At 62.4% G+C, this 53,838-nt stretch carries 60 protein-coding genes and 1 riboswitch (1 of these 61 only partly in view); of the genes, 23 read left to right on the forward strand and 37 right to left on the reverse strand.

Annotated features, from left to right (window positions below):
* Nucleotides 1-347: 347 nt before the first annotated feature.
* Both L6D75_RS12220 and L6D75_RS12225 read right to left on the reverse strand, forming a co-directional pair.
* Nucleotides 348-749, reverse strand: coding sequence for a hypothetical protein (locus L6D75_RS12220; protein ID WP_176514492.1), 402 nt, complete (start codon nt 747-749; stop codon nt 348-350).
* A 72-nt stretch (nt 750-821) separates the two neighbouring features.
* On the reverse strand, nt 822-1,115 hold the full coding sequence (locus L6D75_RS12225; RefSeq protein ID WP_176514490.1) for a DUF1330 domain-containing protein: 294 nt from the start codon (nt 1,113-1,115) through the stop codon (nt 822-824).
* A gap of 79 nt (nt 1,116-1,194) precedes the next feature.
* Between L6D75_RS12225 and ribBA the strand changes: the two genes are divergently transcribed.
* The 10 genes from ribBA to L6D75_RS12275 all read left to right on the forward strand — a co-directional run bounded on the left by ribBA (nt 1,195) and on the right by L6D75_RS12275 (nt 13,622).
* The gene (ribBA, locus tag L6D75_RS12230; RefSeq protein ID WP_176514488.1) at nt 1,195-2,316 is read left to right on the forward strand and encodes a bifunctional 3,4-dihydroxy-2-butanone-4-phosphate synthase/GTP cyclohydrolase II; all 1,122 of its coding nucleotides are present in this window, start codon (nt 1,195-1,197) and stop codon (nt 2,314-2,316) included.
* Nucleotides 2,317-2,665: 349 nt separating this feature from the next.
* Complete coding sequence (locus L6D75_RS12235) at nt 2,666-3,691, forward strand: polyamine ABC transporter substrate-binding protein (protein ID WP_176514486.1); 1,026 nt, start codon at nt 2,666-2,668, stop codon at nt 3,689-3,691.
* Entirely contained in the window at nt 3,688-4,605 is a 918-nt protein-coding gene (locus tag L6D75_RS12240; protein WP_176514484.1) for an ABC transporter permease, read from the forward strand. The genes L6D75_RS12235 and L6D75_RS12240 overlap by 4 nt, the downstream gene beginning before the upstream one ends.
* A 6-nt stretch (nt 4,606-4,611) precedes the next feature.
* Entirely contained in the window at nt 4,612-5,421 is an 810-nt protein-coding gene (locus L6D75_RS12245) for an ABC transporter permease (RefSeq protein ID WP_176514482.1), read from the forward strand.
* A 19-nt stretch (nt 5,422-5,440) separates the two neighbouring features.
* Entirely contained in the window at nt 5,441-6,589 is a 1,149-nt protein-coding gene (locus L6D75_RS12250; RefSeq protein WP_176514480.1) for an ABC transporter ATP-binding protein, read from the forward strand.
* A gap of 46 nt (nt 6,590-6,635) precedes the next feature.
* Nucleotides 6,636-6,841, forward strand: a riboswitch (cobalamin riboswitch).
* A gap of 110 nt (nt 6,842-6,951) precedes the next feature.
* On the forward strand, nt 6,952-9,078 hold the full coding sequence (locus L6D75_RS12255; protein ID WP_176514478.1) for a TonB-dependent receptor: 2,127 nt from the start codon (nt 6,952-6,954) through the stop codon (nt 9,076-9,078).
* Nucleotides 9,079-9,273: 195 nt separating this feature from the next.
* On the forward strand, nt 9,274-10,437 hold the full coding sequence (locus tag L6D75_RS12260; protein WP_176514476.1) for an acetyltransferase domain-containing protein: 1,164 nt from the start codon (nt 9,274-9,276) through the stop codon (nt 10,435-10,437).
* A 17-nt stretch (nt 10,438-10,454) separates the two neighbouring features.
* Nucleotides 10,455-11,477, forward strand: coding sequence for a FecCD family ABC transporter permease (locus L6D75_RS12265; protein WP_176514474.1), 1,023 nt, complete (start codon nt 10,455-10,457; stop codon nt 11,475-11,477).
* Nucleotides 11,474-12,262 carry an ABC transporter ATP-binding protein gene (locus tag L6D75_RS12270; RefSeq protein WP_176514471.1) on the forward strand — a complete coding sequence of 263 codons (789 nt, stop codon included), beginning with the start codon at nt 11,474-11,476 and terminating at the stop codon, nt 12,260-12,262. Before L6D75_RS12265 ends, L6D75_RS12270 begins: the two co-directional genes overlap by 4 nt.
* Before the next feature lie 16 nt (nt 12,263-12,278).
* Nucleotides 12,279-13,622, forward strand: coding sequence for an OprD family porin (locus tag L6D75_RS12275; protein WP_176514469.1), 1,344 nt, complete (start codon nt 12,279-12,281; stop codon nt 13,620-13,622).
* Nucleotides 13,623-13,757: 135 nt separating this feature from the next.
* Here L6D75_RS12275 and adhP read toward each other — a convergent pair whose 3' ends face one another.
* Both adhP and L6D75_RS12285 read right to left on the reverse strand, forming a co-directional pair.
* On the reverse strand, nt 13,758-14,768 hold the full coding sequence (gene adhP / locus L6D75_RS12280) for an alcohol dehydrogenase AdhP (protein ID WP_176514467.1): 1,011 nt from the start codon (nt 14,766-14,768) through the stop codon (nt 13,758-13,760).
* 96 nt (nt 14,769-14,864) lie between these two features.
* Nucleotides 14,865-15,743 (reverse strand): WYL domain-containing protein, encoded by an 879-nt coding sequence (locus L6D75_RS12285; protein WP_176514465.1) that lies wholly within the window; start codon nt 15,741-15,743, stop codon nt 14,865-14,867.
* A gap of 340 nt (nt 15,744-16,083) precedes the next feature.
* On the opposite strand from L6D75_RS12285, the gene L6D75_RS12290 reads away from it, so the two are divergent.
* The 4 genes from L6D75_RS12290 to L6D75_RS12305 all read left to right on the forward strand — a co-directional run bounded on the left by L6D75_RS12290 (nt 16,084) and on the right by L6D75_RS12305 (nt 19,420).
* A complete protein-coding gene (locus L6D75_RS12290) occupies nt 16,084-16,329 on the forward strand; it encodes a hypothetical protein (RefSeq protein ID WP_176514463.1) in 246 nt (81 codons plus the stop codon).
* Nucleotides 16,330-16,409: 80 nt separating this feature from the next.
* Entirely contained in the window at nt 16,410-17,399 is a 990-nt protein-coding gene (locus tag L6D75_RS12295; protein WP_176514461.1) for a 5'-nucleotidase, read from the forward strand.
* A 198-nt stretch (nt 17,400-17,597) separates the two neighbouring features.
* Nucleotides 17,598-18,065, forward strand: coding sequence for a hypothetical protein (locus tag L6D75_RS12300; protein ID WP_176514459.1), 468 nt, complete (start codon nt 17,598-17,600; stop codon nt 18,063-18,065).
* Complete coding sequence (locus L6D75_RS12305; RefSeq protein ID WP_176514458.1) at nt 18,062-19,420, forward strand: hypothetical protein; 1,359 nt, start codon at nt 18,062-18,064, stop codon at nt 19,418-19,420. Before L6D75_RS12300 ends, L6D75_RS12305 begins: the two co-directional genes overlap by 4 nt.
* Nucleotides 19,421-19,484: 64 nt before the next feature.
* On the opposite strand, the gene L6D75_RS12310 is transcribed toward L6D75_RS12305, so the two are convergent.
* Entirely contained in the window at nt 19,485-20,240 is a 756-nt protein-coding gene (locus L6D75_RS12310; protein WP_176514456.1) for a YaaW family protein, read from the reverse strand.
* 115 nt (nt 20,241-20,355) lie between these two features.
* A complete protein-coding gene (locus L6D75_RS12315; protein ID WP_176514454.1) occupies nt 20,356-21,072 on the reverse strand; it encodes a hypothetical protein in 717 nt (238 codons plus the stop codon).
* Between the two features lie 84 nt (nt 21,073-21,156).
* Between L6D75_RS12315 and L6D75_RS12320 the strand changes: the two genes are divergently transcribed.
* A complete protein-coding gene (locus tag L6D75_RS12320; RefSeq protein WP_176514451.1) occupies nt 21,157-21,687 on the forward strand; it encodes a P-loop NTPase family protein in 531 nt (176 codons plus the stop codon).
* 58 nt (nt 21,688-21,745) lie between these two features.
* Complete coding sequence (locus L6D75_RS12325; protein ID WP_176514449.1) at nt 21,746-22,516, forward strand: SDR family NAD(P)-dependent oxidoreductase; 771 nt, start codon at nt 21,746-21,748, stop codon at nt 22,514-22,516.
* Nucleotides 22,517-22,570: 54 nt separating this feature from the next.
* On the opposite strand, the gene L6D75_RS12330 is transcribed toward L6D75_RS12325, so the two are convergent.
* On the reverse strand, nt 22,571-23,260 hold the full coding sequence (locus L6D75_RS12330) for a hypothetical protein (protein ID WP_176514446.1): 690 nt from the start codon (nt 23,258-23,260) through the stop codon (nt 22,571-22,573).
* A gap of 284 nt (nt 23,261-23,544) precedes the next feature.
* Here L6D75_RS12330 and sorA point away from each other — a divergent pair, with 284 nt between their 5' ends.
* From sorA to L6D75_RS12355, 5 genes are all read left to right on the forward strand, one after another.
* Nucleotides 23,545-24,786, forward strand: a complete 1,242-nt coding sequence (gene sorA / locus L6D75_RS12335) for a SorA family sulfite dehydrogenase catalytic subunit (RefSeq protein WP_176514501.1) — start codon at nt 23,545-23,547, stop codon at nt 24,784-24,786.
* Nucleotides 24,787-24,796: 10 nt separating this feature from the next.
* The gene (sorB, locus tag L6D75_RS12340; protein WP_176514444.1) at nt 24,797-25,426 is read left to right on the forward strand and encodes a SorB family sulfite dehydrogenase c-type cytochrome subunit; all 630 of its coding nucleotides are present in this window, start codon (nt 24,797-24,799) and stop codon (nt 25,424-25,426) included.
* Nucleotides 25,427-25,497: 71 nt separating this feature from the next.
* Nucleotides 25,498-25,707 (forward strand): DUF6434 domain-containing protein, encoded by a 210-nt coding sequence (locus L6D75_RS12345; protein ID WP_176514442.1) that lies wholly within the window; start codon nt 25,498-25,500, stop codon nt 25,705-25,707.
* Nucleotides 25,708-26,032: 325 nt separating this feature from the next.
* On the forward strand, nt 26,033-26,278 hold the full coding sequence (locus L6D75_RS12350; RefSeq protein ID WP_176514440.1) for a hypothetical protein: 246 nt from the start codon (nt 26,033-26,035) through the stop codon (nt 26,276-26,278).
* A 101-nt stretch (nt 26,279-26,379) separates the two neighbouring features.
* Nucleotides 26,380-26,649 carry a DUF3077 domain-containing protein gene (locus L6D75_RS12355; RefSeq protein WP_176514438.1) on the forward strand — a complete coding sequence of 90 codons (270 nt, stop codon included), beginning with the start codon at nt 26,380-26,382 and terminating at the stop codon, nt 26,647-26,649.
* A gap of 57 nt (nt 26,650-26,706) precedes the next feature.
* Here L6D75_RS12355 and L6D75_RS12360 read toward each other — a convergent pair whose 3' ends face one another.
* Nucleotides 26,707-27,906: an MFS transporter gene (locus L6D75_RS12360; RefSeq protein WP_176514436.1), complete on the reverse strand. Its 1,200-nt coding sequence runs from the start codon at nt 27,904-27,906 to the stop codon at nt 26,707-26,709.
* 165 nt (nt 27,907-28,071) lie between these two features.
* Between L6D75_RS12360 and L6D75_RS12365 the strand changes: the two genes are divergently transcribed.
* Together L6D75_RS12365 and L6D75_RS12370 are read left to right on the forward strand one after the other, a co-directional pair.
* Nucleotides 28,072-28,956 (forward strand): LysR family transcriptional regulator, encoded by an 885-nt coding sequence (locus L6D75_RS12365; RefSeq protein WP_176514434.1) that lies wholly within the window; start codon nt 28,072-28,074, stop codon nt 28,954-28,956.
* A gap of 83 nt (nt 28,957-29,039) precedes the next feature.
* A complete protein-coding gene (locus tag L6D75_RS12370) occupies nt 29,040-30,203 on the forward strand; it encodes an AAA family ATPase (RefSeq protein ID WP_176514432.1) in 1,164 nt (387 codons plus the stop codon).
* Between the two features lie 414 nt (nt 30,204-30,617).
* Here the strand turns inward: L6D75_RS12370 and L6D75_RS12375 are convergent, their stop codons facing one another.
* The 29 genes from L6D75_RS12375 to L6D75_RS12515 form a co-directional block, all read right to left on the reverse strand.
* Nucleotides 30,618-30,902 carry a hypothetical protein gene (locus tag L6D75_RS12375; protein ID WP_236193551.1) on the reverse strand — a complete coding sequence of 95 codons (285 nt, stop codon included), beginning with the start codon at nt 30,900-30,902 and terminating at the stop codon, nt 30,618-30,620.
* Complete coding sequence (locus tag L6D75_RS12380; protein ID WP_176514428.1) at nt 30,899-31,192, reverse strand: hypothetical protein; 294 nt, start codon at nt 31,190-31,192, stop codon at nt 30,899-30,901. Before L6D75_RS12380 ends, L6D75_RS12375 begins: the two co-directional genes overlap by 4 nt.
* A 74-nt stretch (nt 31,193-31,266) precedes the next feature.
* Nucleotides 31,267-31,491 (reverse strand): hypothetical protein, encoded by a 225-nt coding sequence (locus tag L6D75_RS12385; protein ID WP_176514499.1) that lies wholly within the window; start codon nt 31,489-31,491, stop codon nt 31,267-31,269.
* Between the two features lie 34 nt (nt 31,492-31,525).
* Nucleotides 31,526-31,786 carry a hypothetical protein gene (locus L6D75_RS12390; protein ID WP_176514427.1) on the reverse strand — a complete coding sequence of 87 codons (261 nt, stop codon included), beginning with the start codon at nt 31,784-31,786 and terminating at the stop codon, nt 31,526-31,528.
* The gene (locus tag L6D75_RS12395) at nt 31,783-32,145 is read right to left on the reverse strand and encodes a hypothetical protein (protein ID WP_176514425.1); all 363 of its coding nucleotides are present in this window, start codon (nt 32,143-32,145) and stop codon (nt 31,783-31,785) included. The genes L6D75_RS12390 and L6D75_RS12395 overlap by 4 nt, the downstream gene beginning before the upstream one ends.
* A complete protein-coding gene (locus L6D75_RS12400) occupies nt 32,142-32,768 on the reverse strand; it encodes a glycoside hydrolase family 19 protein (protein WP_176514423.1) in 627 nt (208 codons plus the stop codon). Before L6D75_RS12400 ends, L6D75_RS12395 begins: the two co-directional genes overlap by 4 nt.
* A complete protein-coding gene (locus L6D75_RS12405; protein WP_176514421.1) occupies nt 32,768-32,995 on the reverse strand; it encodes a hypothetical protein in 228 nt (75 codons plus the stop codon). The genes L6D75_RS12400 and L6D75_RS12405 overlap by 1 nt, the downstream gene beginning before the upstream one ends.
* A gap of 59 nt (nt 32,996-33,054) precedes the next feature.
* The gene (locus L6D75_RS12410) at nt 33,055-33,510 is read right to left on the reverse strand and encodes a hypothetical protein (protein ID WP_176514419.1); all 456 of its coding nucleotides are present in this window, start codon (nt 33,508-33,510) and stop codon (nt 33,055-33,057) included.
* 9 nt (nt 33,511-33,519) lie between these two features.
* Nucleotides 33,520-34,575 (reverse strand): hypothetical protein, encoded by a 1,056-nt coding sequence (locus L6D75_RS12415; protein WP_176514417.1) that lies wholly within the window; start codon nt 34,573-34,575, stop codon nt 33,520-33,522.
* On the reverse strand, nt 34,575-39,149 hold the full coding sequence (locus L6D75_RS12420) for a phage tail tip fiber protein (RefSeq protein ID WP_236193553.1): 4,575 nt from the start codon (nt 39,147-39,149) through the stop codon (nt 34,575-34,577). Before L6D75_RS12420 ends, L6D75_RS12415 begins: the two co-directional genes overlap by 1 nt.
* Nucleotides 39,149-39,547 (reverse strand): DUF6950 family protein, encoded by a 399-nt coding sequence (locus L6D75_RS12425; RefSeq protein WP_176514416.1) that lies wholly within the window; start codon nt 39,545-39,547, stop codon nt 39,149-39,151. Before L6D75_RS12425 ends, L6D75_RS12420 begins: the two co-directional genes overlap by 1 nt.
* Before the next feature lie 2 nt (nt 39,548-39,549).
* Nucleotides 39,550-40,152: a hypothetical protein gene (locus L6D75_RS12430; RefSeq protein WP_176514414.1), complete on the reverse strand. Its 603-nt coding sequence runs from the start codon at nt 40,150-40,152 to the stop codon at nt 39,550-39,552.
* A complete protein-coding gene (locus L6D75_RS12435; RefSeq protein WP_176514412.1) occupies nt 40,152-40,736 on the reverse strand; it encodes a hypothetical protein in 585 nt (194 codons plus the stop codon). Before L6D75_RS12435 ends, L6D75_RS12430 begins: the two co-directional genes overlap by 1 nt.
* 16 nt (nt 40,737-40,752) lie before the next feature.
* Nucleotides 40,753-43,536: a phage tail tape measure protein gene (locus L6D75_RS12440; RefSeq protein ID WP_176514410.1), complete on the reverse strand. Its 2,784-nt coding sequence runs from the start codon at nt 43,534-43,536 to the stop codon at nt 40,753-40,755.
* 42 nt (nt 43,537-43,578) lie between these two features.
* The gene (locus tag L6D75_RS12445) at nt 43,579-43,890 is read right to left on the reverse strand and encodes a hypothetical protein (protein WP_176514408.1); all 312 of its coding nucleotides are present in this window, start codon (nt 43,888-43,890) and stop codon (nt 43,579-43,581) included.
* Between the two features lie 52 nt (nt 43,891-43,942).
* Nucleotides 43,943-44,137, reverse strand: a complete 195-nt coding sequence (locus tag L6D75_RS12450; RefSeq protein ID WP_176514406.1) for a hypothetical protein — start codon at nt 44,135-44,137, stop codon at nt 43,943-43,945.
* A 167-nt stretch (nt 44,138-44,304) separates the two neighbouring features.
* Nucleotides 44,305-44,748: a hypothetical protein gene (locus L6D75_RS12455; protein WP_176514404.1), complete on the reverse strand. Its 444-nt coding sequence runs from the start codon at nt 44,746-44,748 to the stop codon at nt 44,305-44,307.
* Nucleotides 44,749-44,805: 57 nt separating this feature from the next.
* Nucleotides 44,806-45,975, reverse strand: a complete 1,170-nt coding sequence (locus L6D75_RS12460) for a phage tail tube protein (RefSeq protein WP_176514403.1) — start codon at nt 45,973-45,975, stop codon at nt 44,806-44,808.
* 58 nt (nt 45,976-46,033) lie between these two features.
* On the reverse strand, nt 46,034-46,441 hold the full coding sequence (locus L6D75_RS12465; RefSeq protein ID WP_176514400.1) for a phage tail terminator-like protein: 408 nt from the start codon (nt 46,439-46,441) through the stop codon (nt 46,034-46,036).
* On the reverse strand, nt 46,438-46,836 hold the full coding sequence (locus tag L6D75_RS12470) for an HK97 gp10 family phage protein (RefSeq protein WP_176514398.1): 399 nt from the start codon (nt 46,834-46,836) through the stop codon (nt 46,438-46,440). The genes L6D75_RS12465 and L6D75_RS12470 overlap by 4 nt, the downstream gene beginning before the upstream one ends.
* Nucleotides 46,836-47,222, reverse strand: coding sequence for a hypothetical protein (locus L6D75_RS12475; RefSeq protein WP_176514396.1), 387 nt, complete (start codon nt 47,220-47,222; stop codon nt 46,836-46,838). The genes L6D75_RS12470 and L6D75_RS12475 overlap by 1 nt, the downstream gene beginning before the upstream one ends.
* Nucleotides 47,179-48,162 carry a phage minor head protein gene (locus tag L6D75_RS12480; protein WP_176514394.1) on the reverse strand — a complete coding sequence of 328 codons (984 nt, stop codon included), beginning with the start codon at nt 48,160-48,162 and terminating at the stop codon, nt 47,179-47,181. Before L6D75_RS12480 ends, L6D75_RS12475 begins: the two co-directional genes overlap by 44 nt.
* A 44-nt stretch (nt 48,163-48,206) precedes the next feature.
* A complete protein-coding gene (locus tag L6D75_RS12485; protein ID WP_176514392.1) occupies nt 48,207-48,725 on the reverse strand; it encodes a DnaT-like ssDNA-binding protein in 519 nt (172 codons plus the stop codon).
* A 41-nt stretch (nt 48,726-48,766) separates the two neighbouring features.
* Nucleotides 48,767-49,153: a hypothetical protein gene (locus tag L6D75_RS12490; RefSeq protein ID WP_176514390.1), complete on the reverse strand. Its 387-nt coding sequence runs from the start codon at nt 49,151-49,153 to the stop codon at nt 48,767-48,769.
* 9 nt (nt 49,154-49,162) lie between these two features.
* A complete protein-coding gene (locus tag L6D75_RS12495; RefSeq protein ID WP_176514388.1) occupies nt 49,163-50,092 on the reverse strand; it encodes a DUF2184 domain-containing protein in 930 nt (309 codons plus the stop codon).
* A gap of 9 nt (nt 50,093-50,101) precedes the next feature.
* On the reverse strand, nt 50,102-50,554 hold the full coding sequence (locus L6D75_RS12500) for a structural cement protein Gp24 (protein WP_096010349.1): 453 nt from the start codon (nt 50,552-50,554) through the stop codon (nt 50,102-50,104).
* Nucleotides 50,554-51,651 carry a DUF2213 domain-containing protein gene (locus L6D75_RS12505; protein WP_176514385.1) on the reverse strand — a complete coding sequence of 366 codons (1,098 nt, stop codon included), beginning with the start codon at nt 51,649-51,651 and terminating at the stop codon, nt 50,554-50,556. The genes L6D75_RS12500 and L6D75_RS12505 overlap by 1 nt, the downstream gene beginning before the upstream one ends.
* An 8-nt stretch (nt 51,652-51,659) precedes the next feature.
* Entirely contained in the window at nt 51,660-52,979 is a 1,320-nt protein-coding gene (locus L6D75_RS12510; RefSeq protein ID WP_176514383.1) for a DUF1073 domain-containing protein, read from the reverse strand.
* Nucleotides 52,979-53,838, reverse strand: partial view of a terminase large subunit domain-containing protein gene (locus tag L6D75_RS12515; RefSeq protein ID WP_176514381.1) — the 3' portion only. It continues 427 nt past the right edge of the window; the window shows 860 of its 1,287 coding nt (coding positions 428-1,287); its start codon lies beyond the right edge, outside the window; its stop codon occupies nt 52,979-52,981. Before L6D75_RS12515 ends, L6D75_RS12510 begins: the two co-directional genes overlap by 1 nt.

Consider the following 53,838-nt stretch of genomic DNA (forward strand, 5'->3'; position numbering starts at 1 on the left):
GTTGCGCGATGCGTGAGGGAACGTGGGGGCTCGGCTTGGTTTTTGTGGTGGGGCAGAAATCGAGCGCCGCCCGCGCGGCGCATCGCGGATAAATCCGCTCCCACATTTGTTGCAACGTGCCATGGTCTGTGAGGCCATGGTTGTCCGCCTTTGGCGCCCGCCGAGAAATCAAGGTGAGCCTCGCGCCCACAAAAAAATCGCGTCGTGCCACCAAGGCTGGCAACCATGGCCTACCAGACAGAGGTACGTTGCAACAAATGTGGGAGCGGATTTATCCGCGATGCGCCGCGCGGGCGGCGCTCGATTTCTGCCCCACCACAAAAACCAAGCCGAGCCCCCACGTTCCCTCACGCATCGCGCAACAGATCATGCGCATCCAACAACCGGAACGCCACCTGCGGATTACGCTCCAACCCCCGCCGAATCGCCGCCGGAATCGCCTGGCGCGTCTTGCGACATAGCCCAGGCTGGGCATCGAGCTCGATGACGATCCCGCGCATGGTCCGCACCTCGTTGAACCCCGGTGCAATGCGCACGCGAATGCCCAGGTTGTCGAACATCCGCACCTGCAGGCGCTGCAGGTCTTCAAGGTCCTTCACATGCTCCAGCCGTTCGATCAGGCGCTTTTCTTCCTGCCGGGTGAGCAGCAGGATGCGCTGGGCCGCTGGCGGCTGCTCGGCCAGCTTTTCGCGGCCGCAGTCGCAGGCGCCAGGGGGGCAAGGTTGGCGGAAATTGGGCGGTGTGCTCATGGGGCAAGCATAGCCGCAACCACAGGTCTGTGGGAGCGGGCTTGCCCCGCGAAGAGGCCGGCATTGCTCAGCTCAAGGCTCGAACCCTTCCACGATGATCACCTGCGCCTTGGCCACGCCCTGCCGATGGCCACAAGCCTCCTGATACAACGCAGACCGATAGCACGCCACCGCCTGCTCATACGAATCAAATTCGATCACCACGCTACGCTGCGGCGTCGGCCGCCCTTCCATCGCCTCGCTGCGCCCGCCCCTGGCCAGAAAGCGCCCGCCAAACGCTGCGAACGCCGCCGGCGCGCGCTGGGTGTACTGCTGGTACTGCTCAGGGTCGGTCACATCCACATGGGCGATCCAATAGGCTTTCATCCGCTGCTCTCCTGTTGCAAAACTATTTGTGTATGATGGTATACCATAAAAACCACCCCATCACCGTGAGCGTGCAGCAATGGCATTCAACCGCATCGAAGAACTCCTCGAGGACTACCGGCAAGGCAAGATGGTGCTGCTGGTGGACGACGAAGACCGCGAAAACGAAGGCGACCTGCTGATCGCCGCCGAGCGCTGTGACGCCCAGGCCATCAACTTCATGGCCCGCGAAGCGCGCGGCCTGATCTGCCTGACGCTGACCGACGAGCACTGCCAGCGCCTGGGCCTGGAGCAGATGGTGCCGGCCAACGGCAGCGTGTTCAGCACCGCGTTCACGGTATCCATCGAGGCCGCCACGGGCGTGACCACCGGCATTTCCGCCGCCGACCGGGCGCGCACCGTGGCCGCGGCGATGGCCGCCGATGCCCGCCCCGAAGACCTGGTGCAGCCGGGCCACATCTTCCCCCTGCGCGCCCGTGAAGGCGGCGTGCTGACCCGCGCCGGGCACACCGAGGCCGGTTGCGACCTGGCCCGGCTGGCCGGCTTCAGCCCAGCGTCGGTGATCGTCGAGGTGCTCAACGACGACGGCACCATGGCCCGCCGCCCGGACCTCGAAGTGTTCGCCGCCCGGCATGGCATCAAGATCGGCACCATCGCCGACCTCATCCACTACCGCCTGAGCACCGAGCAGACCATCAAGCGCATCGGCGAGCGCGAGCTGCCGACGGTGCATGGCACCTTCCGCCTGGTCACCTACGAGGACCGCATCGAAGGCGGTGTGCACATGGCCATGGTGATGGGCGATATCCGCCGCGAGCAGCCGACGCTGGTGCGGGTGCACGTGATCGACCCACTGCGCGATCTGGTCGGGGCCGAGTACGCGGGGCCGGCCAACTGGACGCTGTGGGCGGCGCTGCAGAAGGTGGCCGAGGAAGGTGCCGGGGTGGTGGTGATCCTGGCCAACCACGAGTCTTCCCAGGCGTTGCTGGAGCGCGTGCCGCAGCTGACCCAGCCGCTGCGGCCTTATCAGCGCGGGCAGTCGAAGGTGTATTCGGAGGTCGGCACCGGGGCGCAGATTCTGCAGGATCTGGGCGTGGGCAAGCTGCGCCACCTGGGGCCGCCGCTCAAGTATGCGGGGCTGGCGGGGTATGAGCTGGAAGTGGTGCAGAGCATTCCGTTCGAGCCGGGGATGGTTGGCTGAGGCACAGAAGGCTGTGCTGTTCCTACCCTGTGGGAGCCGGCTTGCCGGCGATAGGGCCCGAGCAAGCAATGCACATTTGCCTGCCCTGGCCTCATCGCCGGCAAGCCGGCTCCCACAGGAATTGCGCAATGTGAGGCAGCAAAACCACGGAGTGATGGCCGGTAGCCTCCCCCTCTTGCCAAAAGTTTGGAATACCATAATATGATATCCCGTAGACCTTGAATTAACAGGCCGCCGCCTAAACTGAAAAAACGGCCACCCCACACATTGTCGAAGCTGCTCCCCGAATACTGTTGGCGGGCGCACCACCAGCCCCGCCTCGAATAACAAAAGCAACGAGGGCGTAACCATGCTGTTGAGCAAACGTGTAACCGCAGTGCTGTCTGCCAGCCTGTTGACCCTGGCCTGCCAGGCCGTGCAGGCCGCTGACAGCCTCAACTTCGTCAGCTGGGGCGGGACCACCCAGGACGCCCAGAAAGAAGCCTGGGCCGTGCCCTTCAGCAAGGCCACCGACATCAAGGTGGTGCAGGACGGCCCGACCGACTACGGCAAGCTCAAGGCCATGGTCGAAAGCGGCAACGTGCAGTGGGACGTGGTGGACGTGGAGGCCGACTTTGCCCTGCGCGCCGCCAGCGAAGGCCTGCTCGAACCCCTCGACTTCAACACCATCCAGCGCGACAAGATCGACCCCCGCTTCGTCTCCGACCATGGCGTCGGTTCGTTCTTCTTCTCCTTCGTGCTCGGCTACAACGAAGGCAAGCTCGGCGCCAACAAGCCGGTGGACTGGACGGCGCTGTTCGACACCAAGACCTACCCCGGCAAGCGCGCGCTGTACAAGTGGCCAAGCCCCGGCGTGCTCGAACTGGCCCTGCTGGCCGACGGCGTAGCCCCCGACAAGCTCTACCCGCTGGACCTGGACCGCGCCTTCAAGAAGCTCGACACCATCAAGAAAGACATCGTCTGGTGGGGCGGTGGCGCCCAGTCCCAGCAACTGCTGGCCTCCGGTGAAGCCTCGCTCGGCCAGTTCTGGAACGGCCGCGTCTACGCCCTGCAGCAAGACGGCGCGCCGGTGGGCGTGAGCTGGAAGCAGAACCTGGTCATGGCCGACTTCCTGGTCATCCCCAAAGGCGCCAAGAACAAGGACGCGGCCATGAAGTTTCTGGCCAACGCCAGCAGCGCCGATGGCCAGGCCGCGTTCGCCAACAAGACCGCCTACGCCCCGGTAAACGTCGACAGCGTGGCCAAGCTGGACAAGGACCTGGCCCCCAACCTGCCGACCGCCTATGCCCAGGACCAGGTGACCCTGGACTTCGCCTACTGGGCGAAGAACGGCCAGGCCATCGCCGCACGCTGGAATGAGTGGCTGGTGAAATGAAAGTCGCCATCAACGCCCTGCACAACGCCCAAGGTGCCCCCACGGGCGCCGGCGCACCGGGCGCGGCCAGCCGCCGCGAACCCATGAGCCGGCGCTGGAAAGGCAGCCGCAACCTACTGCCGGCCTTGCTGTTCCTGGGCCTGTTCTTCTTCGCGCCATTGATCGGCCTGCTGCTGCGCGGCGTGCTGGAGCCAGTGCCGGGGCTGGGCAACTACGAGCAGCTGTTCGCCAACTCGGCCTATGCGCGAGTGCTGTTCAACACCTTCTCGGTGGCCGGCGTGGTCACCGTGATCAGCGTGCTGCTGGGCTTTCCGCTGGCCTGGGCGATCACCCTGGTGCCCAACGGCTGGGGCCGCTGGCTGCTGAACATCGTGCTGCTGTCGATGTGGACCAGCCTGCTGGCGCGCACCTACTCCTGGCTCGTGCTGCTGCAAAGCTCGGGGGTGATCAACAAGGTGCTGATGGCCCTGGGCATCATCGATGCGCCGCTGGAGATGGTGCACAACCTCACGGGCGTGGTGATCGGCATGAGCTACATCATGATCCCGTTCATCGTGCTACCGCTGCAGGCGACCATGCATGCCATCGACCCAATGGTGCTGCAGGCAGGCTCGATCTGCGGTGCCAGCCCCTGGACCAACTTCTGGAAGGTGTTCCTGCCGCTGTGCCGCTCGGGGCTGTTCTCCGGGGCGCTGATGGTGTTCGTGATGTCGCTCGGTTACTACGTGACCCCGGCGCTGCTGGGCGGCGCGCAGAACATGATGCTGCCCGAATTCATCATCCAGCAGGTGCAGTCGTTCCTCAACTGGGGCCTGGCCAGCGCCGCCGCCGCACTGCTGGTACTCATCACCCTGGTGCTCTTCTACCTGTACCTGAAGCTGCAGCCGGAATCCCCGGTCGGCAACGCGAGGTAAACCGCCATGCTGCTTTCACCCAATGCCATGGGCCGCCCGCTGCGCACCGGCCTGTACCTGACCACCGGGGTCATCGCCGCCCTCCTGCTGCTGCCGGTGGTGTTCATCGTGCTGCTGTCGTTCGGCTCGTCGCAATGGCTGGTGTTCCCGCCGCCTGGCTGGACCTTCAAATGGTACGCCCAGTTCTTCGCCAACCCTGAGTGGATGGACGCTGCCCTGGCCAGCCTGAAGGTGGCCGTGCTGACCACCGTGTGCGCCGTGCTGCTGGGCCTGCCCACCGCGTTCGCCCTGGTGCGTGGCCGCTTCCCCGGCCGCGAGATGCTCTACGGGCTGTTCACCATGCCGATGATCGTGCCGCTGGTGATCATCGCGGTGGCGGTGTACGCGCTGTTTCTCAAGCTCGGCTACACCGGCACGCTGTTCGCCTTCGTGGTCAGCCACGTGATCGTCGCCCTGCCCTTCACCATCATTTCGATCATCAACTCGCTGAAGCTGTTCGACCAGTCGATCGAGGACGCCGCGGTGATCTGCGGCGCCTCGCGCCTGCAGGCGATCTTCAAGGTGACCTTCCCGGCGATTCGCCCAGGGATGATCGCCGGCGGCCTGTTCGCCTTCCTGGTCTCCTGGGACGAGGTGGTGCTCAGCGTGATGATGGCCAGCCCCGACCTGCAGACCCTGCCGGTCAAGATGTGGACCACCCTGCGCCAGGACCTGAGCCCGGTGATCGCCGTCGCCTCGACGCTGCTGATCGGCCTGTCCTTGCTGGTGATGGTCATTGCCGCCGCCTTGCGCCGGCGTAGCGAAGTCAACGCCTGAGTGCCCGGAGACAACAACAATGAGTGCAGTGATCAAAGACAACGCGCACACCCAGACCCTGGTCAGCCTGCGCGGCCTGAACAAGCACTACGGCGACTTCACCGCCGTGGACAACCTGGACCTGGAAATCCAGGACGGCGAATTCCTCACCTTCCTCGGCTCCAGCGGCTCGGGCAAATCCACCACCCTGTCGATGCTGGCCGGCTTCGAAACCCCCAGCAGCGGCGAGATCCTGGTCGAGGGCCAGTCGCTGGTGAACGTGCCGCCGCACAAGCGTGACATCGGCATGGTGTTCCAGCGCTACTCGCTGTTCCCGCACCTGAACGTGCGCGACAACATCGCCTTCCCGCTGGCCATCCGCAAGCTCGGCGCCGCCGAGATCAACAAGCGTGTCGACGCCATGCTCAAGCTGGTGCAGCTGGAGAAGTTCGCCCACCGCAAGCCCTCGCAGATGTCCGGCGGCCAGCAGCAGCGCGTGGCGATCGCCCGCGCCCTGGTGTACGAGCCGCGCATCCTGCTGATGGACGAGCCGCTCGGCGCGCTGGACAAGAAGCTGCGCGAAGACCTGCAGGATGAACTGCGCCAGCTGCACCGGCGCCTAGGCATCACCATCGTCTACGTCACCCACGACCAGGAAGAAGCCATGCGCCTGTCCCAGCGCATCGCCATCTTCAGCCACGGCAAGATCGTTGGCCTGGGCAGCGGCTACGACCTCTACCAGAACCCGCCCAATGCCTTCGTCGCCTCGTTCCTGGGCAACTCCAACTTCCTGCGGGTCAAGGCCAGCGGCCATGGCGCCGGCAGCTTCGAAGGCCAGCCGCTGGCACTGCGCCTGACCCCGGGCCTGGCGGTCGGCCAGGAGGCGTTGGTCATGGTGCGCCCGGAAAAGGCCCTGGCCCTGACCGCCGAGCAGGCCGCGCGCGAACCGCTGCCGGCGGGCTGGAACGAAGTCATCGCCAAGGTCGGCGAGGTGTTGTTCCTGGGCGAAAGCCAGACCTGCCACGTGATGACCCCGGGCGGCACCGAGCTGACCGTGAAAGCGCTGTCTGCCGCCGGCATGCCGATGCAGCCGGGAGACACGGTGAAGGTGCGCTGGGCGGTGGCCGATGCCTGCATCTACACCGAGTGGGCGGAAAGTGACTTGAGCAAGGCGGCGGGGGCGCATTGAGCACTGGCAACCGGTAAATGATTGACGCGCGCGCCGACCAATGGTCAGATGCGCGCCAGTTTCAGGTGTCCTGCGCCGCCGTGCGCAGGGTGAAACGGGAAGCCGGTGAGTCGTGGTCCACGACGAGTCCGGCGCTGCCCCCGCAACGGTAAGCGAGCGATGCCTTCGACACACCACTGTGCACCTGCATGGGAAGGTGAAGGCCTCATGACCCTCGCAAGCCCGGAGACCGGCCTGAAGCGTTCACTTGGCAACCCGCGGTGGGCGGGCGCAGGCCGGTATCCGCGTGCGCGCCTGCGTATTCGGTGCACCGTTGCGTGTTTTCCACCGGGATCCATTCATTCCTGCAGCAGTGGAAAGACATGTCCCGTTCGTTCAAGCTTCACCCTCTGGCGGCCTGCCTGGCCGTGAGTTTCCCCGCCTTGGCCGACCAGCCGCAGCGCCCGGTGCTGGCACTGCCGTCCACCGCCATCACCGATACCCGCGATGACTCGCACATCGACCTGGCCACGCCGACCCCGGCAGGTTCGCGGCTGAACCTCAGCGCCCTGGAAACCCCGGCCAGCACCAGCAGCATCAGCGCCGCAGAGATCGACCAGCGCAACAACCTCACCGTGCAGGACGCCGTGACCCGCTCGCCCGGCATCACCTTCGTCGGCAGCCCGGGCGATGGCGGCACCGGCCTGTCGGCGCGCGGTTTCAGCGGGCATGGCTCGGTGATGACCCTGTTCGACGGCGCGCGCCTGTACACCGGTGCCGGCACCCAGACCTTCCCGGTCGACCCGTGGATGGTCGAGCGCATCGATGTGATCCGCGGCCCGGCCTCGGTGCTGTATGGCGAGGGCGCTACCGGTGCGGTGATCAACGTCATCCCGAAAAAGCCCTTCGCCGGCGAGATCCACAACCACCTGCGCCTGGGCTACGGCTCGTGGGACCGCCAGCAGCTGGGCCTGGACAGCGGCGGCAGCCTGAGCGAGCGCCTGAGCTACCGCCTGACCCTCAACCAGCAGGCCGGCAACGGCTGGGTCGACCGCACCGACTCGCGCAGCCTTGCACTGAGCGCGGCGCTGCGCTTCGACGCCAGCGACGACCTGAGCTTCACCCTCGCCCACGAGCGCGGCGATGCCCAGCCTGCCAACTACTACGGCACCCCGCTGATCGACGGCCACTACCGCAGCAGCCTGCGCAAGAAGAACTACAACATCCACAACGATGTGCAGCGCTACCACGACGAATGGACCCGCTTCACCACCGACTGGGCGCTGAGCGACCAGGTCAGCGCCAGCAACCAGCTCTACTACATCAAGAGCCGCCGCCACTGGCGCAACGCCGAGGACTATAGCTGGGACAGCGACCGCGAGCAGCTGCTGCGCCAGAGCTACCTGGAAATCAAGCACAACCAGGAGCAGATCGGCGATCGCCAGACCTTCACCTTCGACCACTCGCTGTTCGGCCTCGCCAGCAAGACGATGGTGGGCGCCGAGTACAACAAGGTACGCTTCAACGTCGACAGCAACGCGCCGTACAACGACGTCGGCGGCGACTACATCGACCCCTGGCAGCCGACCCCGGGCTGGTTCCACAGCGACTCGCCCACGCGCCCGCAAACCCTGTCCACCACCCACACCTTCGCCCTGTTCGCCGAAAACCGCCTGCAGCTGACCGAGCGCCTGTCGCTGGTGACCGGCGTGCGCCGCGACCAGAACCACATCGACCGCGACAACCTCACCAACGACACCCGCAGCGACCGCAGCCTGGATGGCGGCAACTGGCGGGCGGGATTGGTGTATGCGCTCAGTGACGACCTGTCGCTGTACGGCCAGTACTCCACCAGCGAGGATGGGGTGAACAACCTGATCAGCCTCAGCCCCACGCAGATGCACTACGACCTGACCGAGTCGAAGCAGACCGAGCTGGGCCTCAAGCAGCGCTTCTGGCAAGGGCGCGGCGAGTTGACCCTGGCCGCCTTCCACATCGTCAAGAAGAAGCTGCTGGTGGACGACCCGATCACCCACGAGAAACAGCAGGCCGGGCAGCAGACTTCCGATGGCCTGGAGGCGACCCTGGAGCTGGCCCTGCCGCAGCAGTGGCAGGTTTCGGCCAACGCTTCGGTTGTGCGCGCCAAGTATGACGATTTCGACGAGATGGTCGGCGGCGTGCCCCAGGAGCGCGCCGGCAATCGCCCGGCCAACGTGCCACGGCGCACGGCCAACCTGTGGCTGAGCAAGGGGTTTGGGCAGCAGGTGGAGGCTGGCATCGGGGCACGCTATGTGGATGAGCGCTATGCCAACACTGCCAATACCCAGAGCGCGCCGGGGTACACCGTGGTCGATGCCAACATTGGCTGGCAGGTGCTGCCGGATGTGCGCTTGGGGTTGCAGGTGAACAACCTGTTCGACCGCGAGTATGTGGCTTCGGCGTTCAGTGGCACGCAATGGATCATGGGGGTGCCGCGGTCGTATTTCGCCACGGTGGACTACAGCTTCTGATTTGAGTTGATTGCACTGGCCCCATCGCCGGCAAGCCGGCTCCCACAGGTCGCGTGCCCGACGCGGTCGGCGTGGGAGCCGGCTTGCCGGCGATAGGCCCAGTACTGCCAACACAAAAACAATTTTCACCTGTAAATCAAAAAGCTATAAGATAACGTTTCATTTGACATTCATTCCTGCCTGCGACCCTCTTCCATGACCAGCGCCGCCACCCCCACCCAGCTCACCCAGCGCCTGCAGAGCATCGACGCCCTGCGCGGCCTGGTGATCCTGTTCATGCTGCTCGACCACGTGCGCGAAACCTTCTTCCTGCACCGCCAGGTCAGCGACCCGATGGCCATCGACGCCACCGACCCCTCGCTGTTCGCCAGCCGCACCCTCGCTCACCTCTGCGCCCCAGTGTTCGTCCTGCTCACCGGCCTGTCGGCCTGGCTGTACGGCGAGAAGTACCCGGGCCGCAGCGCTGTCTCGGCGTTCCTGTTCAAGCGCGGCCTGTTCCTGGTGGTGCTGGAGTTCACCCTGGTGAACTTCGCCTGGACCTTCCAGCTGCCGCCCAGCGTCATCTACCTGCAAGTGATCTGGGCCATCGGCGTCAGCATGATCGCCCTGTCGCTGCTGGTGTGGCTGCCGCGCCCCGCCCTGCTCGCACTCGGCGCCCTGATCGTCGCCGGCCACAACCTGCTCGACGGCCTGCATTTCGGCGTGGAATCGGCGATGCATGTGCCGTGGGCGATCCTGCATGACCGCGGCTGGCTGGAAGCCTCGGAAAACCTGCGCCTGCGCACCTCCTACCCGGTGCTGCCGTGGATCGGCGTGATCGCCCTGGGCTATGGCCTCGGCCCCTGGTTCGCCCGTGGCAGCGATGCACAACAGCGCCAGCACCAGTTGCTGCTGGTCGGCATCATCGCCCTGCTCGGCTTCATGGTGCTGCGCATGCAGAACGGCTACGGCGAATCGCCGTGGAGCGGCTACCCGACTTTGACGCAAACCCTGATGAGCTTTTTCAACATCACCAAGTACCCGCCTTCGTTGCTGTTCCTGGCCCTGACCCTGGGCTGCGGCCTGCTGTTGCTGCGCGCCTTCGAACGCGCAGGCCAGGCGCGCTGGATCAGCGCCCTGGCAGTGTTTGGCGCGGCGCCGATGTTCTTCTACCTGCTGCACCTGTACGTGCTGAAGCTGCTGTACCTGGCCAGCGTGGCCCTGTTCGGTCGCAACCATGGCGACTACTTCGGTTTCGACGGCATCGGCGCAGTGTGGCTGACCACCGTGCTGCTGGCCGTGGCGCTGTACCTGCCGGTGCGCGGCTTCGCCCGGCTCAAGGCGCGCCGGCGTGACATCGCCTGGCTCAAGTACCTGTGAAGCGCAGTTCACCCGGCATGCAGCCCCGTGTTGCCCTGCTGCTCAGCGCCCTGGCGCTGCTGACCCTGCTGGCGGCCGTGCTGGCCGGCACCGCCATTGGCGAAACCGCGCTGTCGCCGCAGCGGGTCTGCCAGGTGCTGGCCAACCACCTGTGGCAGGCCGGCTACCCGCTCGACCCCATCGACGCCGGCATCGTCTGGAACTACCGCCTGCCGCGCACCCTGGTCGCCGCCGCCTGCGGCGCCGGGCTGGCGACCTGCGGGGTGATTCTGCAGGCGCTGCTGCGCAACCCGCTGGCCGAGCCCTACCTGCTCGGTTTGTCGGCAGGTGCCTCGACCGGTGCGGTGCTGGTGGGCCTGGTGGGGTTGGGAGGCGCGGCCCTGAGCCTGTCCGCCGGTGCCTTCATCGGCGCGCTGGCGGCCTTCGCCTTGGTGCTGTTGCTGGCCCGTGCGGCCGGCGCGGATAGCCACAATGCCCAGGTGATCCTCGCGGGCATCGCCGGCTCGCAACTGTTCAACGCCATTACCGCCCTGCTGATCACCCAATCGGCCACCGCCGAGCAGGCGCGCGGCATCCTGTTCTGGCTGCTGGGCAACCTCAGCGGCGTGCGCTGGCCGTCGGTGTGGCTGGCGCTGCCGGTGGCGCTGTGCGGTTTGCTGGTGTGCCTGTGGCAGCGCCGGGCCCTAGATGCTTTCACCTTTGGGGCAGACTCGGCCGCCTCGCTGGGCGTTGCCGTGCGCCCCACGCAGTTGCTGCTGGTGAGCTGCGCGGCACTGGTGACCGCGGTGATGGTGTCGATCGTCGGCGCCATCGGTTTCGTCGGGCTGGTGATTCCGCATGCCTTGCGCCTGCTGCTCGGCCCCGGCCACAGCCGCCTGTTGCCGGCCAGTGCACTGGGGGGCGCGTTGTTCCTGATTGCCGCCGACGTGCTTTCACGCACATTGATCGCCGGCCAGGTGATCCCGGTGGGCGTGGTCACGGCACTGATCGGTGCCCCGGTGTTCGCGCTGATCCTGGTCAGCCGCCGAGGGCGCCCATGACCGCTATGAACCTGCCGCACCTGGCCCCCCTCGCCTGCCAGGGCCTGAACTTTCAGCTGGCGGGCCAGCCGGTGCTGCGCGATATCGACCTCAGCCTGATAGCGGGCGAAACCCTCGGTATCGTCGGCCCCAATGGCTCGGGCAAGTCGTCGTTGCTCAAGCTGCTGGCCGGGCTGCGCACGCCGCACAGCGGCAGCGTGCAGTTGCTCGGCGAGCCCATCGCGCGCCTGCCCCGGCGGCGGATTGCCCAGGCCCTGGCGCTGGTCGAGCAGCAGGCCGACACCCTCGATGCCATCCGCGTGTTCGATGCCGTGGCCTTGGGGCGCACGCCGTGGCTGTCGGCGCTGGCGCCGTTTTCCAGCGACGATCACGCCATCGTCGAACAGGCCCTGGCCGACGTCGATGCCAGCCACTTGCGCACGCGCCTGTGGGGCGCGTTGTCCGGCGGCGAGCGCCAGCGCGTGCACATCGCCCGGGCCTTGGCCCAGCGCCCGCAAGTGCTGCTGCTGGACGAGCCGACCAATCACCTGGATATCCAGCATCAGCTGAGCCTGCTGCAGCAGGTGCAGGCCTTGCCGGTAACCAGCCTGGTGGCCCTGCACGACCTGAACCAGGCACTGACCTGCGACCGGGTGGCGGTGCTCGACCAAGGCCGCCTGGTGGCCCTGGGCAAACCGCTGGAGGTGCTCACGCCCGAGCGCCTGCTGAGCACCTTCGGCGTGCACGCCCACTACCTCACCGACCCCTTCGACGGCGCCCGCATCCTGCGTTTTCGTGCCCCCTGACCCTGGAATTACCGCCATGCCCCTGCGCCCCTGCGCCCTGCTGTTCGCCAGCGCCGTGTTGCCTGCTGCCGCGCTGGCCGACTCTGCGCAGTCGCAAAGCCGCGGGTTGCTCGAAGACAGTAGCTGGAGCCTGCTCAACCGCAGCGTGTACGACCAGCGTGACTACAAGCACGGTGCGCGCAACGGTGCCGCACGCAACGCCTACAAGCCGCGCAGCGAGCGCAACGGCCTGGCTGGAGAATGGGCCTACGGCTTGATGGGCACGTTCCAGTCCGGCTTTACCCAGGGCCTGATCGGGGTTGGCGTCGATGCCCACGCCTACCTGGGCGTGCAGCTCGACAGCGGCGGCGGCCGGGCCGGCAAGGCGCGCCTGCTAGGCCTGGACAATGACGGCCACCCAAAGCATGAATACAGCCGCGGGGGTGCGGCGGTGAAGTTACGTACGTCCAATACCGTACTGTCCTACGGCGAGCAGCGGGTGAAGACGCCGGTGTTCAGCTCTTCCGACAGCCGCCTGCTGCCCGAAACGGCGACCGGGTTGTTTCTCGCCAGCAACGAAATCGACACGCTGAAGCTGGTCGCGGGCCACTTCAACGAAAGCACCGACCGCAACGCCTCGAGCCACGACCAAGGCTTCGTGGTGAACTACTCCAACGGCCGCCAGGGCACTGCCTTCGACCTTGCCGGCCTGGTGTGGAACCCAGGCGCCGCATTCAGCGCCAGCCTGTATACCTCCCGCTATGAAGACACCTGGAACCAGCACTACCTCGGCAGCACCCTGGCCCACGCCCTGGGCGCGCACCGCAGCCTGAGCCTTGACCTCAACCTGTACCGCACCACCGACACCGGCAAGGCCCTGTCCGGGCGCATCGACAACACCACCTGGAGCCTGGTCTCGCGCTACAACCAGGGGCCGCACGGCTTCAGCCTGGGCTGGCAGCAGGTCGACGGCAACACACCGTTCGACTATGTGACCCGCGGGGCGATCTACCTGACCAACGCGGTGCAGATGTCCGACTTCAACGCACCCAACGAGAAGTCCTGGCAGGCGCGCTATGACCTGAACATGGGCGCCTACGGCGTGCCCGGCCTGAACCTGTCGGCGCTGTATGTGCGGGGTTTCGATATCGATGGCAGCCATGTCGACGCCAACGGCGGCTACGCCTACCTGGGCTATGGCCAGGGCGGCAAGCATTGGGAGCGGGACCTGGAAGCGCGCTATGTGGTGCAGAGCGGCAAGGCCAAGGGCACGACCTTTTCGCTGCGGCATAACGTGCATCGCGGCAATACGGCGCAGGCGGAGCTCGATGGCAACCAGCTCCGCCTGGCGGTGGAGTGGCCGTTGAGCGACGGGTTCTGAGAGCCCTGTGGGAGCCGGCTTGCCGGCGATGAGGCCGGGCCAGACAACGCCATTTTGATGCGGCTGTTCGGGCCCTATCGCCGGCAAGCCGGCTCCCACAGAGACAGCATTGCAACACACTCGTGTGTGGGTGGCTCAACCCTCGAAGTTGATCACCATGCGGCCCTTGATCTTGCCTTCGAGCATCTCGTCGAAAATGGCGTTGATGTCTTCGATCGGGCGCAGTGTCACCTTCGGCACTACCTTGCCTTGCGCAGCGAATTCGAAGGCTTCGACCAGGTCCTGACGGGTGCCGACCAGCGATCCCACCACTTCGATGCCATCGAGCACCAGGCGCGGGATGTCCAGGCTCATGGCCTCGGACGGCAGCCCCACGGCCACCAGCCGGCCACCGGCACGCAGCGCATCAACCGCCGAGTTGAAGGCGCTTTTCGACACCGCCGTGACCACGGCCGCATGCGCACCGCCGGTCTTTTCCTGAACGATCTTGGCCACATCCTCGCTGCGCGGGTTGAGCACCAGGTCAGCGCCCATCTCGCGGGCGAACTGCAGCTGCTCGTCATTCACATCGATGGCGATGACCCGGGCATTGAAGACGTTTTTCGCGTACTGCAGGGCCAGGTTGCCCAGGCCACCCAGGCCATAGATGGCAATCCACTGCCCCGGGCGGATATTCGAAGATTTAACCGCCTTGTAAGTGGTCACCCCGGCGCAGGTGATGCTGCTGGCTGCGGCAGAGTCGAGGCCGTCTGGCACTTTCACCGCGTAGTCGGCCACCACGATGCACGACTCAGCCATGCCGCCGTCTACGGTGTAGCCGGAGTTCTTCACTTCGCGGCACAGCGTCTCGTTACCGCTGTTGCAGTACTCGCAATGCCCGCAACCCTGGTAGAACCACGCCACGCTGGCCCGGTCGCCCGGCTTGAGCGACGTCACCCCCGGCCCGACCTCGACCACCACGCCAATCCCTTCATGGCCTAGCACCACGCCGGTCTTGTCGCCGAAATCACCATTTTTCACGTGCAGGTCGGTGTGGCAGACACCGCAGCACTGCATCTTCAGCAACGCTTCACCGTGCGCCAGCGGCCTCAGTGACTTTTCCACCACCTCGACGCGGCGCCCTTTGGCAACAACTGCAGCTTTCATGAATGCCTCCTTGTCTACCTGAGTGAGCTTGACTTGAAGGGTTCAGCATAGAGCCGATTTGCGCGAAGGGATTGCTTCAGGTCAAAAAGCGGCCGCTCAGTCAAGGCTCAGCCAGGGTTTGAGCGCTGGCCGGTTGGCCAGCACCAGCTGCTGCGCCTCGGGCCTGGCGTCGTGCATGCTCGGGTTCACGTGGAAGCGCCGCACCACATACTTGGCCAACGCCTGAGAGCTAGGCACCACCAGGTGGCCATCGAGCATGCCGAAGTCCACTTCGATGATCGCCTGCTGCGCATCCGTCAGCCGCTCGTCCGGCTTGAAGATCACATCGATCGGCGTGTTCCATTCCACATCGAGGTCCATGCCGTTTTCGGTCACTTCATCGCGTAACTCCGGCACACCACGGAAACGGCTGAGCACGAAGTCGCGGTACTTGCCGTTCTTCTCGCAGTACGCCCGCACATGCCAGCGCATGCCGGTGTAGACCAGCGTATGCGGCGCGATGGTGCGCCCTTCCAGCGCCGGGCTGTTGAAGGACACATAGTCGATGTCCAGGCGCCGCTTCTCGCGGCAGGCCTTGAGCAACGGGCGCAGCACCTCGGGCTTGACCGAGCGGTCCGGCACCTTGAGCACTTCGGTATGCCCGTAGGCCAGGGCCAGGCCTTCGATATGCGGCGCACGCTCGTTGTTCTGGTTGAGCAGGTCGAGGTAGGCGCTGGCGCTGTCATCGATGAACAGCGGCTTGAACTGCCGGGTGGGCACGTAGCCTTTGATCTGTTTGTCGTAGACCAGGTTCTTCGAGGCGTAGTCGCTGATGTAGGTGTTGATGTCCTTGGACGCCTGCTGGCGGCTGATGCCAAAGCTCTGCATCAGGTGGTTGGTGGTCAGCCGCCCTTCCCACCACACCACCGTTTCGATCAGGCGGTAGCGCAGGGCCAGGTCCCAGCGGGTCTGTTCCATTCGTTGCGTGCGTTTCATCCAGGAGCCTGCGTTGTCTGATAAGTGCCATGACGTGTCGTCAAATCCTACGTGTCAGGTATGACGCGAAGCAAGTGATAACGCATGTGTAAAGTAAACGGACACATCCACTGCAACCCCAGCATCGCGCGATATCAGCGCCTTGAGCATCCCTAGGCCACGGCACTCGGCGGTTGTACCCCATACCGCGATATCAAAATGCCTTCTCCCTTTGATCACGACGCGCCATCGGACCTGTACCATTCCTTTACCTGTACAAGTCACCATTATCGACATGTAATCTTAATGGACATATCTTCCTGCTTACCGGCACTAAGCCACTATTCAAGGAAGCCAAACCATGGAAGCGCTCGAAATCATTCTGCTGGGCGTCACCGGCACCACACTGCTGGTGCAGGGCCTGCAGCACGCTCGCCTGGGCGATATCTGGACCCTGCTAAAAAGCGATCGCGACCTGGAACGCAGCGCGCGCATCCATGAACAGGAGAACACCGAGCTGCGCAGCGCCCTGCGCGCCGAACGCGAGCATGTAAGCCAGCTGCAGCGCCAGGTCCACCTGCTGATGGGGCTTATCCCCGAAGCCTGAAGATGAGGGCGAGCCCGCCCTCATCGCTTTTGCCATGGCACTGTGTTTACCTATCCACCCCTTCACCCAGGGAAGCCCCCATGCCCTACCCCATCGAACAGAAACTCGTCGTCGGCGTCGCCTCCAGCGCCCTGTTCGACCTGACCGACTCCGACGCCATCTACCAATCCGAGGGCGTCGACGCCTACCGCCAGCACCACGAAGCGCACCTGGACGTACCCTTCCCCAAAGGCGTGGCCTTCCCCTTCATCCGCCGCTTCCTCAGCATCAACAAGGCCTTCCCCGAGCAGTTGCCGGTGGAAGTGGTGCTGCTCTCGCGCAACTCCCCGGAAACCGGCCTGCGCGTGTTCCGCTCGATCGACCATTACGGCCTGGACATCACCCGCGCCGCCTTCATGTCGGGCCGCTCGCCCTACGAATACATTCCCGCCTTCAACGCCTCGCTGTTCCTCAGCGCCCATGAAGGCGACGTGCAGCGCGCGATCGACGCCAACTACCCCGCCGGGCTGGTGCTGCCGACGCGCATCTACGATGACGAGATCGACACCGAGCTGCGCGTGGCCTTCGACTTCGATGGGGTGATTGCCGATGACGAGGCGGAGAGCGTGTACAAGCAGCGCCTGGACCTGACCGAATTCCAGGCCCACGAGCAGGCGCACAAGGCCGTTCCGCACCAGCCGGGGCCGTTGGCAGATCTGTATCGCAAGCTCTCGCTGATTCGCCAGCTCGAGGATCGCAAGCTGGCAGAGGATGCGCACTACAAGCGCATTCTGCGTATCGCCATCGTCACGGCGCGCAATGCACCATCGCATGAGCGGGTGGTGACGACGTTGAAGAACTGGGGGGTTTCGCCGGATGAGTCGTTCTTTCTGGGAGGGATGGAGAAAGAGCGGGTGTTGCGGATTCTCAAGCCGCATATGTTCTTTGATGACCAGCGCAGTCACTTGACCTCGGCGGCGGGGGATTTGCCGATGGTGCATGTGCCGTTTGGGGTGGCCAATAGAGTGTTGAGCGGACAAATAGACGAGAAGCCGGGAGCGCTTCAAGCACTCAATCGCTCCCCGGATTGATTCGACGAAGCCTGCCCACCCTTTAAGACAGCGCTTCCCTTCCACACATCGAAGACTCACAGTTCACGCACCCTAAGATGGCTATGTGCCATAATTCTGAGTCACCTAGGCCTGTTCGGGCTAAGTACCGAATGTGTCTTCACCAGAAGCAAGTACAACAAAGTCACGCCGCTCATTTCACCCAAGGGAAAAGAAGTAATGGATAACGTTGAAATCAATCGCATCAGGAACGAAGCGACTAAGCAGGTGCGAGCAATCCTCGATCAACTTGAGAACGACTACCCAGGCGTAACCGAAGGGCTAGCGGCTGCGTTGGGTTCGACTGCCGGCGCTGCGGGTTCGTTTGGGGCGTTGTACATGCTGGGCGTGACAGGGCTTTCAGCACCCGGCATCACCTCTGGTTTGGCTACAGCAGGCGCACTGGTAGGCGGTGGCATGGTTGCAGGCATTGGTGTATTGGCTGCGCCTATCGCACTTCTCGGCGTAGGCGGCTATGCATTGATGAAAAGCCGTAAGAATGCGAAGTTGGCCGCTGCCCTGGGCGAGGCGATCAGCAAGCTTTACAACATTCAAGAACGACTGATGAAAAATGCCGAGACGTTCAAAGCTGAAATTGCGGCCATCAAACAGACCATCGACATGCTCACGAGGAAGAAGCCATCGTGAGCCACGGGCCCTACAAGGATGAAGTCAGCGCACTGGCCCTGCTGAATGATCGCTCACAAGCTATTAGTGCTGCGCATGACCAAATTGCCTCGGATATTCACCATATCCGTGAGCAGTTGCTAGCGCTTGCGCAAGGGGTGGGCAAACCTGCAGAAGAAGTGCTCGTAGGCGTCGCGCGTGAAGTCGTCGAACCGCTGAGCATCGATGTTCCTCTCGCCGATATTTATGCTCAAGCGCGTGCGAAACATCCTGATGCCTGCCTTAGTCATGTGCTCAATAACGATGATTACAGCGCGATCGATCAGCGACTGAATGCTCGGTTGCAGGCATTCAATGCTCGCTACACGCTGGACGGATGGGACTATGCGATCGCTGGCTGCAGCGGATTGTTTTCCGGTGTGCTCGATCTTCTGTTCGTTCGCGGGCCCGCCAAACCAGGAACGAAATGGGACACGCCCGTAGAGGGAACTTTCAACGGCTGGGTCCAGCAATTACTGAATAAATGGCTACCTCCAGAGTTATCCAAAAAATTGGGGGATGCCTGCAAGATCGGTGCACCGGACAGTTCGGTATGGACTGACCTGATCGGGGCCCCCGACAAGGTCTTGAACCCGATCAATCATCGCCTTCGTTCCTTGGCGCATGACCCGATTCTGGGCTTTTTCTACGGCGTCTATGACATGATCCACGGCACATGCACGGTGGTGGTCAATGGGCAAGTCATGCAGATACCCAGCAAGAAAGGCCCAACGCAGGGCAATCTCTTCCAATTGCTCGGCAAGATGTTCGGCCACTTGTTGTCTGACCTGAATGCTCCGTCAGCAAAAGGAAACAGAGGCATGGGGCTCCCGGCACCCTTCATGGGTCTGCTGCGCATGTTTGAAAATTTGGAAGTCGGTGGGGTTTCATTCGGTAAGCAAATCGAATGGATGTACACCCAGGGCTATGACTTCAGACAGTTTCTGGTGACGAGCGTGCCAGCGGTCATCATGGAAGTCATCATGCGGGTGTTCTATGTGGTGAAGCAGGTCGCGATTAATGGAGCGACATTCTCCCAAGCCTTCATGGAAACACTGCCGGGTCGGATGAGTCCTCGCTTCAGGATCATGCTCGCCATCGCCTATGGTTCGAGCAGTGCCGTCAATGCCGGGAAAATGTACGTGAGCCGCAACCTGTTGGACCTTAACTACGCAGCCTGGATGGGCCTTGTGTGGAACGGCAGCTTCGCGTTGAAATGGTCACTCTACGATCGTCATGTGCAATTTTGGGAAGAAGTAGAGCTCAATGAGCTGGAGCGTTTAGAGCAGCACACCGAGAAGCTTGACGATTTATTGGAGCGTTCCAGAACACTCTGACAGATGGCGCACGCCACGCCTCGGCATGCGTTCTGGCCAGCGAACCGCTGGCCAGAACGTTCACTTAGCTGAAGCTGATCTCGGCGGCCTGTTTCGCGTAGAGATGTTTCTGTCGCAGTGCAGCAACCTGAATTACAGCTGGGATCGTTACGCGGTATGCACTGCCTGCGATATCCACAGCTGTCCACAGCCCCGTGATTGCCCAACCAATTGGCCCCGTCAGCACAGCCATGGTTCTTGCCAATGCAGCGTTCGCTGCCAGCGAAAGACCACGTCCGATAAGCTGCTTGAGCACAGCGTTCACAATGATCAACGTCAATTTGTAAGAGCTGAAACCGCCCGCCCGGAAAACCGCCTGGAATATACCCGTCATGGCCTCGGCCGTAAGGCCGCTGGTATTTTTCATTCCCGTTGCCGTTGCCAGCTCGCTGAGCTCCTCGGGGCTCATCCTTTCCAGCGCATCGGAAAGAATTTTCATTAACAGGCAAGACTCGATTTTTTCAACGCTGGCGTCTTTGTTGTAGTTGACCTTCAACTTGTCACACACATCCGTCAATACCTCTTTGTACTCCACACCTTTGCCGCCACGAAAGATCGTCGCAAAGGTGTTGGCGCCGAAACACTGGATTTCGGCCGCAATGAGGTCCCAATATTCATGATGGTCGGGATGATGAGCCTTGTAGCGGTCATTGACCGTCAGTTCTTCGGTAAAGCGAACGCTGCCGTCTTTATCGTGCGTGAGGCAGTACACCAGGTCATTCAGGTCGGAAGACTCCATGCGACCCAAGAATGCCAAATCCTTGTCTTCCCGATATGCCATTTAAAACGTCCTTTTCATCCAGTCTGCTTAGGTCAAGGCAGCAGCACGCTGCCATCATTCAGGAATACACCCAGCTGTTCGCCTCACGACCACTACTCGCAGGGTGGCGCGCACGCTATGCAGCACGTCGCCTCGTCGCCCGCAAGCGTTGCTCAAGGAGCAGGACTACGCCTGGGTAATGCCTACCCTTGTTGCAGTAGTCTGCATTTCCGATTTGCGGAAAAATAAATGCAAAATCGCGATCGTCGCTGTACTCGCCGATACAGCCAATAGATTCAAGCCAGGGTTCAAGGTAGGCTTTCACTTTCGTTTCGCAGACGTCCCCCAACTTGCCACCTTCAGGGCAAACTTCTTTAAGGGGAATGGTCGGAACGACAAAGGTCGCTGCGAACCTGCAATTGGCTTCATGTACTTGTAGATCACCCGCGTCATGCCAGGCTGCTCGCTTTGCCTGGGCAACATAGGAGTAGCCATCCGCGCGTGTTCCGATTGGCTGGTTGGCCTGCTTTGCCTCAAAAGCGAAGCTGATTTCTGGAGACCTTACATACAGGTCGCATCGACCATTGCGCAACTTGTCACCGTGATCGACACCCGGTGACAACGTTCTCATACGTTTCGACGTTGTAAACTCTTCCAGCGCAACCCAACCCTCGAGCGTCCATGCTGCCCCAGCCAGCGTACTGAGGATGGCGCGCTCGTTGTACCACCATGGATTGTCTTGAAAACTTGTGGTGTAGCGCTGAATAGTAGCGATCCAGGCTGTCAGTAACTTATGCAGTTCAGTATTAGGGCCTTGGGCAGACACCTTCTTCCATGTACTTTCCGCTACCACGATAGTCTCTTTACCGGCTGTAAAAAATCGAATGATATCATGCTGCCATCACTTCGCAAGAACACCTAAGACAGGAAGTCCCCCATGCAACGAATCGTCATCCTAGGCAACGGCGGCAGCGGCAAGTCCACCCTCGCCCGCGCCCTGGGCGAACGCCTGAACCTGTCCGTGGTGCACCTGGACAAACTCTTCTGGGAACCCAACTGGACCGAACCCGACGCCGAACAATTCCGTGAGCGTGTACGCGAGGCGGTTGCGGGCGACACCTGGGTGTGCGAAGGCAACTATGCGCGGCGCACGTTCGACCTGCGCCTGCCACGGGCGGATCTGATCATCTGGCTCGACACGCCTCGGCTCACCTGTTTCATGCGGGTGCTGCTGCGCCTGCTGCGTAACCAGCCGCGGCCTGATCGTGCGGCAGGTTGCGAGGAAAGGTTCGATTTGGCGTTTCTCAAGTTCGTGTGGACGTTCGACCAGGGCTACCGGCCAGGCATCGAAGCGGTTCGCGAGAAAGTCGGGCCGCAAGTGCCTACGCTGCATCTGCGTGGCAAGCGGCAAATCAGGGCGTTTCTCGAAGGGCTGGGCGCCCCTGCATCGATGGTGAACGGAGTTTAAGCTGCGCGACAGGGTCTACCCATTGAGGTGAGCTAGCCGCCATTGTGCGAGGTGGTGCATGACCCTGATTCCCGACCTGAATGGCAAGGCCAATGTGCTGGTATGCGGTGCGAGCCGCGGTATCGGCTTGGCGCTGTGTGCGGCTTTGCTGGCCCGCGATGATGTGGGCCAGGTTTGGGCTGTGTCACGCGATGCGACACGCAGTGACGGGCTCGCAGGCCTCGCCAAGGAGCACGCTGAGCGCGTTGCGCTGATGGATTGTGATGCGCGTGATGAGCCTGCGCTTGCAGCACTTGCGAGTGAGGTCGAGCGTACTTGCAACCATCTTCACCTGGTCATCAGCACGTTGGGCATTCTCCATCAGGAAGGAGCGCGGGCCGAGAAATCGTTGGCACAGCTGGACCTTGCCGGGCTACAGGCGAGCTTCGCGACCAATGCATTCGCGCCGATATTGTTGCTCAAGCATTTGCTGCCGCTGTTGCGCAAAGGGCCCGCCACGTTTGCCGCGCTGTCGGCCAGGGTCGGGTCTATTGGCGACAATCGCTTAGGTGGGTGGTACAGCTATCGGGCGAGCAAGGCGGCGCTGAACCAGTTGCTGCATACCGCGAGCATCGAGCTGAAACGCCTGAATCCGGCGGCCACGGTATTGGCACTGCACCCGGGAACGACCGACACAGCGTTATCGCGCCCTTTCCAAGGAAATGTGCCGGCAAAAAAACTGTTCGAGCCTGCGTTTGCAGCCCAACGCATTCTTGAGCAGATCGAACGGCTTGACCCATCCCGCAGCGGTGGGTTCTGGGCCTGGGACGCCCAACCGATCGAATGGTGACTCTGTGTAGGAGCGGCCTTGTGTCGCGATGGGCCGCGCAGAGGCCCCATCCCCTCAAGGCCGCATCAACGGCTCGATCCCGATCCATTGCTTGACCGGGTGATGACACAGCTCAAGCGGTGGAATCTGCACCTCGCGCCCCTGAACATCCAACGTGCCCAAGTGAATGGTCCACTTGGAGTCGGCATTGAACTTGTCCGTCGGGAAGATCACATAAGCGGAGCCATGCCGCTTGTTGTTGGTGACCCGGGCAATTTTCCTTTGCACTTCCTCGCTATTGATAGCGTATGGCGAAGGCCGTGCGTAGTTCGGGTGGAAAACCGGCGCGTCATAGTCCCCGCCCCCCAGGTATACCTCGGGCCTTGCCTTGAGCTGCAAGCCATCTTCAAAGGTGATGTACGCCTCGCGGCTGTCGTAGACAATCGGCAGCGGCGGCGCCCCTCGGCCCTCTTCGTTGTAGGCGACCAACTGCACATAGAACTCCGGCCTCAGATACTTCTCGCCCGGGTATTGAACATGCAGAAGTTGCTGGAACGGCTGGTCGCGCCAGCGGGACGGGTAATCGTACAGGTAAGTTTCCAGACGGACCGTTGTCTCTCCCTGCGGCCCGGGCACTTTGAATGCGTGCTCGGTTTCGCAGAGGTCGGCATAGGCAGCGCGTTCACGTTTCCAGGGGACGCAGGCGGTTAGCGAGGCCACTGCCAGCAATAGCAGGAAGGAGCTTGCGTGTTTCAGGTGAGTCATGACCTCAAGTTCGCATGCGCTTGGCGGCACCAATGACCATGAAAGCCGCACCCGGTATCCAGATTCCCGGATTCGAAGTGCCCAAACCCACCACAAGCAGCGCAATACCTATAGCCAACATCAGCGTTCTCCCTCACTGGAATATCCATCGCACAAGCGGCCCATTTAAGCATAAAGATGGCCACTGTCATCTAATGCCAAGTCGATGACGCCAAATGAAAAGCACCCTGGCGCTACATCTGGATACTGACTTCCGCAGCTCAAGCAATCGAAGGGAATTCAGGATGAAGTTCAGTTTCATAGAGGGCTCACGCCTTAGCCGTCGGCGCGTGCTGCGCGATGCTTTTGCCCTCGCAATCGCGACCAGCCCATTGGCCGGCTTGGCCAAGGCAGCCAACGAGCGCGCAGATGACGTCAGTGTTGCCGCAGGCCCACGGCCCCTGGTGCAGTACCCGCAAAAACGCCCGCTGACGCTGGTCACCACCCGCCCTCCCCATCTCGAAACCCCGTTCCGCGTTTTCAACGACGGGCCGATTACGCCGAATGACGCGTTCTTTGTCCGCTACCACTTGGCCAACTTTCCTACCAGCATTGACCCAGACAGCTACCGCCTGACGATCAAGGGCGCGGTCGATACGCCACTGTCACTCTCCCTGGCCGAACTCAAAGCGCTTGGCGAACCGGTGGAAGTGGTGGCCGTGAATCAATGCTCGGGCAACAGCCGCGCCTTCTCGATGCCGCGCGTGTTCGGCGCCCAGTTGGGCAATGGCTCCATGGGTAACGCCCGTTGGCTGGGCGTGCCGCTCAAGGCGGTGCTGGAAAAGGCCGGCGTGAAAGCCGAGGCGAAACAGGTGACGTTCGATGGCCTCGACAAACCGGTGCTTGCGACCACGCCAGACTTCATCAAGGCGCTGGATATCGACCACGCCATGAACGGCGAGCCCATGATTGCCTGGTCCATGAACGGCGAAGAAATACCCTTGCTCAATGGCTACCCCATACGCCTCGTGGTGCCGGGCTATTTCGGCACCTATTGGGTCAAGCACCTGAGCGAGATCGACGTGCTCGACCACACCTATGAAGGGTTCTTCATGGCCAAGGGTTACCGCGTGCCGGACAACGACTGTTTCTGCGTCCCCCCCGGTACCGCGCCGACGAATACGCGGCCAATTGCCAAGCTGCCTGTACGAAGCTTCATCACCAGCGTTAGTCACGGCGACGTGTTGCCGCTGAAACAATCCCTTGTGCTCAAGGGCATTGCCTTTGATGGCGGTGCCGGAATCGGCAAAGTGGAAGTGTCGGTCGACGGCGGCAAACAGTGGCGTGAAGCCGCATTGGGGCAGGACCTCGGCCGCTTCTCGTTCCGCGAGTGGACATTACTGATCAACTTCGCCCACCGAGGCGCGACGCAATTAATGGTGCGGGCCACCAGTAACGCCGGCGAAACCCAGCCACTGCGGGCTGGCTGGAACCCGGGTGGGTACCGGCGCAACGTCGTCGAAACAACTCACGTGACCATTGCCTGAAGGAGCTCGCATGAATCGCATGAAGTTCGTGGGCGCCTTGCTCGCCTGGTGGATTAGCGTGGCTCAGGCAGCACCGCTTTCAATTACCTTGCCGCCTGAAACCGCAGCGCTCAAGCCAAGTACGCTACCGGGTTATGCCTTGGCGCAACAGAAGTGCTCAACTTGCCACTCTGCCGATTACATCAACTTCCAACCGCCTGGCATGAGCCTGGAACAATGGACGGCAGAAGCGGGCAAGATGAAGAACACGTATGGCGCCCCAATCAGCGATGACGATGTGAGCATTATCGGTGCTTACCTGGCGGCCACCTATGGTTCTGCCCAGACGAGCGATGCGGCAGTGCAAACGGCTTCTTACCCAGCGAAGGCCGAAGCCACTTCGGATGCTAAAAACGATGCCATGGCGTTGCTGCAGAACAATGCCTGCCTGTCGTGCCATGCCCTGGATCACAAGGTTGTGGGGCCGTCTTATCACGAGGTGGCCGCCAAGTATGCCGGTGATGCGCAGGCGCTGGAGAAGGTAATTGCCAGTATTGAGCAAGGCGGCGCGGGCAAGTGGGGCAATGTGCCTATGCCGGCTTTTGCGCAGTTGAAAGCGGAAGATCGGGAAACGCTGGCTGCATTTATTCTCAAGCAATAGCACTGCGTGATTTAAGTGCTATATGGCGCGGTGCTACGCTGCTGGCGGACATGCCACACAAGGAAATGGACATGAACTTCGACTGGCACGCTGGGCCGATCACCCGCGCTACCCCGATAGATAGCGACTACCGCAATACGCAGAAAGTGCGGGAGTTTCTGCTGAGCGAGTGTGGCGATTCGTTCAAGTTCGATCGCGCCTTCATGGCCTGGATCAAGAGTGGTGCGCCAGCCAACATGGGCGACGTTGCGGATCAATGGCGGCGTATCCACACGCTTTAGCTAAAAATGGCGTTACATGCTGTAACGCCTAACGGCTAAAAAAATCAGATTTGGCTACTTTCTTGTAGGGCATTTCCCAAAGATACTGCCGACGCCTGTTTTCCGTTGCGGTCGTATTTCCTCAGTTTTAGTCTCGCTGGGTCGTTGCACATCAACGACTAGCTTTGACAGGCTGATGATGACCAAACATACGGTTTGCTTTATGGCGGCTGTGTGTGGGGCACCTCGTGTGCGCCGGTTTGGTCTTCACCGGTCTGTCAACCCATACACAGCTGCCACCTCTTGTTTGACAGCAAGCGATGGTCGCTCCGCTGAGGACCAAATAATGCTGAAGATCGTCCCCGATCCACCCCACGATATGCTCACCCTGGAAGACACCCTGATTCAGGCCACGGACTACGCGCTATGCGCGGCCACTGTGGTGCATCAGGCATTGCTGCTGCAGCCCAAATCCCCAGCCTCGATTCTGATGATGGCCTCGATGCATGAAATGGAGGCACTGCGAGCGCTGCTCGAGTCCGCACTCATCCAAGTCCAGATGCCCACCGGCCCACGGACTTTGAACTCGTAGGCAAAGCCCTGCCTGAGTTGGCCTGCATACGCACTTGTGGGAGCGGGCTTGCCCCGCGAAGCGGCCAGCCCAGGCAGCAAAAATTTCAGGGAGATTGATCGATGACCACAGACGGCACCCCATGCACAGTCGGCAAAACCACCTTCTACCAAGGTGAAAACCACACCCACCCCCTCTTTCGCATCGAGCCCGGCATCCCCTGCCAGAGCGCCCGCGAACAAGCCTCGGAACTGATGGGCTACGCCCGCGACCTGTCCATCGACGGCCTGATGGAAGACAAACCCCAACTCATCTGGGCCTCCCACTACCTCTGCGCCCTGGCCAAAGCCCTGCTCGACGATGCCGAGCTTGGCATGATGAAAAAACCTTGAATGCATCAAGGCGGAACACCTCGATAGCAGGTGCTCCGCCTGAAGAATGCCTGCGGCTTACTGACTGACACCTACCGTAGCGCGATAGCCGACGCCACGGCTTTTTGCCATTTGCACAAACAGCAGCACCAGCCCCAGCACCGAAATGACCGCGCCAGTAACTCCCATGTAAGCAACCCCAACTGTACTGAAGGTGACGCCACCCAACCACGACCCCAGTGCAATACCCGAGTTGAAGCCCGCAATATTAAGCCCCGCAGCCACGCCATGAGCGTGCGGCGCGTGCTGCTGTGCAACGCCGATCAAACGCGCCTGCAACGCGGGCACGGCACCGAAAGTGAACATGCCCAGCGAAGCGACGAGGATGCCCATCGCAACCACGGACTGCGCAAAGCACCACATACCCAGCGCGGAAACGGCAATACCGCCAACCATGATCGCACTGGCCCGATCGACGCCCAGGCGATCCGTCAACTTGCCGCCAAGGACATTACCGATCGCGGCAAGCACGCCGTAGATCAACATGAACACACCGACAGTCGCCACACTGACCTGGGTGACCTCGGCCAACAGCGGCGCAATGTAGGTATAGGCGGTGAACGAGCCGGCATAACCCAGCACCGTCACCAGCGCCGCAGCCAGCAATGCTGGATGCAAGATTGCCTTGAGCGCCTGCCCTACGGACTCATCACCCACCTGGCCTTGCGCTTTCGCAGGCTCTTTCATGCCCAGCAACAGCCCAAGCAAGCCCAGCGCTCCAAATACGGCAATCGCGCCCAGCACCGGCCGCCAGTAACTCATGCCACCCAGGTAGGTGCTGATCGGCACGCCAATGGCCATCGCAATGGTGAAACCACCAAACACAACTGCCACCGCGCTCCCCGCCTTCTTCGGCCCGACCAAACGTGCGGCCGTGCTCGAGGCAAGCGCAAGGAACAAACCATGCCCCATGCCCGCGATAAAACGGGCGATCAACAGCATCGCCAGGCTGGAGGCGAGCGCTGCAAGCAGGCTTCCGGTGCAGAACACCAGCACCGTCATCAGCATCGCTCGCTTGCGCGACCAGCCTGCGGTCAGGGCGGTCAACACCGGCGCAGCGACGGTGGCCCCCAGCGCATAAAGGGTAACGGCGCTGCCGGCCTGCTCGACATTGACGCCGAGGCTTTGGGCCATGACATCCGTGAGGCCGATAGGCACGAACTCCGCGAGGCCTAGCGCGAACGCTGTGAGGGTGAAGATGTACACGATGAAGGGCATGGGAACCTCTTTGAAAACAGGGACATCGGTTTTAACCGCGATTGCCCCGAATCGTAGAGAGCCTTGATCGATGCTAGAAATTATTGTTTATTGGGTTTTGCATAAATAATTTTATGCCTAGACACTGCTCTCCCCGCCGACACTCCACAAGGCGAGATCACTTTAATGAGCCATCTTGACCATTTACGGACCTTCATCGAAGCCTACCGACTGCAGTCCTTCTCCCGCGCCGCCCAGTCGCTGGGGATGACCCAACCCGGTGTGTCGCTGCATATTCAAGCGTTGGAAACCTTCGTCGCCAAACCCCTGTTTGTGAGGCGAGCGCGCGGCGTCACAGCGACAGAAGCTGCCGATGAACTGGCCCGTGCGGTCGGCCCGATGCTGGATGGCTTGGAGAATCGGCTGGCGTCCTACCGCCTCAGTGACGAAATCAGCGGCACCGTGCATATCGCCGGGCCTTCCGACTTCATCTATTCCAGAGTGGCATCGCGGCTAGCGCCACTGCTGGCCCAAGGTTTGAAGGTTCGCCTGCATACCGGCAACCGAGAACGGATTTACAGCTTGCTCAACAGCTCTGCCGCAGACTTGGCAATTACCGCCTCCATGCCGGATGAGCGCTCGCACGGCTATGCCAGGTTGTTGACTGAGCGATTCCTGCTGGTGCTCGCACCGCACCTGGCCAAAGCGCTTGGCAGCAAGCCTACGGCTGAGGGGTTGGCAAAGTTGCCGCTGATTGCCTTCGATGAAGACCTGCCGCTCGTTCGGCCTGTTTGGGCGGCGCTGTTCCAGCTTGCGCCGACTTTGCAAGCCGCGCTGACCATTGCGGATTTGCGCATCATTCAGGACCTGCTCGTGAAGGGACAGGGGTGGAGCGTGCTGCCGGATTATCAATGTGTCGAAGCGTTGGAGTCTGGGGCTTTGGTGTCACTCACAGCGCATGAGGATGCGCCTACCAATAATCTGTATCTGGTGTGGAACAAGACCTCGATGCGTAATCCACGGATTGCGCATGTGCGTGACTATATCCTGGGGTTATTTGCGCAGGCGTAGATCTGTCAAACGCAGCAATCTCGGTAGTAAGCCATCTCCAGTTCGGCCACAATCGATCACTCAGTCACGCTGGGACGCCTCGCATGCTCACCACCCTCGCCATTGGCAACTACCGCTCCATCAACCATCTTGTGTTGCCACTCGGGCAACTCAACCTGGTGACCGGTGCCAACGGCAGCGGTAAATCCAACCTGTACAAGGCCCTGCGCTTGCTTGCCGAAACTGCCCAGGGCGGCGTGATCGAAGCGCTTGCCCGCGAAGGTGGGCTGGATTCGACCTGGTGGGCGGGCCCGGAGATGAGTGCGCGCATGAAGCGTGGTGAAGTGCCCATTCAAGGACAGCATCCCAGCGAAGCCAAACGCCTGCGCCTTGGGTTCGCTACCGAGGATTTCGGCTTTGCCATTTCGCTTGGGCTGCCGATTCCGCTGCCCTATCCCACTGCATTTATGCTCGACCCAGAAATCAAATCCGAGGCTATCTGGGGCGCAGGCGCATATCGTCCGTCTTCTTTGCTGGTTGAACGCAAGAACGCCATGGTTCGGGCGCGGGAAGGGAACGGTTGGGCGGTGCTGGATCAACATGCCGATAGCTGTGAGAGCTTTTTCAATATCGTTGGCCGGCCACGGCAGGCGCCGGAGATTGGCGAGTTGCGGGCGTTCATCAACAGCTGGCGGTTCTATGATCACTTTCGCATTGACCGTGAGGCGCCCTGCCGCCAGCCGCAGTTGGGGACTCGGTCGCCGGTTCTGCATCATGATGGGCGCAATCTTGCTTCAGCGTTGCAAACCATCATTGAGATTGGTGAGGTTGAAGACCTTGTAGCGGCGCTGGATGACGCGTTTGCTGGGAGTCGTCTGGAGATCGATGCGCCGCCGGGTGGGTTGTTCAGCGTGCGGCTGCACCAGCATGGGCTTTTGCGGCCGTTGGGTGGGGCTGAGTTGTCGGATGGGACGCTGCGTTATCTGTTGTTGATGGCAGCACTGCTCACGCCACGGCCGCCGTCGCTGATGGTGTTGAACGAGCCGGAGACTAGTTTGCATGCGGACCTGTTGCCAGCCCTTGCGCGGCTGATCATTCGCGCTTCGCAACGTAGCCAGGTGTGGGTCGTTTCTCATAGCGCACCGCTGATTGAGGCGCTGACGGCGTGTGAAGGTTGCAATGTATTGGAGCTGGAGAAAATCCAGGGGCAGACTCAGCTTCGCGGGGTTGGGTTGCTAGATGAGCCGTTGTGGCGGTGGGTGGACTGATAGCTTCTCACGAGGTTGGCAGGGATAGTTTCAAGGTGCACAGCGCCAAACTCTGAGAGGACGGCGCTTTCGAATGGTATGAAACTTTCTATGAGCGCAAAAAAGGTTACTCTTATTCGAAAACCACAGAACCCCAGAAACAACAAAGCCACCCGAAGGTGGCTAAGTCGTTTAAATAATGGTCGGGACGGAGTGATTCGAACACTCGACCCCTTGCACCCCATGCATGCCAAGCCTACCTAACGGCATGATATTACAGGATTTCCGGCCCTGCTTTCGCTGCAACGAAGCTCAACGGTGACGGACCGATCCGAACGAAGTCACTTCAAAAGTCACTGGCCCTGGCCAGCCTGCCCGCGGCGTCCTGCCGACCGTTTCCCTTCCTTTATATAGACACCAACAGTCGCCGCCCCCCTACCTCACCTTTCGCAGTATCTCGTGCACGTAGTGGTCAGGCTGGGGCTCGAGGTATTTGAACAGGCCCATCTCATACATCTCCTCGTGGTCGTTCAGCCCGAACAGCCTTGCCGCGTCGGCCATCTCCAACATCTCGGATAGCTGCAGGTCGTCGACCTGACGCCGGCGGCGGCACTCGAGCGCCATACTCACTAGCTTGGCGGCGTGCTTCTCTGGATCCGTGGCCAGGTCGAATATGTTGTCGAGCGCAGCGACCCACTCGCGCGGCAGCGAGGTCATCATTCCAGTCTGCACCACCAAGACTGCGCGTAGACCACGCCGTCGATCTCCTCGAAGCCAGTGACATTCATCCCAAGCGTGCCCATGCCATTCACGCAGGCGTCGTGCAGCCGCGGGATGATGTCGCCGCTCGGGGTTGGATTGAAGACCCAGGCCTCGATGCACGGGCGGCCCAGCACTTTGCTGTCGCCGTACTCAATGTGCACGTCGGCGCGCAGAGGCTGGACCTTGCGCATCTTCTCTGCAGGAATGGCGACGCCGCGCTCTCGACGGCGCACGAGGAGGAAGTACATAGGACACCGAAACTGTATAAAAACACAGTATCGTATAGTGCGCGGCTTTCGTGGGCTTTTACCGATCGGCGGGTTCAGTGCAGCGGTGGCTGATCCTTGCTCCGAGCCTTGGCCACGACCCGCAACTGGTAGTCGGATACCGCCTGGAACAACGACTCCGCGAGCAGGCGAAGGCGCTCGACTTCTTCCCCGGGCAGGCCCGCAGCCTCGGCCTCGTGATACTGACGCATGGCGTCCACAGCCTGCTGAATGAGCGGCTCACCAGCCTCAATCATTCCGATGAAAGTTCGCTTCTCCACGACCATCCCCAGCACTTCGACCGGACCAGTATAGTCATCGGCACGCTGTAGCCGCCGCCTCCAACCCCTTCTCGTAGCCGATCCGCTGGCGACGTTCAGCCAGCAGCGCCCGCACTTTCACCTCCAGGCTGTCGGTCTTTCGCAGGCCGGCGGCCGCCCACGGCGGCACCGCGACTTCTGGCGCCCGGCATGGCACCTGCACCGGCACCTCGACGCGCACATACTGCACCTGCGGCTCAACGCGGCCGCTGCAGCCAGTCAGCGCCAGCGCGTACAAGATCAGCAGCATCCTCATAGGCCAAGCTCCTTGTCGATGATCGAGGTGGCAGCGGCGCAATGGTCGCCACCGGTGCGCTCCTGCTGAAGCCGGTTCGCCGCGGCGTAATCCAGATCTGCGCTGGTCTTGGCCTCACTCACCGCCTGCTCGGCCCTGGCCTGGCGCTCGTTCGCGGCCAGGGTAAGGTCGCCCAGGGACTTGCCCTGCTCTTGCGTCAGGCCGGCGAGGTTGTTGCGCGCGGCGGCGCACACGGAAGCCTGGTCCTGGGCCGCGTCCAGAACCGGGCGGAAGTGGCTGGTGGCGATCCAGCCGCCCACGAACATGCCCGCCAGGATCAGCAGGCCGGCGCATGCGGCACGCATTGCCCAGGACGTCATGCCAACACCTTCAGCGCCAAGTCATACAGCGCCAGGCGCTCGGCTGCGCCGAAAGGCACCTTGCCAGGCTGCCCGGTGTTGATGATGCTGCCGATGTCGCGGATGCGGCCGGCGTCGGCCATTTCGTTCAGTCCACGCTTCGCCCACCACCAGGCGGCGGACTGGGCGGCATGCTCAGGCTGCTCGAGCAGTTGCGGCTCAGCCTCCAGCGGCAGGCCCATGCCGGCGCCGGCCTCGCGGTAGTTGTTGCGCCCAGTGACCTGCAAGAGGCCGCGTCCGCGGTACTGCCACCCATCACCGGATGCCTCGGGGCCGTTACCCATGCGGCCGCCGTAGACCTTGTTGGCGATCTTCTCCGGCTGCCGGGCGTAGCCGGGAGCAGTCTGGTTAGTGAACCGAGAGGGCCAGGTCCGCACCAGCGCCTCGGCGCTGTAGTTCAGGTTCTCCACCAGATTGCGCAGCTGGCCGGACTCGTGGCCGACCTGGGCCAGGAAGGCAGCCTGCCGGATTCGGCTGTCGATCTTCCAGCGCGCCATAGCCCGGTTCAGTGCAGCCAAAAAAATGCCCGCGACTGGGCGGGCATTGGGGAGGATCTGCAGCAGCTGCTGCTCGGTGATCGGCATCAGGCCTCCTCCTCTACAGATGCCTCGGGCGCGATATCCGCCGCTTCCTGGGCAGTCACACGGACCTGGGCGGAGTAGCGCTTGATCACCTGGGCCGTTCGAACAATGGCCGTAGGTTGTGCCATTAGCAGTTCGCGGGCGGCAGCGTCGGCGTCTGCCTCTGTAGGGTGCTCGACCAGGTTGGCGGGGTCGTAGAAGTTGCTCGAGTTGATGACGATGTAAGGCATGGGGCTTTCTCCGGGCATAAAAAAACCCGCCGAAGCGGGTGGATTGGATGACATGTGGGTTATTTCCAGCGACCCGTCGCTCTGAACGACCAGCGGGTGGGGTTGGCGGTTGCACTTCGGTACGAGTAGGAGTTGAGCGTGAACTGGGTTGGAGTGACCGCGATGAATGTGCCGTTCATGTTCACCAGCCCCACGTCGTTTTGGGCACCGGTGCCCGACGCCCCATCACAGGAGTACACCACGGTAGGGATGCCCACGAAGGGCGCAGCGAACACACGGGTGGCCGACACGCCGATGCTGATCACCTGAGCCGGCAGAATCACGAAGCCGGTAACCTCCATGGTGCCGTCAGGGTACTTTACGAAATAGCCGTTGCTATTGGCCTGGCTCTGCAGCCCGTCCATGAATTGATAGATTTCGTCGAAGTTCGCAATAGCCTTCACCCATGCGCTGCGCCGATCATCTCCGCCGGCGCCGCTCGGCGCGGTACCCAGGTTGATTACTTGTTTGGTCATTTGGGCTCCTTAAATTGGCTTCATGGGGCGAGAAGCGAACAGCGTTCGCCCGTTGACGCTCACCGGGTTGACCCCGTCGAAGTTCTCGCAGTACATCTGCAGGACACCTCTATTCCCGGAGAGGAACCCGCCGAAGTTGGCTCGAATCGGCTGCGTCGTTTGCCCCACGTTGGTGTTTGAAAACAGAGCGTTCCCCAGCACGTAATCCTCGAAGCTGCCAGTCCACGGCATCTGCGCGGGCGAGGCGTAATACCCTGCTCCAGTGATCGGCGTGCCGGCGGTGACAAACTGCGTGGTCGCGGGCTGGCTGTTGAGCAGGGACAGGTTTGCCGTGGTGACGAAAATCCGGCTCCCCACAGCATCACGAACCGAGGCGCCGTATTCGCCCACAGGAGTACTTGGCGCCAGGTAGCTCGCGCAAAACCACTTGATTGCCATGGGGTAGAGGGCAATGTCCCCGTGGGCCGCCCGGGAGGGAAAGGACTTGATCCGGAATCCGGTCCAGTTTCCAGGCCCTCCCTTGACGGAAAAGTTGCCGATCATCATGTAGTCGGCGGCATTGAAGAAGATCAAAGGCCGCTCAAGCGTCGTTATTGGTGCGGGAAATGTGACATCTCCCCACTGAATGAGGCTCCCCGACCCCGGCCCCTGCTGGCCCAGGTTGAGAGCGCCGTTGTACCGGACGTTCAGCAGCTTGTTGACGGCGTCAATTTGTGTGCGCACGGAGTTGTTCTTCGCCCGAATCCCATAGCTCCCAGGGGCTGCGAATGGCTCACCGCCCTGCGAGAGAATCATCACCTGCCATTGCAAGCTCATGGGGCGGCGAAGTTGCAGCTGGCCCTGCGAGTACCAGGCCTGGGGGCTGTAGGTGTTTTCGCCAGAGTCGACGAGCGCGTCCACCACCACGAACGACGCCGCCTGAATCTCAGGTATGGCGATGTACTGGTCCAGCGCACCATTCCCCACCACCTGCATCATCTTCAGGGAGCGGATCGGGGTAATCGTGGTATCCAGGGTAACGGCCCCGACCGCATCCCGCGTGCGGAGCCCGTACAAGTCGGCCATCAGGTCAATCTCCCCACAGCGGCCCGCTCAATACCGTTGATGTCGTAGACGTACAGGCCGCCGTTGTTCAGCAGCGTTGAGCCGTTGGCATCCTGCCCGCGAATGCTCACTGCGCCCGTGACAAAGTTCATCTCCAGCAACGGCAGGCCTTGGGCATTCAAAGCAGCGGATCGAATAGTCATGCCTGCGACAATTTCCTGAATGAACGCCTTGTTGATCACCGCCTGGTTGATGAAAACCTGGCCGTTCTGCACTACGAACGGCAGGACCGTCTGACCATTCACTCCGTCAATGATCGCCACGCGCTGCGCCGAGAGCAGGATCTCTCCCTCGACTCCGTCACTGCCGATAGCGATGCCCGTGGCAACGTGCCTGCCCTGAGAGTTCGTCTCGACTTTCCACGTAGATTTTGCGGAGACCTCGCCATCCAGGCTGACCACCACCTCGCTCAATTGCTGAATCGATGCGTTGGTCTGCCCCATCTGTGCCTGAACGGTGTCCACGCGCCGGCCCTGGGCGATATCGCCCTCGACGCGAGCCGACTGCTCTGTCCACACCCCGACCAATCCACCCGTAGCGCCAGCCAGGCCGGAGGCATCACCCTCCAGCTCGGGGTTGACCTGGACATACAGGCCATCGAGTCGTGTTGCCTGCGCAGTGATCGTCGCCCCTTGCTGCGTGACCTGCGTGCTAAGTTGGCTGATGGCGGTGGCCTGCCCCGCCAAGGCTCGCGCCGACGGGCCGGCCACGAACGGCGACGGCGCATTGTTCTCACCAATGCGCTTCTCGACCATCACCGAGTCGATCACCACCGACAGGTTGGCGACCGAAGTCCGGTTGAAGTAGATCGTCAGCGCCACCCGAGCGCTGTCGGTGACCGTTACCGGGAACGTCAGGCGCTGACGGGTGGTAGTGAAGGCTACGTCAGGCGACACACGGGACGTGCCATTGAACAGCGATACCCGCGCAGTCCCAGCGGCGCTGCCCTGGACGTACATCGACACCAGGTAGGTGCCAGGCTCGATCCGCAGGTTGAACCCTGTGTCACCGTATACCGGGCATAGCATCAGGTACTCGACCGCAGAGCTTGCCGTCACCTGGTAGCCGAAGCCTGAGTCTGCGGCAGCCACTGCAACGCCGACACGCGTGGTGTTAGGCCCCAGAACGGTAGCCGGCAGCGTGGTCGAGGTCAGCCAGCTGTATTGGTCGCTCAGCAGGTTGGAGCCTGATCCGCCGATGTTGCCGACAGTCGATTGCAACTGCGTCAGCGCCTGCCCCTGGCTGGTAAGCTGGCCCCCTTGGTTCGTGACCTTGGTGTCCAGTGCCTGAAGAGCGGAGGCATCAGCCTTGGTCGCAACCTGGGCCAGCGCCTGCGCAGCTGCAGTAGCCGCGTCCGTCGCCGCTTTGTCCGTTACAGCCACCCAGGCCGAGCCGCTCCATCGCTTCGGTGTGTTGGCATTGCTGGTGGTGTCGATCCACAGGTTCTGCGCCAGGCGCTTGTCTGTGGCCGGCTCGGCGCTGCCGTAAATGACCTCACCCTTTGCGCCAGCTTTATCCGAAGCCGCCTGTGCCGCCTGCTGGGCCAGAGTGACATTGCCATTGGTGGTTTGTAGGCTGCTGGACAGGCCAGTGATGGCCTGAGCGTTCGCCTGGTCGCCGCTGATCCGCGCTGCCTGCTCCTCGACCACAGATGCAACCGAGGCTGAAGGCGCGATGTGCCCGATGGATATCCAGTCGATCTCAAACACGTCACCCGCAGCAGCGCTCAGGTAAATCACGATTCGGGTGACGGTGCTGCTGGTCCAGTCGTTACCACCCGCTGTCAGCTGGGACATGTCCCATTCGACCACCACCGACTGTCCCGTCGGTATGCCCGGGTCGGCAATGACCTTGCTGTACGACGGCGAGGAGGAATGCCCCGGCGTGAAGTAGAGGACCTGCCCCAGCCATCCCGAACCCGAGCGTCGCGTGATGCGGCACCGGATCCGGTCGTTGTCTCGGCCACTGAACGACACCAAAGGCGATGCGATGTAGGCGTCTGCAGCGGTGTTCGAGACGATCAGTCGGCCATTTTCAACGGCCAGTGTGCTGCGCACGCCGCTCCAGCCCTCAACCGTCGAGGCAAACCCATAGTTGAGAGCAGTGTCGAAGCCCCCCGATTCGGCGCGAATGGTCGCGATTTGTGAGGCCAGGGCCGCGTCCGCATTAGTTCGCGCCGTGACTTCGTTGCCAATCGCTGCCGAGTTCGATGCGCTACTGGCCGCCACGGTATCAATCCGCTGGCCCAGCGCCGTGTCGCCAGTAGTGCGAGCGGTGATCTCCGCCTGGATGGCCGCAGCGTTGTTCGCGGTTGAAGCGGTGACGGTGTCGATTCGCTGCCCCAGCGCAGAGTCGGCCGACTGCCGCGCCTGAGCCTCACTGGTGATTGCAGCACCACGCGCCTGAGCCTCGCTCAACAGGCCTTGAGCGCGGGCTGCGGCTTCCGCATCGATCGCCTGAATGCGCGCCGTAGCTTCAGCAGCAACCCGCTGCGCAACCGATCCGTCCAGCGTCGGCGGCCCCGAAATAAGCTCGATTTCCTTGCGCAACTCTGGCGCCAGGATGCCGCTATCGATCTTGTCCTTGAGCGCGCCAAGCATGTTGGTGACATCGTTAGACGTGGACGCCACCACCTTCAGGAAAGCACTCACCCCGTAGGCGTTCTTCGATCGCACGAAGTAGGCGTAGTTGGTGGCGAATGCCAGCCCGGTGTGGGTCAAGGTCAGACCCTGGCCCAGGTAATCGCCCTGCGTGGCCTGCGGGTTGGTCGAGAAAAAATACTCGTAAGTGCCGCCGTTCAGCCCATGCAGCGTGTTGCCTGGGATCAGCGTGATAGCGTCGATGGTCGACTGCACCACGCACGATTCAGGGATGGGCGGACCATCGATGCTCACGGTGATGCTGGCCTCGCCGGAGCGGGTCAGCGGCCCCAGAGCAGCAACACTCATCGTGTAGTTGCCCGAGGGTAGCCCGGCGATCGGCAGTTGCAGAGTGGTGGCCGGCACCTGCTGGGCCTGCACCGCGTTGGCACCTTGGCGCACGGTGACCGCGTATGCGGTCACAATACCGGCCGGCTGCACCCAGCTCAAAACGCCCTGCGTGACCTCTGCCGACTCGTCAACCGTCCAGGCAAGCCCAGTTGGACTGCCCAGGCCGCCAGCTGGCAGGTTGATGAAGCCGATCGGGTTGTACGGCTGGCCCACGGCGTCGTCAAACTGTGCCGCATCGTACTGCTGCAGTTGGGCGGTGCACCCCTGGTCCGCACCCATGCTCCAGTTGGTGACGATGAACTCGCCGAGCATGTTCAGTGACGGCAGGTTCACTCGAACCGCGCGGCCAGGCCGGCAGTTGTAGCCCAGGAAGTTCATTGGAATGCTGATAGTGCCGCCAGCGCGCCGGCGGCGCAGCTCGATGTTCGCCAGGCGCTGGGCCTGGTAGGCGTCAGTGACATAGGAGAATGACAGCGTTTCCGCAGCCTCGCCGCCGTCCTCGACCACCCATGCGGCGACGGAGACCTCGGGATAGTCAGTCTCTGTCCACGACTGCGAGGTGTCGATGAAGGTGCCGCGCACCGTGTTGATCGCCGCGTCATTGGTCGGCTCGGTGCTGCCGGTGATAGTGCCGATCACCATGTCCTCGGTGATCTCGAAGTCGTACGGGCCGTAGTAGGCCCCGGCCTGGAACATCCAGCGGCCACCGACACGGATGGTCCGTCCGCCGCAGGCAGCTTCAAGCTTCTGTAGAACGTTGGTGCGCTGCTCATCGGCGCCGATCACGCAGCTGCTTCGATAGCGCGGGCTGGTGGTGTTGTCAGGGTTGGCGACCGATTCGTCGCAGACGTTGGCGCCGCTGGCGAAGGTCTCGAACACGATCTCATCGTCGGGCACGCCGCAGCGGTTGCGCAGAAACCAGAGAATGTGCAGCGCGGTGTTCTCGGTGTAGATGGACATCCCAGTGCGCGGGTCGTAGATATCGTTGCGACCGCGCACGATGAAGCGCGCATCTGGGATGCCGGATGGGAACTTCTCGGCGCTGTACTTGAGCGACAGGCGTACGAACGACAGCCCGCGGCCGATTTGCTCGTCTTTCCAGTCAGGGCAGTTGGCCTTGAGGAAGGCATTCACCTGGGTCGGGTTGACCACCAGTTCATAGGAGGCATGCTCGCCATAGGTGGCGATCTCCTCCTCGCCCAGGTAGATATTTTCCAGGGCGTCCACCGGGCCTTCACAGAGAACGTACACCAGGTGCAGCCACTCGCCATCGGCTTGGTCACCGACCTGCTCCTGCGCCCAGACCAGCACGCCACCGGTGCTGACCCGACCAAGGATGAAGCGCGCGGGCGCCTTGGAGGAGCGGACGGTCTGGGCCGACGGCTCGTTGTCGCGCAAAGGCGACTTGGTGTTCAGCTTCTCCTGCTGCTCGGCCATGTAGAACGCCAGGCCGGCACCAATGGCGGCGCCCACCGGGCCACCTTGCACGAAGCCAATGACCGCGCCGACGGCGACCTGAGCAATCTTCCTGACGCCACCGGACATTATTCAACTCTCCAGACTGCAAGCGGGTCGCACACCACGCGGGCCACCCCGTCGTTGGTGGTCGCCCAGAATTCGTTTGCCCAGTACACGGCCATGGACCTGCCGCCGGGTGCTTCGTACATCGCAATGTCGCCGCGCTGGATGAATGCCGGCGCCACCCGGGTGAAGCAGGCATCCCAGGCCGCCTCGAGGCTTCCGTGACGCTTTTTCAGTGCCCGCTTCGCCCCAGCCTCGGTCTTGTAGGTGCCGCGATACGCCTCAGCCGGGTCGGTACCGCACACCGCCACAGCGCAGTCCGCCGCAAACAGGCAGCAGTCGAATTCGCCCCATGAAAAAGGCCGCTCTAAGGCGGCCTTGATCACTTCGCTGAGGCGTGTGGTCCAGTCTCGGTAGCGCATGGCTATTTCTCGTATGTAAACGTCGGGGCGTCCTTCTTGGAGCCCCAGTAGATGGGCCATTCGGACATCTGGGCGATGGCATAGAAGAACCGGTCGCCCTGGTGGCGGGCCCGGTGGTTCTCGTCGGTGAACCGCTCGGTGCCCGTTCGGCTCCACTCGGCCATCCGGTCAACGATCGGGACGGTGATCTTGTTGCCGTCCTCACCGTTGCCGGCGTAGGAAAAAGTGGCGGCGTCCATGCGGCCGGAGAACAGAATGTCGGCGGCATAGTTGCCCTGCTCGTCGAACACCACAAACATGAGTTTGCCTGAACGCCCGCGGCATCCCCGGATGCTGGTCTCGGTGATGATGTAGCTGTCCAAGCCGGTGAGGGCTAGGTCGATCGACATGGGCGAGTTCGAGTTGTCGCTCTCCTGCGACTGCCCGACCTCGCCGAACTGCCCTACCCCCAGATAAGTGATGCCGCCGATCACCAGGTCGCCGGTGCCCGTGTGGGCGTACACCGGGCCATCCTCGAAGTCGAGCTGGCAGGCGTACACGCTGAGGAATTTGCCGGTGGCGATGATATCGACCACGCTCTGGCTGAATGGGAACGTCGAGGGCATCAGAAGGCCTCCCTGAACTGGTAGCTGCCACTGGCCACCACCGGCCGCACCGTCATGTTCCACGTGTCCTGGGTCATGCGGCATTCGGCGTAGGGGTTGAGGTATTCGACCGGCGTCCCGGCGATCAGCGATTTGCGGATGCGCTTGTTGACCGACACGATGGCCTGGCCTTGGGCGTTGGAGGTAGCAGGTTCCACCACTTCGAACATCTCCCCGGCCACTGTGAGGTAATCCCCCACGGCGAAAACTGTGGTGTTCGCGGCGGCGCCGGCCACCGTGATGGCCCTGGCCTGGGCCACGCCTGACACGACGGTGAGGCTTCCCACGCTCACCTTCCGGGTACGGGTGAATGCCGGCAGGTTGAACGTGCCGAAAAGCCCGTCCAGGCGCCCGAGGAACGCCGACAGCTCGCGCTCCTGCTCCCGGGTAAGAAGACCGAACGTCAGGGTGCACTGCCAGTACGCGCCCGGCTGCCCGACGATCTGCTGGGCGTTCGAGAGCGTCGAGGTGAAGGCGCGGCTGTTGTTGACTAAGCCCCACGTCATTTCAGACGGGCGCAGCGATGCCGGCCATTGGATAGCCATGCAGTACTCCTTCTTGCTATCGGTTGCGGGCGATCAGCTGCCGCGCCGGCCCGTTCATCTTGAAGTCGCGCAGCACCAGGTTGTAGCCATCCTGTGCGCCCTTCTGGGCTGCCTGCTGAATGCGAGCCAGGGTCGCTTCGTCTGCGGTGCCTTGCACGATGATGTGCTGGATGATGGATGGCATGGCGCCAGCGGAAGATGCTGCCGGAACCGATGCAGCCGCAACCGCAGGGCTCACCCCGACGAAACCACCACTGGCGTAGCCTTTGGCGTTCAAGCGATCCAGATAGTCGCGAGCCCCGGGCTGACTTACCACCTCTTTGCGGATGACGTATTCACCGCCGTGGACAACACCCATCGGCTCGAACTTGCCACCGTCTCCGGTGTAGCCGCCAGTCGAGAATCCAGACCGCGAGATCGTCTCGCTGAACCCGGTCATGGTGCCGCTGCCGGATGCCGCCGCCCCGCCCCCACCCAGGAACCCAAGAGCAGATCCAAGGAAGCCTGCCGCTGCCTGCCGCACTTGAATACGGATGAGGTCGGCCACCACCTGGTCAGCGAAGTCCTTGAACGACAGCTTGCCGGTCTTCACGAAGTTGACCACGGCGTCTTCCATGTTGCCGAAGGCGTTGCTGAACAGGTTTCGCGTCTGGCCTGCGACGTCACTGGCGCTGTCCATGTAGTCCTGGAGCGCACCGCGAGCACCATTGCTCCAGTCTGCCTGGGCCTGGTCGATCTGAGCCCAGCCATCGCGCTGTGCAGCAACCCGTTTCTGCAGAAACTCACGCTCGATGTCGATCTGCGCCTGCAGGTCTTGGCGCTGCTTCTCGCCCTGGGCGTTGGCCAGTTCGGTCTGCAGCTGCAGGATTCGGTTGTTCGTCTCCTGCTCGATCCGCAGGCGCTCCTGCATGCGATACGCGTCCTTCTGGCCCATGCCCACGGCGTCCGCCTGGGCGGCGTACTCCATGCGCTGGGTGGCAAGCTGCCGCTCCATCTGCGCGCGGTACTGCTCGGCCTGGGTCAGGCCCTGCGCGCCCTTGATCGCGGCGGCATAGTTCGTGGAGGCCTGTGCCAGCGCCTTGCCGTACTCCTCCTGGCTGATCTTGCCCTTCTGGAAGGCCAGGTCAAGCTGCTGCTGCTCCTTGGTCAGAGTGCGTGCTGCCTGGGCTGCAGGATCGTACTGGTTGTACAGGCGGGCGAAGGTCGTTTCTGCCTCGGAGACACCCTTGTTGGCCCCCTTCGGCGTGTTCTTCTTCGCCTCACGCTCTTTGATGTCGGCGATTTCTTTCTCGATGTTCTTGCGGGACTGGGCGTACTTCGCTTCCTCCGATGCGGTGAACACCCCAGCAGCTACTGCCTTGGCCCGGGCCTTGTCGAGATCGGTCAGCTCCTTGTTCAGGCGCTGGGTCTGGGTCAGAGAGCTCTTGTAGGTGGTATCCAGAGCATCAAGGCCCTTTCGCCCCTCCTCCTGGATGCGGCGCCGCTTCTCTTCCTCCTCCAGAGTTTTTTGATTGAGGCTGAGTATTTCCTTTTTCTGAGAGATCTCTTTCTCGATCTCGGCTATGCGAGATCTGGTCGTGTCATCTTCAAAGCCGGTGTTGAGCAGGCTATTTCTGTATGCGAGCTCTTGCTGTAGCCGAGTAATAGCGGACTGCTCGCTCTCGGCGCTCTTCCGGCCGATGCTGGCAAAAGCATCGAGGACCTCGTTTGTGGCATCCTTGATGTTGAGCCAGCCGCGCTCGATCAGGCCAAGGTTCTCGCGGATCTTGGAGGTGCGCTGCCCCATCGCTTCGGCATAGGTGCGTTCCGCCAGGTCAGCAGCGGCCACGGCGTTACCTTGGTCCGACAGGGCCTTGATCTGGGCATACACCGACGCGGTCAGGAATCGGTATTTCTCGTCCAGCTCAACGATGCCGGCGACCGGGTCCTTGCCGAGCTTGATGAACTCGGCGACGGTGCCTTCCACTGCTTTGCCGGTGACGCGCTGCATCTCGACGGCGGTAGTGGTGATCAGCTTCAGATTGCCGGTGGTGTTCGTTCCTGCAGCGGTCAATTGCGCCAGGGCTCCGGCCGCCTGGCCGAAGGTGCCGGTCACCTGGTCGGCTGAATCGGCCAGGGCGATCAGCTGTGCTTCGGATGCCTTCGAGTAGTTTCCGGTCAGTATCAGGCTGTTGCGCAGAGCATCCGATTGCTCGGACCCCTTGTAATAGGCCACCGCCAGCGCGCCAGCAGCTGCTGCGGCGACAGTGAATGGGTTGACCAGGCCGAGGATGTAGCCGCCCAGGGCCTTTGCCGCAGGCGCAATCCCGCCGAACATGTCCTTGAGCTGGCCGCCCTGCTGCAGGAAGACGGTCAGCGGAGCCTGGCCGCCCTGCAGGCTGACCGCAATGTCGGTGAACTGCGCTGGAACGCCGCGCAGTGCGGCCTGATATGCCTTTGCAGACATCCCAGCCTTGTTCATCCCCTCCGCTGACTCACCAATCCCTTCGCGCAAAGTGTTGATACGCTGGTTGTACTCGGCGAAGGTGTCCGCATCGAGGAACTTGGTGCCTTTGAACTTGGCCAGCTTCTCCTGCATGTCATCCAGGCGGCCGAGCGCGGCAACCGTCGGGTTGATCTGGCCAAGTAGCTGCGAAAGCTCCTTGCGCTGATCGTCAAGGCTGGACGACAGGCCGTCCGTGCTCGATGTTGCCCCTTCACCGGCGCGTTCCATGCGCTCCAGGGATCCTGTCAGATCATCCGCATTGCGCTTGGCGCCCCGCGAGTCGATCGTTACCGCCAGGCGTGATTCCTGCGCCATACCTTTCTCCGGGGGTTAAAAAACCCGCCGAAGCGGGTTTTGTTATTTCACTGGCTCAATTAAGTTTTGGTAGCACTCTGCATATGCGGCGTTTCTGAATTCGGAAACATACTTTTCCTTTCCGGCAGAGCTTGTAGCTACTGGCAGTGTGTAGGCTTTAACAACCATCGCATTAGAGAACTTACTCTGGTCGCCTACGGATGCCATGGCGTCCTCAAGAAGATCACCATCCTGTCGCGTCTCCATTGCCTTTCCGGCCATGGCCGAGATTTTTTTGCAGGTTTCTTCGCCGCTAGCGGCGAGAGCCGGCAACGGCATGCAAGCAATAACGGCGATCAATAGCAGTCGATTCATGGCTTCCTCCGTAAAGATGGCCAGAATCTAACACACCCCTACTGAGCATTTCTCACCGCTTTTTCGGTCTGTTTTTCGAATCGGATTCAGCCTGCGCCTTTTCGTACTGCTCATCCCAGTTCTTCCGGTATTGGTCGTCCAGGGCGAAGATGGCGGCATCAAGCTCTTCGCGGCATATCGCCGAGGGGTAGCGGTCGAGGTATTCGGTGATGGCCGAAGGCGGGATGGGCGCCGGAGCGCCGACCATGCCGACGTACTGCCGGGACCGGCTGATGTAGGCGTAAGCCTCAAGGATCTCGGCGGTTACGCCGTCAATCTCAGGCGCCTCGGGAACCCCAGAGCCAAGGCGCTCATGCTTCCAGCGCTTCTTCTCGTTGGCCTCGCCGGCCCACTCTCGCCCCCACAGATATGCCGCTACTGCTTTTCCGCAGTGGCGGCAGCCTTCTCCTCGACACGGCGCGCGATGTCGTTGCCGGTGCGCAGGGCCAGGAAATACACGCTGTTCATCTGCTTGATCAGCTGGATGCACAGTTCGGGGCTGTATGGGGCCGGCTCGCCGGGCTTTTCCTCGACGTCTACGCCCTTCCAGTCCTTGATCAGGTGCTTGGCAGCCAGCTCGATGAACAGATCGTCATCGGTCTCCAGCTCTACATCGGGTATGTCGGCCAGGCTGAATTCGGCAGTGCCGACGCGGGCCTGCTGGTTGATCAGGGCCAGGTGGCGATTGATCAGCGCCTGATGCGACTTGTACAGCGGGTTTGCGATCGAGCCGACGAGGATCTCGGCGCCTGGGGCGAACTCGACCCAGCGCTCGCCGTTGATATCCAGCTCAGGCTTCTTTGCAATGGTGATGCCCATGGTATTCCTCTGCGGTAAAAGGCCAGGCGCGCACCGCAGGGCGCGCCTGGCAAAGGGTTAAGCGGTGACGGTCACAGCGCAGGTGTCGGTCTTGGTGCCGTCTGCTGCGCTGGTCGCGGTGATGGTCGCGGTGCCGACTGCCAGGCCCTTGACCAAGCCGGTCTCGCTCACGCTGGCGATGGCCGGGTCGGAGCTGGCCCAGGTGACTTGCTGGCTGGCACCGGCCGGGGTGACCACGACTTCGAGGTCGCCGGTATCGCCAACTGCCACGCTCAGGGTGGCCGGGGTGACATCCACGGCAGCCACAACGATCGGGGCCGGCAGCCGGGTGATGGTTGGGGCCACGCGGCGGGCCGTGTAGTTCAGCTCCACTTGGATGATGTCGGTCGACCCGCCATCAGGCCAATCAGCGGTCACCTCCATCTCGGGGATCAGGAACTTGTAACCACCGTCAGCGTTACCGATGGTGAATTCCAGGCTGATCGCGTCGTTGGTCTTCTGGGCCTTCCACAGCTCGTAGGCCATCTTCGACCAGCTGATGGTGATGGCGCCGGACGGGGTGAACGTGGTGGCAATGATGTTGCCAGGGTACGGATTGCCGTTGCCGATGCAGCGTTGGGTCTGGACTGCGTTGTCGAACTGCAGGTTGAAGCTGTCGACGCAGGCGTTGTCCTCGCCCACCTGGACCCCGTTGATCTTCAGGCCGCTGATGTCCTTGAAGCTGAAGCGGCGCTGACTGACCTCGGGCTGGGCGTTGATGATGAACGACGTGTTGTCGCCCTTGTCATCCCAGGACCGCGCCGCCATGGTCGTGGTGACCGTGACCTCGTTGTCGCCCGGGAAATCGAAGTTCATGGTGGCGACTTGCACGCCGCGGGCGATGGCCGACACACCGATGTCGGTCGCGCAGGAGGCGACAGAGAAGGTGATGCGGCCATCGCCCATGGTCAGCTGGTTGCTGGCCCAATTGCTGCCGAAGCAGGAGGCCATGAACTCGTCCAGCGCGCCATAGCGCCACTTGGTCTCGATGTCGCCGCCCACATCCACGGTGGTCTGGGCGGTGCCCTGCGACATGCGGGTGAAGCCGATCTCGTTGTTCTCTTCCGAGTTGAAGGTCGGCATCAGGCCGTTGCTGATTCGCGTCAGCACGTTCCAATCGCCGGCTGGCGTCACGCCAGGGGTTACTTCTTTGATCCAGGCCAGCTGGACCTTGGCTCCGCTCGACATGCGGTTTCTCCTATCGATAGGCGTAAAAAACCGCCATGTGGCGGTGGATTTTGAGGGCTCAGTAGGCCCGGTATGGGATCGACACGTTAACCTGGTACCAGCCGTGGCCGTCATCGCCGATTGTGCTTGCGGATGCCGCGTAGCACTCAAACGGACCGGTCGGGTCGCTGTAAAACTCGAAATGCTGCACCAGCGTGTCGGCTGCCTTGGTGATGGCCAGGGTGCCCTTGTAGCTGGGCACGAACAGCTGAATCATGATGATGCCGGTGCGGCGCACGCAGGGGCCGATGCCGACCTCTGGTGCGCTTGACAGGCCAGGCACATCCGCCAGCCTGGCCCAGATGGGCTTTCCGGCTGGGTTGAAAGGCCCTTGCGGTGGGTTCGGGTAATCGACTGCGTCAGCGGGAATGCCCGCCCACTGCGTCATGCGGCCAGTCACGATGGAGCGGATCTGTTCGAAGGTCATTTGTCGTAGGCCTGTGTCACGCCATAGAAGGCGATGCCGTAGATACCGGCAGGCGCCTGCCGGGAGTGGCCGTCCTCGAGCGCTCCGGCGTATGCCAGGTTGTTCTGGATGTAGGTGACGGTGTACGGCTCAAGCCCGGACAGCACGCTTTCGCCCCTTGCTACCGTCTCCCGACCGCTCTTGTCGTAGGCATCTAGGGAGTAGTAGACCGGCGAGCCAATGCTGACGATGTTGTTGGCCAGGAACCGCCCGGTGTCTACCGGAGCTCGCAGCACGATCTCGCCAAGCATTGCTTGGGTTATAGACCGGTGACGCTCAGCAAGGGCATCTTCCACAACTCCAATGAAAGCCGACGGCGGCACGCTCCAGGCGCGCCCACCTCTCTGCTTGGCCATCAAGCCTTCCTCAGCTGTAGGTCATGGTGCACGCCGGCAGGGTCGCCGCCCACACGCACGATGCGATAGCCCTTGGCGGGCATACCGAGAATGCCGACGCTATTGGTGGTTTCGACCAGGTGACCGATATCAGGCATGCCGGCCACTTCATTGGTCAGCGCGATGAGTTGGATGTCGCCGAACTTGATGTTCAGCCCGTCCACGCGCTTTTCATCGTACTCATGGAAGACGCCGCGACCTGCGTAGATCACGGGCTGCGCCGTGGTTTCCTCGGTAACCGGATCGACGACGCCTGGGCCCATGTACTCGCCAGTGAAGGCGGTCACCGACTCAGAAAACACGTCATCGAATAGCTCCCCGAAGATTTCCTGCATCTCGTCGCGCATAGTTCGCCCTTATGGTGTACCGGGTCTGGCACCGGCAGTTCGCGGTTTCGTCCCACCCGGCGCCGAGCCCGCGGTCGCCTGGGTAGCGCAGCAGCGCGCCAGAGTTCGTGCTGAACGGCTCACCCAGCGCCCGGGTCTGACCCTGCATGCCGGCGTGACTGTTACGCACCTTCTCGTCTCGCCTGGTCTCCCAGTCCTTGACGATGGCTTCCCGCGGCAGGCCGCGCTCGACCAGTTGCTCATACACCCGGTCCCGGCCAGCGCTGAACGATTCAAGCGCCTCTGTGCGAGCAATCATCTGTGCATGGGTCTGCAGCAGGCGGTCGGCGTAGCGACCGGCGATCCGGTCGGCATCAGCACTGGCCACCGGCGTGCCGGCCTTCAGCGCCCGCATAACCATCGCGTCGAAGCGCTTGTCGCGGCGCGTGCGGGTCAGATACTTGCGCAGTTGCTCTGGGTCGCCGCTACGCAGCTGGGTGCGGGCGTCTGCCACGTACCGGGAGAAATTTCCCGGGAGCCCAACAGTGCCGCCTGTGCGCCGACCGGTCTGTTTGCTCACGCGGCCGGCAAGGTCCAGGGCAATCTGCCTAGGGCTTCTGCCGGCCTGCAGGCCAGAGGAAACCGTAACGCTGATGCCATCGATCTGATCCATGGCCATCTGCGCTTTCAGGTTGGCGATGTGCTGCGCCAGCCATGACTGAGCGCCTTGGGCGTTCACATCAAGCTCCTGCCTTCCCAGACTGCGCGGTACGCTGCCAGCCTCTGCCTTGGCGCCGGCCATGTAGCCGGACCGGATCAACTCCATCAGCGCGGCGAACACACCAACTGCCAGGATATCCCTCAGGGCAGAGTCGTCGCTGGCTTCGATCAGGCGCTCGATCTCGGCGATGGTGGCCGCGTCCAGCGTTGCCCGGATCTGGTTCAGGTAGGCCTTGGCCATGGCCGGCTCCATGCCCTCAATCTGCCGGATGAGCTCTGCCTGGTTCACACGACCACCACTGTCGGGAGCGGGCACCGCAGCACCATGATTGGCGCCAGGATGTCGTTGATGATGCCGACCACTGGCTTGTTGGGCTGGCCGTCGACATCCTCTGGCCCGAAGAACTCGGTTTCCAGCGGTCCTACCTTGGCGCGTTTCACGGCCTTGGACGCCACATAGTCAGGGTTCAGGCTGCCCGGCTTCACCAGTTCGCGCAGAGCACCTTCGTAGGTGGCCTGTTCAACCTCGCGCGGCACCGAGCTGGCGTCGATTGGGTCGCCGTTTCGGTCCGTTGCGCCGGTGCGCGGCCATTGCAGCGCCTGGTCGCGCCCGCCGACTTTCCGGCCAGGGAACGACAGAACGCAGCCGGTGGTAGGCAGCTGGGTGCCCAGGCCGTCGATGTAGGCTGAGGCTCGCGCCAGTGCCGCTTCCTTGTCGGCCTGAGTGGCAGCCGCCCAGGCGGCATTGCCACGGGCCGAGTGGTAGGCATCTGCGCCCGCCACGGTACCGTAGTAGTCAGCCATCATCGTTCTCGAATGAGTGGGCGGCGAACCGCCCGGGGTTATTACGGATGCTTGGCCAGTTCGGCCTGCAGCTCTTCCAGGGTTACGTCGTCGCCGACTTCAACGCCCTTTTCCTTGAGCTTGGCGATGGCGTCTGCCTTGGCCTTGGCTTCAGCCTCGGCCAGGCGCTTCTGCAAGGTTTCAGGCTTGGCATTGGCGCCGACCTCGATGCCCAAAGCTTTCAGCTTGGCCATCAACTCTTCCTTGGTCAGCTCAGCCGGCTCGCCAGCTTCTACCACCAGCACGCCGGAATCGACGTAGAACGCCAGATTCTGGCGATTGCTATAGTCGACCCACTGCGGAACGTCGATGGTGCCGCCAGGAGGCACCACAGAGCCATCAGGCAGGCCGATTGGGGTCTTGCTATGGGTGTTGGTTACCTTAGCCATGGGACCCCCTTAGATGCCGTCGGTGTAGCGGACTTCGGCAGGACGGCGAACGTCCACGCCGCCCAGGCGGAAGATGCCCGGCACTTCCCAGCGGATCGGGCCGGCCTGATATACAGGCAGGAAGCGGTGAGGCATCGGGATGTGCATCTTCAGCACCGACGGGTCGCGGCGGTAGCTGACCATCCGCGCAGTGCTGCCGGCACCTGCGGTATCCAGGCCGTTCAGGCCTTTGATCATCAGCGGACGACCGGTCTGAGCGGTGTACACGTTGTTGCGCTGCAGGTAGGTCAGGATCGACTCCAGGCCATCCTGGTTCACCTTGCGGGTGGCCAGCAGCAGGAACTTGCTGTACGGCAGCAGCAGGGTGTCGGAGAACGCGGTGAACAGAGTGCCCTGTGCCTGCACGGTCAGCGCGGTGTTGACATCGGCCAGGATCTGGTCGGCGGTCGCGGTGGCCCAGTTGCCGGTCACGGCGGTGCCGGCGGTGACGCCCGGGAAGTTGAACAGGCCCGAGAAGCCTTTCGACGAGTCACCCAGCAGGGCAACGCGGTCGACCATTTCCTCGTACGCGCGGCGGGCAGCCATGGCGTCGTCGGCGGTCAGGTTGATGCCCAGCATCTGCGCCTGGCTGATCTCTTCCAGGCCGTAGCCGTAGCCGATACCGGCCATGTGGATCTGGGTCTCGAACTTCGAGCGCTCGGTGCTGGCCAGCGGGATGTCATCGGCATTGCCGTTGATCCAGTCGGCCTTACCGACCTTGTCGGCCGAGTAGTAGGTGACGGTCTTGATCCACTCGGGCGCCGAGGTGTCGACCGGGATCAGCTGCGGGTACTGGATGTCCGCATAGACGATCTCGTTCACCTGACGCTCGATGTACGAGGTCTGGGAGACCACGAAGCCCAGGGCGGCCTGAGCATCGAGGAGCTGAATGTGTCGCATGGTTTCTCCTTAGCCCAGGCGGACTTGAGCGAGTTGGTTGGCACCGGTGGTGCTGGTGTCGAAGCGGGCGTTCGCGACCAGCACGTTGCTGGTGGCCACGTTGGTCCAGACGCCGGTAGCCGGCACGAAGTAGACCGGGTCACCAGCGGCTACCTGCACGGAAGCGGTCACCCAGATGGCGCCCTTGGTCATCACGCGGGCCGATTCGTACTGGCTGTACTGGTTGGCCTCGGCCTTGACCGAGCGATCGCGGACGCTGATGCCGACGAACTTGGCAGCGGTGTCGCCGGTGGTGGCAGCACGGCCAGCCTTATCGGCAGTGCCCTGGATAACCGGGACGCCGAACGCCAGGCCGCCAGCAGCCTCAACGGTGCGGGAGATCAGGGTCTTCGGGATCATGTCCACGATCATGCCCGGAAGGCCGGCGCGAATGGTCGCGGTGTAGCTGGTTTGAACGGCCATTACTTGGCACCCCCTTTCCAGGCGTCATTCAGACGCTGCTCGTAGGCCTGCTGGCCGTTGTCATTGGGCTTCGGCGGCTTGCCGTCCTGATTGATCAGGTGCTGGCGGACCGGGTCCTTGGCGGCGTCCTCGACCAGCAGGTCGAACCGCGCATCGATGTAGGCATCGGTCTTTCCGGCGATGGCCGCATCACCGATCTTGGCGATGACCACGGCCTTGCGGATCTCCGCATCGCTCTTCCCGGCGTAATCGCCGTCATGGATAGCCTTGGCCTTGGCGATCAGGTCGCCACGAGCCTTCACGCGCTCGTCGATCTGCGCGTCGGTGATCTGCTTGGCCTTGAGGTCGTCGATTTCGGCGTCCTTCTTGGCCAGGTCAGCGTCCTTGGCTGCCATTGCGGTGGCGTGCGCAGCCTCGGTGGTGCTGAGCTTGGCGGCGGCGTCGGCCAGGCGGCCTTGCAGGGTGGCGATGACAACGGCGCCCTGGTCGGTTACTTCAACCGGGATGCCGTCGACGGTAACCGTCTTCAGGGTCATGGGTCTTTCCTCGGGGGTTGGGGTGTGTTGTGGCCAGGAGTCGCCAATGCTTGCCCGGCTGCCGGCCCGCCCGCGCTGAACGATGGCGATGTGGTCGGCGATGATGTTGGTTTGCTTGGCCTGGTACTTGGTGCCGTCCGGGGCTTCCCCGTCCTCCCAGACCAGTTCGCAGCTGTAGCCCACGCTCAGTTCGCGCTTGCCGGCCTGCACCGCGGCTACGGCGTCACCGTCGGTGATCTTCAGGCCGATCTTCAGGTACTCGCCGTCGCGCAGAACCTCGTCGCCAGTGGTTCCCACCGCAACCTGCTTCCAGTTGGCGGCTGTGACCGGCTGGCCCGGGTGATCATTGGTCATCGGGATCTTGGAGAACGACTCCAGCGAGCGCTTGGAGAAGACCTCCTTCTCGTCGCGGTAGACGTTCACGACCTTCAGGTCAGGCCGGCCTACCTCGGCTCCCAAGTACTGCTGAATACCGGTGCGCGCGGTGAGCGCAAAAGCTTCCAGGTAGCCGGAGTCATTCAGCTTGGTGTCGCCCAGGCTGACTGTGTCAGTGATGTGCATGGTTTACCTCAAGGCGTGATCAGAGCGCCGTCTGGCTCTTCTTCGTCAGGCAGCTCCGCACCGAACTGCGCGATGGCCGCCTCAAGGCCCGGCAGAACACTCTGCTCGACCAGCAACGTGGTGGCGGACTTGCTGAGCGCGTCTTCGTGCCAGAGCTTCGTTTCGCCAAGAATCTTGATCGTCTCGGCCGTCTGCTTACTGATTTCGGATCGCTCTTTCGCCGTCGGCTGCCACAGAGGGTTCCACACGTAATGGATCTGGTCAGGCCTGGAGCCAAGGGCCGAGCGGATCAGGCAGTCATCCAGCAGCTTCAGTGCCGGCGTGATGTCCAGTTCCTGCAGTGCCTGGATGCGGTCGTAATAGTTGCGCAGGTCGGCTTCACCGGTGGAGTTCAGGCCGGATGGCGACTGACCCAACAGGCGGGTGGCTGGAATGTCGGCCGCACCGGATACAGCCTGGAGGAAGCGGTCGATAATGTCAGGCAATGTGCCGAAGCTAGCCGACTTGGTCTCGTAGTCCTCTTCCTTGTCCAGCAGCAGCGTGCCGTTGAGGCCCTTGGCAGTGGCTGCCAGGGTGATGCGTTCGAGCACCTGCTTGCGGTATCCGTCATCCTGCAGGCTCTGCATGAAGTCAGGGATGCGGATGACGTCGACCTTGGCCTCAAAGACCAGGCTGGCCACGTTGGCCATGGTGCTGTCCGATTGTTTAATGGCCTCGAAGATCGCCTGCAGGACCGAGTCACCCCAGCCGAAGATGTTGGCCGGCGCCAGATCAGGGTCGGGATGCTCAGCGCCGGAGAAGATCACCAGGCGAGACGGGTGGATCTCCAGTTGGCTATCAGCCAGGCGGTACGCCTTTGGCTTGCCGAAGCGCTCAGACTGGGGGTCCTGCTCGATCTCGGTCGGTGACAGCTGCCGGCGATTCATGACCGCCAGGTACTTGAGGCCTCCAGCTTGGATACGGCCCGCATTGAGCGCCACCGCAGTGTTCATTTCGCCGGTGCCGATGAAAATTGCCGCCCCGCCGAACAGTCGAGCACGGATAATGGCCTGCTTCACCTTGGCGCGAAGGTCCAGGCGAACTTCCTCAGCCTCGATCTTCTCGATCTGTGCCTTGTCAGCCTGCCATGCCCGCCAGCGGCGCGTGGCGTCCAGGGCTGGGATGTCCACGATCTTTCGCGGCAACCAAGCGCCCCGGTAGGCATTGATCAGTTGCTCGTCGGTCAGGATCACCGGCGCATACGTCGAGCCCGATGCCTTGTCGCGCTCCGTGCCCAGGTTCGCCACCAGGTTCACCAGCTTGTCGCTGAGGTATCGGACTACGCCCATTAGGAAACACCTGCGAGGGAGTACTTGTTGATCGGGTACTCTTTGTGGATGAAGTAGCCGCCGGCGTCTGGCCGGTGGTCGTTGCCCTGCTTCTTGTCAGGCTCGCCGTTGTCGCCCCAGATCTGCTGCTCGAGGTCATCGGCATAGGTCGGGCACTTGTCGGCGTTGATGCGGTAGCGGCGCTGCCCTGCTGCGTTGCAGAACATGGCGTTCATGGAGTTGATGCGGTCCTTGACCGGCGGGTTTGCGCCGGGGGCGGAGACGATGAAGCCGGCCTGCTTGAGCAGGGAGATGTCGGTCTCGCTGGCCCGGACGGACTTGCGAGAATCGCCAGACGCGTCGGGGTAGACCCGGATCTGGCGGGTGTTGCGGTATTCGTTGCCGTCGTAGAGCCAGTAGCGCTCCTTGATCTGCTTGATCATGTCCGGCGTGTCGTAGCCGTTGATGATCTCGTCGACTGCGTGAGGCAGGCCCAGGCGCTTCACGTGCACCACCGCCGACATCTTGCCGACGTTGAAGTCCATGCCAATGAACAGGACCTCGCCAGGCTGGATGGTCTCCTGGCTGCCGTTCAGCTTGCGGTCGTAGGCGGTGTAGATCGTCCCGGACGTCAGGTTGACGAACTGGCCGTTCAGGTAGGCCATGATCAACTGCTCGGGGTACGAGTCCATCAGCGACGGGATGTAGTCCGGCGGCAGGTTCAGCTCGTTGTCGAACGTGCTGGCCTGCACCAGGCCGTACATGTCGTTCAGAGCCGGCTTCTCGCGCAGCTGCTTCACGAACTGCTGGAAGACGAACTTGAACCCCTCTGGGGTCGTGGTGACGTCTACACCGTTCTTGAGCCCGGGCACGCTGTAGC

The sequence above is a fragment of the Pseudomonas faucium genome, from assembly GCF_021602585.1.
GTDB lineage: Bacteria > Pseudomonadota > Gammaproteobacteria > Pseudomonadales > Pseudomonadaceae > Aquipseudomonas > Aquipseudomonas faucium.

Bases quoted from the DNA above. Each gene is read 5' to 3' on its own strand.
- L6D75_RS12220 (WP_176514492.1), bottom strand. From the start codon at position 749: ATGAGCACACCGCCCAATTTCCGCCAACCTTGCCCCCCTGGCGCCTGC.
- L6D75_RS12225 (WP_176514490.1), bottom strand. From the start codon at position 1,115: ATGAAAGCCTATTGGATCGCCCATGTGGATGTGACCGACCCTGAGCAG.
- ribBA (WP_176514488.1), top strand. From the start codon at position 1,195: ATGGCATTCAACCGCATCGAAGAACTCCTCGAGGACTACCGGCAAGGC.
- L6D75_RS12235 (WP_176514486.1), top strand. From the start codon at position 2,666: ATGCTGTTGAGCAAACGTGTAACCGCAGTGCTGTCTGCCAGCCTGTTG.
- L6D75_RS12240 (WP_176514484.1), top strand. From the start codon at position 3,688: ATGAAAGTCGCCATCAACGCCCTGCACAACGCCCAAGGTGCCCCCACG.
- L6D75_RS12245 (WP_176514482.1), top strand. From the start codon at position 4,612: ATGCTGCTTTCACCCAATGCCATGGGCCGCCCGCTGCGCACCGGCCTG.
- L6D75_RS12250 (WP_176514480.1), top strand. From the start codon at position 5,441: ATGAGTGCAGTGATCAAAGACAACGCGCACACCCAGACCCTGGTCAGC.
- L6D75_RS12255 (WP_176514478.1), top strand. From the start codon at position 6,952: ATGTCCCGTTCGTTCAAGCTTCACCCTCTGGCGGCCTGCCTGGCCGTG.
- L6D75_RS12260 (WP_176514476.1), top strand. From the start codon at position 9,274: ATGACCAGCGCCGCCACCCCCACCCAGCTCACCCAGCGCCTGCAGAGC.
- L6D75_RS12265 (WP_176514474.1), top strand. From the start codon at position 10,455: ATGCAGCCCCGTGTTGCCCTGCTGCTCAGCGCCCTGGCGCTGCTGACC.
- L6D75_RS12270 (WP_176514471.1), top strand. From the start codon at position 11,474: ATGACCGCTATGAACCTGCCGCACCTGGCCCCCCTCGCCTGCCAGGGC.
- L6D75_RS12275 (WP_176514469.1), top strand. From the start codon at position 12,279: ATGCCCCTGCGCCCCTGCGCCCTGCTGTTCGCCAGCGCCGTGTTGCCT.
- adhP (WP_176514467.1), bottom strand. From the start codon at position 14,768: ATGAAAGCTGCAGTTGTTGCCAAAGGGCGCCGCGTCGAGGTGGTGGAA.
- L6D75_RS12285 (WP_176514465.1), bottom strand. From the start codon at position 15,743: ATGAAACGCACGCAACGAATGGAACAGACCCGCTGGGACCTGGCCCTG.
- L6D75_RS12290 (WP_176514463.1), top strand. From the start codon at position 16,084: ATGGAAGCGCTCGAAATCATTCTGCTGGGCGTCACCGGCACCACACTG.
- L6D75_RS12295 (WP_176514461.1), top strand. From the start codon at position 16,410: ATGCCCTACCCCATCGAACAGAAACTCGTCGTCGGCGTCGCCTCCAGC.
- L6D75_RS12300 (WP_176514459.1), top strand. From the start codon at position 17,598: ATGGATAACGTTGAAATCAATCGCATCAGGAACGAAGCGACTAAGCAG.
- L6D75_RS12310 (WP_176514456.1), bottom strand. From the start codon at position 20,240: ATGGCATATCGGGAAGACAAGGATTTGGCATTCTTGGGTCGCATGGAG.
- L6D75_RS12320 (WP_176514451.1), top strand. From the start codon at position 21,157: ATGCAACGAATCGTCATCCTAGGCAACGGCGGCAGCGGCAAGTCCACC.
- L6D75_RS12325 (WP_176514449.1), top strand. From the start codon at position 21,746: ATGACCCTGATTCCCGACCTGAATGGCAAGGCCAATGTGCTGGTATGC.
- L6D75_RS12330 (WP_176514446.1), bottom strand. From the start codon at position 23,260: ATGACTCACCTGAAACACGCAAGCTCCTTCCTGCTATTGCTGGCAGTG.
- sorA (WP_176514501.1), top strand. From the start codon at position 23,545: ATGAAGTTCAGTTTCATAGAGGGCTCACGCCTTAGCCGTCGGCGCGTG.
- sorB (WP_176514444.1), top strand. From the start codon at position 24,797: ATGAATCGCATGAAGTTCGTGGGCGCCTTGCTCGCCTGGTGGATTAGC.
- L6D75_RS12345 (WP_176514442.1), top strand. From the start codon at position 25,498: ATGAACTTCGACTGGCACGCTGGGCCGATCACCCGCGCTACCCCGATA.
- L6D75_RS12350 (WP_176514440.1), top strand. From the start codon at position 26,033: ATGCTGAAGATCGTCCCCGATCCACCCCACGATATGCTCACCCTGGAA.
- L6D75_RS12355 (WP_176514438.1), top strand. From the start codon at position 26,380: ATGACCACAGACGGCACCCCATGCACAGTCGGCAAAACCACCTTCTAC.
- L6D75_RS12360 (WP_176514436.1), bottom strand. From the start codon at position 27,906: ATGCCCTTCATCGTGTACATCTTCACCCTCACAGCGTTCGCGCTAGGC.
- L6D75_RS12365 (WP_176514434.1), top strand. From the start codon at position 28,072: ATGAGCCATCTTGACCATTTACGGACCTTCATCGAAGCCTACCGACTG.
- L6D75_RS12370 (WP_176514432.1), top strand. From the start codon at position 29,040: ATGCTCACCACCCTCGCCATTGGCAACTACCGCTCCATCAACCATCTT.
- L6D75_RS12375 (WP_236193551.1), bottom strand. From the start codon at position 30,902: ATGATGACCTCGCTGCCGCGCGAGTGGGTCGCTGCGCTCGACAACATA.
- L6D75_RS12380 (WP_176514428.1), bottom strand. From the start codon at position 31,192: ATGTACTTCCTCCTCGTGCGCCGTCGAGAGCGCGGCGTCGCCATTCCT.
- L6D75_RS12390 (WP_176514427.1), bottom strand. From the start codon at position 31,786: ATGAGGATGCTGCTGATCTTGTACGCGCTGGCGCTGACTGGCTGCAGC.
- L6D75_RS12395 (WP_176514425.1), bottom strand. From the start codon at position 32,145: ATGACGTCCTGGGCAATGCGTGCCGCATGCGCCGGCCTGCTGATCCTG.
- L6D75_RS12400 (WP_176514423.1), bottom strand. From the start codon at position 32,768: ATGCCGATCACCGAGCAGCAGCTGCTGCAGATCCTCCCCAATGCCCGC.
- L6D75_RS12405 (WP_176514421.1), bottom strand. From the start codon at position 32,995: ATGCCTTACATCGTCATCAACTCGAGCAACTTCTACGACCCCGCCAAC.
- L6D75_RS12410 (WP_176514419.1), bottom strand. From the start codon at position 33,510: ATGACCAAACAAGTAATCAACCTGGGTACCGCGCCGAGCGGCGCCGGC.
- L6D75_RS12415 (WP_176514417.1), bottom strand. From the start codon at position 34,575: ATGGCCGACTTGTACGGGCTCCGCACGCGGGATGCGGTCGGGGCCGTT.
- L6D75_RS12420 (WP_236193553.1), bottom strand. From the start codon at position 39,149: ATGTCCGGTGGCGTCAGGAAGATTGCTCAGGTCGCCGTCGGCGCGGTC.
- L6D75_RS12425 (WP_176514416.1), bottom strand. From the start codon at position 39,547: ATGCGCTACCGAGACTGGACCACACGCCTCAGCGAAGTGATCAAGGCC.
- L6D75_RS12430 (WP_176514414.1), bottom strand. From the start codon at position 40,152: ATGCCCTCGACGTTCCCATTCAGCCAGAGCGTGGTCGATATCATCGCC.
- L6D75_RS12435 (WP_176514412.1), bottom strand. From the start codon at position 40,736: ATGGCTATCCAATGGCCGGCATCGCTGCGCCCGTCTGAAATGACGTGG.
- L6D75_RS12440 (WP_176514410.1), bottom strand. From the start codon at position 43,536: ATGGCGCAGGAATCACGCCTGGCGGTAACGATCGACTCGCGGGGCGCC.
- L6D75_RS12445 (WP_176514408.1), bottom strand. From the start codon at position 43,890: ATGAATCGACTGCTATTGATCGCCGTTATTGCTTGCATGCCGTTGCCG.
- L6D75_RS12450 (WP_176514406.1), bottom strand. From the start codon at position 44,137: ATGGTCGGCGCTCCGGCGCCCATCCCGCCTTCGGCCATCACCGAATAC.
- L6D75_RS12455 (WP_176514404.1), bottom strand. From the start codon at position 44,748: ATGGGCATCACCATTGCAAAGAAGCCTGAGCTGGATATCAACGGCGAG.
- L6D75_RS12460 (WP_176514403.1), bottom strand. From the start codon at position 45,975: ATGTCGAGCGGAGCCAAGGTCCAGCTGGCCTGGATCAAAGAAGTAACC.
- L6D75_RS12465 (WP_176514400.1), bottom strand. From the start codon at position 46,441: ATGACCTTCGAACAGATCCGCTCCATCGTGACTGGCCGCATGACGCAG.
- L6D75_RS12470 (WP_176514398.1), bottom strand. From the start codon at position 46,836: ATGGCCAAGCAGAGAGGTGGGCGCGCCTGGAGCGTGCCGCCGTCGGCT.
- L6D75_RS12475 (WP_176514396.1), bottom strand. From the start codon at position 47,222: ATGCGCGACGAGATGCAGGAAATCTTCGGGGAGCTATTCGATGACGTG.
- L6D75_RS12480 (WP_176514394.1), bottom strand. From the start codon at position 48,162: ATGGCCAAGGCCTACCTGAACCAGATCCGGGCAACGCTGGACGCGGCC.
- L6D75_RS12485 (WP_176514392.1), bottom strand. From the start codon at position 48,725: ATGGCTGACTACTACGGTACCGTGGCGGGCGCAGATGCCTACCACTCG.
- L6D75_RS12490 (WP_176514390.1), bottom strand. From the start codon at position 49,153: ATGGCTAAGGTAACCAACACCCATAGCAAGACCCCAATCGGCCTGCCT.
- L6D75_RS12495 (WP_176514388.1), bottom strand. From the start codon at position 50,092: ATGCGACACATTCAGCTCCTCGATGCTCAGGCCGCCCTGGGCTTCGTG.
- L6D75_RS12500 (WP_096010349.1), bottom strand. From the start codon at position 50,554: ATGGCCGTTCAAACCAGCTACACCGCGACCATTCGCGCCGGCCTTCCG.
- L6D75_RS12505 (WP_176514385.1), bottom strand. From the start codon at position 51,651: ATGCACATCACTGACACAGTCAGCCTGGGCGACACCAAGCTGAATGAC.
- L6D75_RS12510 (WP_176514383.1), bottom strand. From the start codon at position 52,979: ATGGGCGTAGTCCGATACCTCAGCGACAAGCTGGTGAACCTGGTGGCG.